We start from the raw sequence: 56,057 nt of genomic DNA, 5'->3' as shown, positions 1-56,057 counted from the left end.
CGTCCTTGATGCTCACGGTCCAGCCGCCGTTGTTGCGCTTGAGGCCGGTTACGCGCTTGCAGTACTTGACCTGGGCATCGGGAGCGCTGGTCAGGTGCTTGAGCAGCTGGTTGGTCAGGGCGCCGAAGTTGACGTCGGTACCGTTGATCACGCGAGTGGCCGCAAGAACTTCGCCAGGATCGCGCCCCGGCATCATCAGCGGCATCCACTCGGCAATCGTGGCCTTGTCTTCGGTATATTCCATGTCGGCGAAGGCGTGGTGCTTGTGCAGTACGTTGAAGCGCTCCTTGAGGAACGACACGCCGCTCTCGCCCTGCACGAAACTCAGGTGTGGCACCGGGCTGATGAACGATTTGCACGAGCCGAACGTGCCTTTCTTGGTCAGGTATGACCAGAATTGCTTCGACACCTCGAACTGGGTGTTGATGTGCACGGCTTTCTTGATGTCGACGGTGCCATCGGCAGCCTGCGGCGTGTAGTTCAGTTCGCACAGGCCGGCGTGACCGGTACCGGCGTTGTTCCACGGGTTGGAACTCTCCGCGGCACCGGAATCCATCAGCTCGACGACTTCCAGCTTGATCGCGGGGTCGAGCTCTTTGAGCAGTACCGCGAGGGTGGCGCTCATGATGCCGGCCCCTACCAGTACTACGTCGACTGCTTCGTTATGCGCCATTTAACGCGTCTCCAAAATCTGCAGCACCAAATTGACGGCATGGCTGCCAGGAGTGACGGGGCGTGTCTGTGTTGCCCCAGGTACCCATGGCAGGATCGCCATGTCCGAATCTTCGCAATTTTTCGCAACTTCGACGGACGCTACCTGCCGGGTCTAATAAGAGTCCCATGAACTCATTTCAACGTGCGACTGGCAATTCGACTTATGGTCGATACATCCGCTTGTGCAACCAAATCCGTAGCGGACAGGCTTCAGGCCCCGGTATTCGAGGTGTACTCGGTCCTGTGTCGTTGGGCTGTACTGGACGCTAATGGTGCATATTCAGACGCAAAACTATTCATTTGCTCGCCACACTCTTGTGAAGTTGTGAAAACCCGTTTTTTTCACGCTCTTTTGAAGACGTGAACCTCAAAAAAGGGCTGTCCCAGCCTGGCACCGTGCCCGGATGATTGGCCGCCAAGGGAACCCAGGCAGGCAATACGGGCAAACAGCTCAGTGACCGAGCGTAATGACAGCTCTGCAGATTCGCGAAAAGTGGAGGTTGTGCTTGAGGAACAGCAAGCGCGCCAGCTTCACTCGATCTGTGTGGGCGGCTCTCTGTGGGCGGTGCGGGGTGCCAAAACCGAAGCATTGACGATGCTGCGAGGCCCGATCAGGAGACGTCCTTATAATCGGGGGGAGATTGTAGCGAAGAAACGCAGGGAATTGGTCGTGTTTAATGACTTTTATTAGGCGTCTGGTCAGGTCGCCATCAGGTTTTGTACCCGTGAGCGCGGTGGGTGCTGGCTGACACGCGCACTGGCAGGCAGCGGTTGGTGCAACCAGTTGAGGCGAATTTCTTCGATTTCAACCCAGCCATCGCCCATGGGCTGGAGGCTGCACTGCTTGAATGCCAGGCAGAGGCCGTTGCTGTCGAGCAGGGCAAAGCAGCGGTGCCGTGGACGTGGTGCGAACAGCGAAACGAGGAAACGCATGGCGACGTACCGTGTGGGGGGCTGTTGCAAAGAATGGCAGCGAGCCGTTACGTGCAAGTGTATGGGGGGTGACAGATGCGTGACAGGAAGGGGATTCTGAAAGTTTTGTCAGAATTTTCTGCAATGGTTGCGCTGGTTCGCTGCAGCGACGCACCGCTATACTGCGGACCTGTTAGTGCCTGATTCTGGAGAGAAGAGAATGTTGCAACGCCTGTTGTTCGGTTTGATCACTGTGACCAGCTTGACGTTGGTCGGCTGCGCCCACAGCCCGCAACAACTGAACCCGGAACCCAAGCTGACGGCTCAATTGGCGCCGGTCGGCCACGGCCAGCCGGTGGTGGTGCGAGTGGTCGACGGGCGCCCGTCGCCAACCCTGGGCACCCGTGGCGGCCTGTACCCGGAAACCAGCGCGATTACCGTGCAGGGCGCACAGATCCTGCCGAAACTGCAGGCGCAGGCTGAAGCGGCCGTGCGATTGCTGGGCTTTACTCCGACGGCGAATGCGCTGAACGCCCCACAAATCACCGTGACCCTGGCCGAATTGAAGTACCAGTCGCCGAAAGAGGGCATGTACGTGACCGAGGCAACCATTGGTGCGACGTTCCGTTCCGATGTACAGAATGCCAACCGTCGCTACAGCGGTCGTTACGGCGCGTCCCTGGACCAGCGTTTTGGCATGGCACCCAACCAGGAAACCAACACCAAGCTGGTCAGCGACGTGTTGAGCGATGCGTTGACCCGCTTGTTCAAGGATCCAACCGTGGGTCAGGTTCTCGGCGAGTAATGCGAGCCCCGTAGGAGCTGCCGAAGGTTCGGGCCGCGTTCGGACGATCTTTTGATCTTGATCTTCGGCAGTTCCAAATCCCCCAAAAGCAAAGTCAAAAGATCGTCCGAACGCGGCCCGAACCTGCGGCAGCTCCTACAAAAGGATCGCAGGCGGTCTTGAGCAAAACGGCGTTAATTGTCGGAAAGACAGGGAAGGCTGCAAGGCATTCGGTAGAATCACGGCCGCGGTCGTCGGTCGGCGTCTGCCCTACCTGTTTTGTTTGAGGTTCGTAATGTCGCTGCATTTGATGACGCTGTTTACCGCCCATCCGGCAAAATTGATCAACTTGCTGGCTTTGCTGCTGGCCTTCCCGGGCAGTTGGCTGCTGCACGCCACGCGTCGCCGCGAACAGCGCGCGATGGCCAGTCTCCAGGCGCAACGCCAGAGCAGTCCAAGTCAGGAGCCGACGCTGGATTGGGCAACCCTGCGCATGAACCGGTTTTTCTATCGCTTCGGTTTTGCCTGCATGGGGTTGGCGCTGCTGGTGTCGTGGATCAGCACCCAGGTCTGAATCTTTTTATCTGGAACAAAAACGGCGCTCGTAGGCGCCGTTCTCGTATCCAAGGTTAAAGCGGCAATGCAGCCTTCACCCGATACTGATTGCGCACCGGGTTCGCATATTGCAGCACCAGGTACGGGCGATGTTCCTCGGGGCACGCATCCAGGCGTTGCTGCCATTGTTCCTGAGCCTTGGCCAGTTCGTCGGCCGGGAACAGCTTGCTGGCGCTTGGTACCTGCAGTTGCGGGTCGGCACCTTGCCATTGGGCATAGGCCAGGTAGTGCACCGGGAACAAGCGGTAACCGCCAAGGATCTGCTTGTCCATCTCGATCGCCAATTGCTTGGTGTCTTCGAACAACTCCGTGATGGGAGCCGCAAAGTTCACGTGCACCCGGCCCTTGTAGCCGGTGATGCCCTTGGCGATGCTCACGTCATCCTCGCCCGGGGCCTTGGTGTAGCTGCCGGTGGTGGCGCGGATGTAGAGTTCGCGGGCCTTGGCCTGGTCGCACGGGTCGTACTCGTAGCTGATCGACACGGGGGTCAGGTTCAGCGAACGGATGACCTCACCGAACGGCTCGTCCTTGCGGCTCATGTGGAACATCTTCAGGATCGCCGACTCGGTGCGGTCGTCGCCGTCCTTGGCTCGGCCTTCCGCCTGGGCGATCCAGATCGAGGCGCAATCGTTGCGGATCGAATGGTTGATGTACGCCGACAGCAGTTGGTACGCCGCCATTTTCTCGCGACGTCCGGTGATCGAACGGTGCACGATGAAGCTCTTGTTCAGGCGCATGAGATCGCTGACAAAGGGCTTTTGCAGCAGATTGTCACCGATGGCGATGCGCGGGGTCGGCAGGCCGGCGTGGTACACGGCGTAATTGACGAAAGCCGGGTCCATCACGATATCGCGGTGGTTGGCGATGAACAGGTAGGCACTGCCGGACTTGAATTGCTCCACGCCGGTGTACGTCACACCGTCCGTGGCGCGCTCGATCGTGTGGTCGACGTAGTACTCGACTTTGTCCTGCAGGGTGGCCACCGACGTGATACCGGCGAACTCACGGCGTAGCCGATGAGCTATAAGGGGTTTGAGCGCCCAGCCTAAGGCGCCGGCAAAACGCGGAAAGCGGAAGTGGGTGAGGATATCTAGAAACGCCTTGTCGCCGAGCAGTCGTGCCAGCACCGCTGGGACTTCGCTATCGTCGTAAGGTCGGATGGCATCGAATTCGCCCATCATGCTCTCTTGTTAGAAACGGCTAGGGTAAGTAAAGGTTTTGATCGAAAACCAGCAGGGCACGGTCTGAAAAAGTAGCTAGACAAAAATAGCCCTGCAAATAGACCGGCGATTATACGCACAAGTCACCTGGGAGACCGCGATGCTGGAATCTGCACTGTATGAATGTCCGTATTGTGGTGAAGAAGTCGAAACGACGGTGGACTTGTCGGGCGGCGATCAGACCTATATCGAGGACTGTCAGGTATGTTGCCGGCCGATCACGTTCGTGTTGCAGGTTCACGGAGAGGATTGGTTTCTGGAAGTCTTCAGTGAAAACGAGTGAGAGGCGCCCATGCAGCGAATCTACGAACCGGAAAACCTGATGGAAGGCGAGTTGCTGCAGGGCATGCTCGCCAGCGAGGGTGTCGAGGCGCATCTGGTGGGGCGCGATCTGGTGGGCGCCACGGGTGAATTGCCGATCTTCGGCTTGCTGGGACTGGCGGTGGAAAATGACCAGGCTGAATACGCCCGAGAGCTGATCACTGCGTACAATGCTGCGCTGCCGCTGTCCGGCGATGAACCGGACAGCTTTCCCGGCACGCTGGTCTGTTAGGCTGGCGTTCGTTTGATCAAGAGTCGTGCTTCCCCATGTGTGGACGTTATGCCCTGTTTCGCTGGAATCGCGACTTCGCGACCCTGCCAGGTTTTCCGGCCGATCAGCAGGCCCAGTGGAACATTTCTCCCAACGATTCGGTACTGATGCTGCGCGCAGGCCCGGACGGGCAGCGTGAACTGGCCCGTGCCCGCTGGGGCCTGACCCCGCCGTGGCTGACCGATTTGTCCCGCACCCCGGCCCATGCGCGGGCCGAAACCGTCGCCGAACAGCCGATGTTTCGCCAGGCCTTGCGCGAGCGCCGCTGCCTGTTGCCGGCCAACGGTTTCTACGAATGGCGCGGCACCACTCGCAAGCGGCCGTACTGGCTGACACCGGGGGAGGGCTCATCGCTGTTTTTCGCCGCCATCTGGGAGGCCTATCCGGTGCAGGAACAGGTGTGGCTGAGCACGGCGGTGATCACGCAACCGGCGGCGAGTCAGCGTCGACCGTTGATTCTCGATGAAGTGGGGCAGCAAATCTGGCTCGATCCCGAAACCCCGCTGCATGCCCTGCAAGCGTTGCTCGCCAGCGAACCTGCTGCGTTGCGTGAGCGGGTGCTGGCCAACATGGTCAATGATCCGAAGCTCAATGGGCCGGAGTGTCTTACGCCGGGTTGAAAAGATCGCAGCCTGCGGCAGCTCCTGCTTTGGATGGGCGGGTGTTGTGAATTTTTTCCTGCGTCGGTGAGAGCTTTGCCTGAAAAAAACGTCTTAATTCCAGTGTATCTGGCGTCGATACATTTCCACGCCTAGGATAGGCGGCAGTTTTCATGGAGTCTTTCGATGAACAAGATTTTGGTTGTAGGTGCACTCGGCGCGGCGCTGCTGCTCGCCGGCTGCCAGTCGGTCAACACCACCAGCGGTGGCGCCGTGGGTGTTGAGCGCAAGCAATACATGTTCAGCATGCTGTCCACTGATGAGGTCAATCAGATGTACGCCCAGTCTTATCAGAATACGGTGGGCGAGGCGAACAGCAAGGGTGTGCTGGACAAGACCAGCAGCGATGCCAAGCGCATCCAGTTGATATCCGATCGGCTGATTGCCCAGGCTCCGGTTTTCCGTCCGGATTCGGCCCAGTGGAAGTGGGAAGTCAATCTGATCAAAAGCGATGAGCTCAACGCCAATTGTGGGCCCGGTGGCAAAATCATTTTCTATACCGGCCTGATGGACAAGCTGCAGCTGACCGATGACGAAATCGCCGCCATCCTGGGTCACGAAATCGCCCACGCCCTGCGCGAGCACGGTCGAGAGGCGATGTCCAAGGCCTATGGCATCGAAATGGCCAAGCAGGGCGCCGGTGCCTTGTTCGGCCTGGGCCAGGGTAGCCTGGCTCTGGCGGATGCCGTGGCCAACTACGGCATGACCTTGCCGAACAGTCGGTCCAATGAAAACGAAGCCGACCTGATCGGTCTCGAGCTGGCCGCCCGTGCCGGCTACGACCCGAACGCTGCGATCACCTTGTGGAACAAGATGGCCAAGGCGTCGGAAGGTTCGCCGCCGGAATTCATGAGTACTCACCCGGCTTCGTCGAGCCGTATTTCTTCGTTGCAGGCGGCGATTCCGAAGGTCATGCCGCTTTACGAGCGGTCCAGGAATCACTGATAAATATGCAGTGGGGCCGCTGCCGCCTTCGCGAGCAGGCTCGCTCCCACATTGGAGCTCGATCTAATGTGGGAGCGAGCTTGCTCCGGGCGGCGTTCCGACGAAGAACGATAACGCGGTCTACCGCCCTACACCGTCAAACCCACCCGCTGCTCTGCATCGCCTTGTACACCGCGACAATCGCCAGGACGAAAAATGCCGACGCAGCCAGTCGACGGATCAACGTCAATGGCAGTTTGTCCGCCGCAAAGTTACCCGCCAGAACCACCGGCACGTTGGCAATCAGCATGCCCAGGGTGGTGCCGATGATCACCAGCCACAGTTCAGGGTATTGCGCGGCGAGCATCACGGTCGCGATCTGGGTCTTGTCGCCGATTTCGGCGAGGAAAAACGCAATCAACGTGGTCAGGAACGGTCCGAACTTGCGGGCGGTGCTGGCTTCGTCATCGTCCATTTTGTCCGGCACCAGGGTCCACAGCGCCGTCGCGGCAAAGCTGGCGGCGAGGATCCAGTGCAGCATCGTATCCGAGAAGAAGCTCCCAACCCAGGCGCCTACCGCGCCGGCCGCCGCATGGTTGGCCAGGGTCGCGGCGACGATGCCGGCGATGATCGGCCAGGGTTTGCGAAAGCGGGCGGCGAGAATGAGCGCGAGCAATTGCGTCTTGTCGCCGATTTCGGCCAAGGCAACGATTGCGGTGGGTACCAGTAGTGAATCCAGCATCAGGGGTTTTCCTAAGGGGCGGGTCGACACGGCTATGACACGTACAGCCTTCCCGCCCCGGGTAAGGTGTTCGTGTCATAGGTCTTGTCAAACCCTGCGATCCGTCTGAAGCGGACGCTTGGGTCGCATGCGCCATGGTCTGTTGACCAAGTATGTTGACGCATGCCGGACGAGCATGGCGCTCGTGGGAGACTACTCCCCTAGGACGGAGCGGATTCTGCCTAGGCAGAATCCATTGCGCAAGCACAAAGTTTTATCCGCGTTTGGCACGGTAGATACGGAAACCCTGTCCTTCGGCCTTGATGGCACAAACCCCCAGGTGCTCTTCGATCAGCGGTTGGTACTTGAGGAAGCTATTGGCTACAAGCCGGAGTTCGCCGCCGTTTTTCAGATGTTTGGCTGCTTTTCGCAGCAGGTTCTCTGTGGCGAAATAGTCGGTATGCACCCCGACATGGAAGGGTGGGTTGCTCAGGATGGCGCTCAATCCCATCGGCGCCGCATCGATGCCGTCACCGGTAATCACATCGGCTTCCAGGCCGTTGGCCGCCAGGGTCAGGCGACTGCTGGCAGCGGCAAAGGCATCGACATCCAGCAAGGTGACCTGGTTGTGGGGATAACGACGTTTTACCGCCGCGCCCAACACCCCTGCGCCGCAACCGAAGTCCAGCAAGTGGCCGCTTGGCAGTTTATCCAGGTGTTCCAGCAACAGCGCACTGCCGCGATCCAGTCGACCGTGGCTGAACACGCCTGGCAGGCTGATGACTTTCAACGGGCCTTCGGCCAGCGGCAATTCATAGGTCTGGGCCAAGCTTTCCAGCGGTTTGGCGTCGGGTGCGTTGGCCACGGTGACCAGCCACAGCTGGCAATGCCGCGCACTGTCGAGCTTGCGTGGTTTGCCAAACGGGTTCAGCTGTTTGGCTGCGCCTTCGATGCCGCTTTTTTTCTCACCGACCAGGTACAGCTCGCGACCGGCCAGCCGCGAGGCGAGTGCGTTGAGGATGTAGTCGGTCAGGTCCTTGGACTTGGGCAGAAACACCACGGCGCTATCGAATGCGCGCTCAGGTGCATTCACACCGAAATGGCTGCGCTCGGCAAAGCGCGCATCCAGCGCGGCCTGATCGCCGGCGTGCCAACTCCAGCCATGGGCGTCGGGCAGGCGGCCCAGCAAGTCATCGGCGGGCAGACCGGCCAACAACACCGAACCCTGGAATAATTCAGCCTGACGAAGCAGTACTTCACTGCGCGGATCCATAACTGCTCCTGTGGAAAAAAGTGCCGCAGTTTATCAACTGACGACCCGCAGCGCCTTAGCGCTGAAGTATCCCTGGGCGTTTTCGGTCAACTGGCCGACGATTCGTTGCCGCGCTTCGCGACTGCCCCAGGCGTTGTGTGGGGTGACGATCAGGCGTGGAATGTCCTGGGCCAGCAGTGGATTGCCATTCACCGGCGGCTCCACGCTCAGCACGTCAGTGGCGGCACCCCCCAGGTGACCGTTGCGCAAGGCATTGGCCAGGGCCTGCTCGTCGATCAGGCCGCCACGGGCGGTGTTGACCACGAACGCGCCGGCCTTCATCGACGCCAGTTCACGGGCCCCGATGAAGTGACGGGTGTGTTCGTTGAGCGGACAGTGCAGGGTCAGCGCATCGATTTGCGGCAGCAGCTGTTCCAGCGGCAAGCGGTCTGGCCGGGCAGGGCGACCCGGAATCTGGCCCAGCAGCACGCGCATGCCAAACGCTTCGGCCAGGCGCGCGACCGCGCCGCCCAATTCGCCGTGACCGAGCAAGCCGAGGGTTTTGCCTTGCAGCTCAACGATCGGGTAATCCAGCAGGCAGAACTGTTTGGCTTGTTGCCAGCGCCCTTCACCGACGGCTTTCTGGTAATCGGCCAGGCGCGTTGCCAGGTTGAGCAGCAGCATGATCGTGTGTTGTGCCACCGATGGCGTGCCGTAACCCTGGCAGTTGCACACGGTTATTCCGTGGGCACGGGCGGCCTCGAGGTCGACGTTGTTGGTGCCGGTGGCGCTGATCAGGATCAGTTTGAGTTCGGGGCTGGCCGCGATGGCGGCCGCGTCGATCCGGATCTTGTTGGTGATGGCGACGGTGGCGCCCTTGAGGTGTTTGATCACTTGGTCGGGCAGGGTCTGGGCGAACAGCTGCAGTTCGCTAAAGCATTCGCGCAGGGGGCTGAGGTCGAGATCGCCCAAGTCCAGGGACGGGTGGTCGAGGAAAACAGCGCGGTGAATGTTCGTCATCAACTGTACCTTTTGTGCAATGAACTGAAGGCGTAATCTGCCGAGCCTACCAGATGAAATAAATAGTTACGCTTGGCCTGAAGGAGCCCTCATGTACTGGACCGAGTTCTTGACCGTTGCGCTGATTCACCTGCTGGCCGTGGCCAGCCCCGGCCCGGACTTTGCCGTGGTGGTACGGGAAAGCGTGACCCATGGTCGTCGCGCCGGCACCTGGACGGCGCTTGGGGTCGGTTCGGCGATTTTTCTCCATGTCGGCTACTCGCTGCTGGGCATCGGCCTGATCGTGTCGCAGTCGATCGTCCTGTTCAACGCCTTGAAATGGGCCGCCGCCGCTTATCTGCTGTACATCGGCTTCAAGGCGCTGCGGGCGCAACCGGCCAAGGCCGTGACAGACGACCTGCACAAGGAAGCCGGCGAGCGCACCGCGCGTGGCGCCTTCACTTCCGGGTTCGTGACCAACGGCCTGAACCCGAAAGCCACGCTGTTTTTCCTGTCGCTGTTCACCGTAGTAATCAACCCGCATACGCCGCTGGCCGTGCAGGCCGGTTACGGGGTTTACCTGGCGGTGGCAACGGCGATCTGGTTTTGCCTGGTGGCCATGTTGTTCAGCCAGCAGCGCGTGCGCGCCGGTTTTGCCCGCATGGGGCACTGGTTCGACCGGACCATGGGCGCGGTGTTGATCGCCATTGGCGTGAAACTCGCGTTGACCGAGATGCACTGAGCTTAACGGTCCACGTTTACCGGCGAATGCTGGCGCAATGCCGGTATTCGTACGGCTCTGCAAATCATTCCTTTGGCTGATTTGGCTGGCGATCAGGGGCACTACAGTGCTCACTCTACAGCCACGACCGAGTAGTCAGAAAAGGGATTCTTATGTTGCAGACTCGCGTTATCCCCCCAGCCGAAGGCGCTTACCAGTATCCGCTGCTGATCAAACGGCTGCTGATGTCCGGTGCGCGTTATGAGAAAACCCGTGAGATCGTCTACCGCGACCAGTTGCGCTACAGCTATCCGACCCTGATCGAACGGGTCGCACGGCTGGCCAACGTGCTGACGACTGCCGGGGTCAAGCCCGGGGATACCGTGGCGGTGATGGATTGGGACAGCCACCGATACCTGGAATGCATGTTCGCCATTCCGATGATCGGCGCGGTGATCCACACCATCAACGTGCGCCTGTCGCCCGAGCAGATCCTCTACACCATGAATCACGCCGTGGACCGCTTTGTCCTGGTCAACAGCGAGTTCGTGGGACTGTACAACGCGATCGCCGGGCACCTGACCACGGTCGAGAAAACCCTGCTCCTGACCGACCTCCCGGAAAAGACGGCCGACTTGCCAAACCTCGTCGGTGAGTACGAGCAATTGCTGGCAGCGGCAAGCCCGCACTACGACTTCCAGGACTTCGACGAAAACTCGGTGGCGACCACGTTCTACACCACGGGCACCACCGGCAACCCCAAGGGCGTGTACTTCACCCATCGGCAGTTGGTGCTGCACACCATGGGCGTGTCGACGATCATGGGGTCGATCGACAGCGTGCGCCTGCTGGGCACCAACGACGTGTACATGCCCATCACGCCGATGTTCCACGTACATGCCTGGGGCCTGCCCTATGTGGCGACCATGCTCGGGCTCAAGCAGGTGTATCCGGGACGCTACGATCCGGAGTACCTGGTGGAGTTGTGGCGCAAGGAAAAGGTCTCCTTCTCGCATTGCGTGCCGACCATCCTGCAAATGGTCCTCAATGCCAAGGCTGCCCAGGACACCGACTTCGGAGGCTGGAAAATCGTCATCGGTGGCAGTGCGCTAAATCATGCGTTGTACGACGCGGCCAAGGCCAAGGGCATTCAATTGACCGCTGCCTACGGCATGTCGGAAACCGGCCCACTGGTATCGTGCGCTCACCTCAATGACGAATTGATGGCCGGCTCCGAGGACGAACGCACCACCTATCGGATCAAGGCCGGTGTGCCAGGGCCGTTGGTGGAGGCGGCAATCATCGACACCGAAGGCAATTTCCTGCCCGCCGATGGTGAAACCCAAGGTGAACTGGTGTTGCGCGCACCGTGGCTTACCGAGGGTTATTTCAACGAACCACAAAAGGGGGCCGAGCTCTGGGCCGGTGGCTGGCTGCACACCGGGGACGTGGCGACCCTGGACAGCATGGGCGTGATCGATATCCGCGACCGGATCAAGGACGTGATCAAGACCGGCGGCGAGTGGATCTCCTCCCTCGACCTCGAAGACCTGATCAGTCGCCATACGGCGGTACGCGAAGTAGCAGTGGTGGGGATTGCCGATCCGCAGTGGGGCGAGCGGCCGTTTGCCTTGCTGGTGCTGCGCGAGGGCCATGCCATTGGAGCCCGGGAACTCAAGGAGCATCTCAAGCCGTTCGTGGAACTGGGGCACCTGAGCAAGTGGGCCATTCCAAGCCAGATCGCCATTGTTACTGAAATTCCCAAGACCAGTGTCGGTAAGCTCGACAAGAAGCGAATTCGCGTCGACATCACCGAGTGGCAGGCCAACAACAGCACCTTCCTCTCGACGCTTTAAGCGTCCCTTGGCGTGCCCAAAAGGGCACGCCAGCCCCACCAAGCAAGCGCTTGGCTTGTCAAATTCGTATTTTCAGCCATTCTTGCCGGGCCGACTGGTGTCGGCATGGCAAAGGACTGGTCCAGAGTGCCTGGCAGGCGCAAATCACACTTTAGAGGGATCAAGCACTACTACCTGCTGGCTATAGTCCGCTCAAGGATTTTTAAGAACGGAGCAAACGCACAAACCGGGGCGATGCAACTTTGGAATGACTTTGGGAAGCCGTGGCTCCCTGTTATCCAAGCGTTTTTAGAAGTGCTATTTGCCATAACAATAAAATGCACATGGAGAAGCGTCGATGACATCAGTAAACCAGTTCTGGCGCCGGGCGAAATTGCCGTTGGCCGTCAGCCTTGCCTCTACGCTCGCCGGGCCTGCATTCGGCGTCAGTTTCAACATCGGTGAAATCGAAGGTCAGTTCGACTCTTCCCTGTCGATCGGCGCGAGTTGGTCTACTGAAAGCGCCAACAAAAACCTCATCGGCGTCAACAACGGCGGTCGTGGCCTGTCCCAGACTTCCGATGACGGCCACCTGAACTTCAAGAGCGGTGAAACCTTCTCGAAAATCTTCAAGGGCATCCATGACCTTGAGCTGAAGTATGGCGACACCGGCATTTTTGTCCGTGGCAAATACTGGTACGACTTTGAACTCAAGGACGAAAGCCGTCCGTTCAAGGACATCAGCGACGACAATCGCAAGGAAGGCGCCAAGTCCGCTGGCGGTCAAATCCTCGATGCCTTCGTCTATCACAACTACGCCATTGCCGATCAGCCGGGTTCCGTACGCCTGGGCAAGCAAGTGGTGAGCTGGGGTGAAAGTACCTTCATCGGCAGCGGTATCAACTCGATCAACCCGATCGATGTGTCCGCATTCCGCCGTCCCGGTGCCGAGATCAAGGAAGGCCTGATCCCGGTCAACATGTTCTACGTATCTCAGAGCCTCACCGAAAATCTCTCGACCGAGGCCTTTTACCAGATCGAATGGGACCAGACTGTCGTCGACAACTGCGGTACGTTTTTCTCTCAGCCGGACGTGATCGCCGATGGTTGCGATAACAACCTGGCGGTACTGCGTACCCAGAACGGGCTCAACAATGCGCTGGCGGCGGCGGGGCTGCCGGCCGGGGCGCGTAACGCTGCCATCAATACCCTCGGCGCCAGGGGCGTGACCTGGGGTAACCCGGACGAAGGCGTGATCGTTCGTCGTGGCCCGGATCGCGATGCCCGTGACAGCGGCCAGTTCGGCGTGTCCTTCAAGTACATGTTCGATCCACTGGACACCGAGTTCGGTGCCTACTTCATGAACTACCACAGCCGTGCGCCGATTTTCAGTGGTCATGGCGCACCGGCGAGCGCTTACAGTGGTGCTGGCCTGGTAGGCGGACTGGTGGGCTCCGGCCTACCACTGGGTGTGGCGGCGGGCCTGGCGCCGACTTTGCTGCCGTTGGTGGTGGCGGGCAACTCCAGTTACTACGTTGAATACCCTGAAGATATCCGACTGTATGGCCTGAGCTTCTCCACCACATTGCCTAGCGGCACCGCGTGGAGTGGTGAAGTCAGCTACCGGCCGAATGCGCCGGTCCAACTCAACACCACCGACATCCTGTTCTCGGGCCTGACGCCGCTGAACCCTAACGTTTCCGTACTTCAGGGCACGCCAGGGCAGGACCAGCAAGGTTATCGCCGCAAGGAAGTGACCCAGCTGCAAACGACCTTGACCCACTTCTTCGACCAGGTGATGGGCGCCGAGCGTCTGACCCTGGTGGGTGAAGTCGGCTGGACCCACGTCGGCGGCCTGGAAAGCAACTCCAAGGCACGTTACGGCCGTGACCCGAGCTACGGCCCTGGTCCATTGCCGAACAACCAGTGCGTAACTTTGAACAGCGGCACGCTGGCAGGCGGACCGCAAAACAACGTCAGTCGCTACTGCGAAAACGACGGCTTCACTACTGCCAACTCCTGGGGCTATCGCGGTCGCGCCATCTGGGAATACAACGACGTATTCGCCGGTGTGAACCTCAAGCCGAACGTGGCCTGGTCCCACGACGTGGAAGGTTACTCCCCTGGCCCAGGCGGCAACTTCGAGGAAGGTCGCAAGGCGGTCAGCCTGGGTGTCGATGCCGAGTACCAGAACACCTACACCGCAAGCCTGGCGTACACCAACTTCTTCGACGGCAAGTACACCACCGTGGATGACCGCGACTTCGTTGCGCTCAGCTTTGGCGTGAACTTCTAAGCACTATTTTCAGGACGAGTACACACATGAAAATAACCAAGAGTCTGTTCCACGCCGGTGTCCTGGGACTGTCGTTGCTGGCGACCAGCGTAATGGCAGCGGTCCCGGCGGCAGAAGCGGACAAGCTGGGCAAGAGCCTGACCCCGATGGGCGCCGAAATGGCGGGCAATGCCGACGGTTCGATCCCGGCCTGGAAACCGATGCCGAAAAATGCCGGCAGCGTCGACAGCAAGGGTTTCCTGTCCGATCCGTACGCCAGCGAAAAACCGCTGTTTACCATCACCGCGCAGAACGTCGACCAGTACAAGGCCAAGCTCGCTCCGGGCCAGTACGCGATGTTCAAACGCTACCCTGAAACCTACAAGATGCCGGTTTACCCGTCCCATCGCGGTGCCACCGTGCCGGATGAGGTGTTCGCCTCCATCAAGAAGAACGCCACCACCACCGAGCTGGTATCAGGCGGTAACGGGCTGAAAAACTTTGAAACCGCGATACCGTTCCCGATTCCGAAAAGCGGCGTGGAAGTCATCTGGAACCACATCACCCGTTATCGCGGCGGCAGCGTAACCCGACTGGTCACCCAAGCCACGCCACAGCCGAACGGTTCGTTCAGCCTGGTGTACTTCCAGGACCAGTTCGTATTCCGTGACAAGATGAAGGACTACGATCCGGCGAACCCGGGCAACATCCTGTTCTACTTCAAGCAGAAAGTGACCGCGCCGGCACGTCTGGCCGGTGGTGTGCTGCTGGTGCACGAGACCCTCGACCAAGTGGCGGAACCGCGTTCGGCATGGGTCTACAACGCCGGTCAACGTCGCGTGCGTCGTGCGCCACAAGTGTCCTATGACGGACCGGGTACCGCGGCAGACGGCCTGCGTACCTCCGACAACCTGGACATGTACAACGGCGCGCCGGATCGTTACGACTGGAAGCTCGAAGGCAAGAAAGAGATGTACATCGCTTCCGACGCCTACAAGCTCGATGATCCGAAGCTCAAGTACAGCGACATCATCAAGGCCGGCCACATCAACCAGGACCTGGCTCGCTACGAGCTGCGCCGGGTATGGCATGTGGTGGCAACCTTGAAGGAAGGTCAGCGCCACATCTACGCCAAGCGTGACTTCTACATCGATGAAGACACCTGGCAGGCGGCTGTGATCGACCACTACGACGGTCGTAATCAACTCTGGCGCGTGGCGGAAGCTCATGCCCAGAACTATTACAACGTCCAGGTGCCGTGGTACACCCTGGAGGCTCTGTACGACCTGCAATCGGGTCGTTACCTGGCACTGGGCATGAAGAACGAAGAGAAGTCGGCGTATGACTTCGGCTTCACTGCCACCACCAGCGACTTCACCCCGGCGGCATTGCGCCAGGATGGTGTTCGCTAACGTGCAATGACCTGAGGCCGCATCCTCCGGAAAAACGCCCCGACTGGTTCGGGGCGTTTTTTTTTGCGTTTTCACTGTAGGAGCGAGCATGCTCGCGAAAAACCAGAGAGCACCGCGTGGTGCCAGACTTCACGCGCTATCGTTCACGACCATCGTCGGAACGCCGCCCGGAGCAGGCTCGCTCCTACAGTGTGTGTAGACTTTTTGTAGCCATTTGTAGCAATAACCTTCATTCCGTCCTCGTTTACCGCTAGTCTGCGGACATCTGCAACGCCGCCACCCGCAACACTAACAAGAGCCGGCCATGACTGATCTGTCCCCACCACCAGGTCCTGCAAGCGTCGCTGTCGCCGCGCTGGACGGGCGCTTTTTCAGGCCGCCATTGCCGGACGGCCATGTGCTGCGTCCACGCTTGTGCGAGCGCCTGAGCGCCGGTCTCGGTGGCAGGTTGCTGCTGGTCAGCGCACCGGCCGGGTTCGGCAAGAGTTCGTTGGCGGTGGAGTTCTGTCAGGCACTGCCGCCGCACTGGCAAAGTCTCTGGCTGGGTCTGAGTCCGCGTGACAACGACCCGGGCCGGTTCCTCGAGCGGTTGCTCGAAGGCCTGCAGGATTTTTTTCCGCAACTGGGCAGGCAGTCCCTCGGATTATTGAAGATGCGCCAGCGTCATCAGCCGTTCGCCTTCGAAGAATGGCTGGACGGGCTGCTCGACGAGCTGGCCGTGCATCTATCGACGGCGAGCCCCCTGTTGCTGGTGCTCGATGACTATCACCTGGCCCAGGGGCCGGTGCTCGATCGCTGCCTGCAGTTTTTCCTCAACCACCTTCCTGATGGCTTGCTGGTGATGGTCACCAGTCGGCAGCGTCCGGACTGGCACCTGGCGCGGTTGCGCCTGTCGCGCCAGCTGCTGGAGTTGCATGAACAGGATTTGCGCCTGACCCACGATGAAGCCTTGAGCCTGCTCGATCGGCACAGCAGTTCATTGCGTGGCGAGGCGCTGGAAAACCTGATCCAGCGCAGCGAAGGCTGGGTTGCCGGGTTGCGCTTCTGGTTGCTGGCCGCCTCCGAGGCAGGCAATCAGGGGGCATTGCCCCAGGCACTGCACGGTGGGGAAGGGTTGATCCGCGATTACCTGCTCGAAGAAGTGATCGATTGCCTGCCCGCCGAGGTACAAGCCTTCCTCTACGACACCGCCCACCAGGAGCGTTTTTGCAGCGAACTGTGCGACGCCATTCGCGACGCCCATGACAGCGCCGAAATCCTGCGCTTCCTGGCTGCCCACCAAGTGTTTCTGGTGCCGCTGGACGAACACGGTCACTGGTTTCGCTATCACCATCTGTTTTCCGACTTGCTGCGCACACGGCCGGGCGCGCAATCGATGGTGCCGGCCGCCAGCCTGCACCTGCGTGCCTGTCGCTGGTTCAACGCCCAGGGCTTGCTCGATGAAGCGGTCGAGCAAGCGTTGCGAGCCGGGCACCTGGACGTTGCGGCAAACCTGGTGCAAAACCTTTCCGAAGAACAACTGCTGGCTGAACAGAACGTCGGCATGTTGCTGCGCTGGAAAATGGACTTGCCCGATAGCCTGCTGATCAGCACGCCTCGCCTGATCGTGCTCTACAGCTGGGCGTTGGGCCTGGCCTGCCAGCTGGACGCTGCCGAGGAACTGGCCAGCCACCTGAGCCGCTTCCTGCCAGCGCCGTCGGCCACCGCCCAGAAGTCGATGCTGGCGCAATGGCTGGCCCTGAGCGGGATCATCGCGCGCGGGCGCGGTAACCGCGAACTGACCATACGTTACTGCACCGAAGCGCTGGAGAGTCTTCCGTGCAAGCGCTATGGCCAGCGATTGATGTGCCTTTCGACCCTGTCCAACCTGGCGATTGCCGATGGCGACATGTGGCGTGCCAGGGCGTTGAACCGTGACTCCCTGGAACTTGCGCAACGGGTTGGCAATCCGCTGTTCGAGGCGCTGGCCCACTACGACCGGGCTCGTGTATTGCAGGCGCGGGGCGAAATACTGCGAGCACTGGATGAAGTCCGCCAAGGGCTGCAACGCTTGCAGGGGCTACCGGCGCAGCGGCTCTTTGCCGTACGTGCCCGACTGACGTTGTATGAGGGCTTTCTGTTGGCCTTGCGCCTGCAACCTCAAGCGGCGCGGCTGCGCTTGCAGGCCGGTTTAGGAGAAGCCCGCGCCTGTCGTGATATCAGCGTGCTGATCGGCCATTGCGTGATCGCCCGGCTTGAAGGCAACAGCGGTGAGTTCGCCAAGGCCTTTGCCGAGCTCGCCGAAGCCGAGCGGCTGATGCACATCTGGGACGTGCCGCCGATCTACTACCTGGCAATGATTACCCTGGTCAAATGCGAACTCTGGCTGGCCCAGGGGCGTACCGACCTGGCGCAAGCCTGGCTGGCGCGCTTGGGGCAGACCTACAACGGCGAGCAACCCGCCGCGCCACCGGAGTTCCATCCGCAACTGCCGCTGCACATCGAACTGCAGCAAGCGTTGCTGGAGGTCATCCAGAACCAGCCGATGCTGGCCGAAGGGCGATTGAACGCGCTGCTCGAACATGGTCAGCAAACCGGTCGGCAGATGCTCAGTGCAATGGCGCTGACGCAAAAAGTTTTACTGTTGCTGGGCAGCGGACGCGAACCCGAGGCCCGCAAGGCGCTGGTCCAGGCATTGGACGCCGCAGCCGGCGGCGTATTGCAACCCTTTGAAAAGCTATTGGCCCAGCATCCGGACTGGCTGCGTGGGCAGCTTCAACTCTGTGCGCCGACCCCGGTTACCCAGGAACTTGCAGACAAACTTCCAGTCATGACCTCTCGCCCGACGCTGGAGCCCATCCCCGCGTCAGAACAACTCAGCACCCGGGAAATGGCGGTCCTGCGCCTGATCGCCCAAGGCTGCTCGAATCAGGAAATCAGCGACCAGCTGTTCATTTCGCTGCATACGGTGAAAACCCATGCCAGCCATATCAACAGCAAGCTGGGGGTAGAGCGGCGCACGCAGGCGGTGGCGCGGGCGAAGGAATTGGGGGTGTTGGTGTAGCGTTGGGTCCCTCACGTCCCCGCAATCGGACATGCCTGTGCCAGAATAGGCCATCCATTTTTCCCAGGAACACCCATGGACGCTGCCAAACCTGCGCTGATCCGCGAAACCTTCCCTGTCGGCCCGTTGCAGTGCAACTGCACGATCATCGGCGACCCGATCACGAAAAAAGCCATCGTGGTCGACCCGGGCGGCAATCACGAACTGATCCTCGCGCGGCTCGATGCTTTGGGCTTGAAGGTGGTCAGTATCATTCACACCCACGCGCACCTCGATCACTTCCTGGCCTCTGGCCAGTTGAAGGAAAAAACCGGCGCCACCCTGCATCTGCACAAGGAAGATCAATTTCTTTGGGACAACCTGGAGATGCAATGCCAGATGTTCGGCGTGCCCTACACGCCGGTACCGTCACCGGACCGCTGGCTGGCAGACGATGAAGAGTTGGCGTGTGGTTGTGGTGTGGCTTTGCACACACCGGGTCACACCCCAGGCTCCATGAGCTTCTGGTTCGCCGACGCGAAGCTGCTGATCGCCGGGGATACCTTGTTCCGGCGCGGGGTAGGGCGCACGGATCTATGGGGCGGCGATCAGGCGACCATCGTGCGTTCGATCAAGCAGCGCTTGTATACCCTCGACGAAGAGGCGACGGTCGTGGCCGGACATGGTCCGGATACGCGCTTGGGTGATGAAATGCGCGAGAACCCTTTTGTTCGCGCCTGATTTGTAACGAGTGGAATTTTTACCTCGGGAAATGATCCAACGCCGGCAATGGTTCGATGCTTGAAACCGTTGCACCACAGAATGCAAAAAAGTAGGAGCTCTACATGTTCACCACGCCTCGTTTGATTATTGTCGCTACTGCCGTGGCTTTGTTGGCCGGTTGCGCATCGCCCAACCCCTACGACAACCAGGGCCAGGCCGATAGCGGCTCCACGGGCATGAGCAAAACCGCCAAGTACGGTGGCCTTGGGGCTCTGGCAGGTGCAGTGGCCGGTGCTGCCATCAACCACGACAACCGTGGCAAGGGCGCGCTCATTGGTGCTGCTGTAGTGGGTGCTTCCGCCGCGGGTTACGGCTACTACGCCGACCAGCAGGAGAAAAAACTGCGTGCCAGCATGGCCAACACCGGTGTCGAAGTGCAGCGTGAGGGTGATCAGATCAAGCTGATCATGCCGGGCAATATCACGTTCGCCACCGATTCGGCGAACATCGCTTCGAGCTTCTACCAGCCGCTGAACAACCTGGCCGGCTCGCTGAAAGAGTTCAACCAGAACCAGATCGAAATCGTCGGTTACACCGACAGCACCGGCAGCCGCCAGCACAACATGGACCTGTCCCAGCGTCGTGCCCAGAGCGTGGCGACCTACCTGACCTCGCAAGGCGTGAGCGGCGCCAACCTGAGCGCCCGCGGCGCCGGCCCGGATAACCCGGTCGCCAGCAACGCCGATGCCAATGGTCGGGCGCAGAATCGCCGGGTAGAGGTCAACCTGAAGGCGATTCCAGGCCAGCAGTACGGTGCTCAGCAATAAGGCAACGTCGCCTGACTGAACCCCAGGCATAAAAACCGCCCGATCTTAAACAGACCGGGCGGTTTTTTTGTGTTGCCACAACGGGCCCCATCGCGAGCAGGCTCGCTCCCACATTTGAAGCGCATATTCCTGTGGGAGCGAGCCTGCTCGCGAAGGGGCCGGCACAGGCAAAGAGGCATTCAGAAACAAAAAGCCCTCGAACATTCACATGTCCGAGGGCTTTTTCACACCTGAAGCCTGATTACTTCTTCAGGCCGTAATGCTCATCGAGCATGCCCGGCGCGTTCGGGGCTTTCGGTGCGTAGTCGCGCGGTGGTTCCTGATTGCGCGGCGGCGTCAGGCGTTCCCGTGGAGCCTGCGTTGCATCGGCGTGCAGGGAAGCCAGCAGGCGTTGACGAGTCTGTTCGTCCAGGGCCAGGCGGTTGGCACCCTCGGCGAGATGATCCTGCACTTCCTGATAGCTTTGAGTCAGTTTCTTGACCAGTGTCGCTGTGCTGTTGAAGTGGGTCACCACTTCGTTCTGATAATTGTCGAAACGTTCCTGAATATCGTCCAGCTGACGTTGCGTGCTGCTAGGCGCGGCATTCGGCGCAAGGCGAGCGATCAGAAACCCAATGGCGACACCCACAACCAGGGCAAGAGTCGGTAACAACCAAACTAAGAGCGAGTGTTCCACGAGTCCTTCCTCTATAAACGGCTTTGCTTTACGTTAACGGCTCGAACCTGCGCTGTATACCGCGATTCACTCGCAATAGACAGCCACAGACAATTTGCTAGACGAGTCGACCCGATTCGAGGTCACGGAGTTCCTTCCTTGCTTATGCGCGAAACACCTGTAGTGATTGATGGCCCTGTCGGCCAACTGGAAGCACTGTACCTGGACAACGAGCAGTCGCGTGGCCTGGCGCTCATCTGTCATCCGAACCCGGTGCAAGGTGGCACCATGCTCAACAAAGTGGTCTCGACGTTGCAGCGCACTGCGCGCGACGCCGGACTGATCACCCTGCGCTTCAACTATCGGGGCGTCGGTGCCAGCGAAGGCACCCACGACATGGGCACCGGCGAAGTCGACGATGCCCAGGCCGTCGCCGAATGGTTTCGGGCCCGACACCCGGAATTGCCGCTGACCCTGTTCGGTTTTTCCTTCGGCGGCTTTGTTGCAGCAAGTCTCGGCGGGCGCCTCGAGGCCAAGGGCGAGAAGCTCAAGCATCTTTTCATGGTCGCACCGGCGGTCATGCGTCTGGGCGCTGAAGATCAACTGCCGCAGCAGGGCGAATTGACGTTGATCCAGCCGGAAACCGACGAAGTGATCGATCCGCAGCTGGTTTACCAATGGTCCGACAAGCTCGAACGTCCCCATGAGCTGCTGAAAGTGGCAGAATGCGGACACTTTTTTCATGGCAAGCTGACCGATCTCAAGGATCTGATCCTGCCGCGTCTCTCGAATTGATTGCAGTCTGACAAGCGATTACCCATGACGACTCGTACCCGTATCCTCACCGGCATCACCACCACCGGCACGCCGCACCTGGGCAACTACGCAGGCGCCATCCGCCCGGCGATCCTTGCCAGCCGTGACAGCAATGCCGATTCGTTCTATTTCCTGGCCGACTACCACGCCCTGATCAAGTGCGATGACCCGCTGCGCATCCAGCGCTCGCGCCTGGAGATCGCCGCGACCTGGCTGGCCGGTGGCCTGGATGTGGACCGCGTGACCTTCTACCGTCAGTCCGACATTCCGGAAATCCCCGAGCTGACCTGGCTGCTGACCTGCGTCGCCGCCAAGGGCCTGCTCAATCGCGCCCATGCCTACAAGGCCTCGGTGGACAAGAACATCGAGACCGGTGAAGACCCGGACGCCGGCATCACCATGGGCCTGTACAGCTACCCGGTGCTGATGGCCGCGGACATCCTGATGTTCAACGCGCACAAGGTGCCGGTCGGTCGCGACCAGATCCAGCACGTGGAGATGGCCCGGGACATCGGCCAGCGCTTCAACCACCTGTTCGGCCAGGGCAAGGAGTTCTTCACCATGCCTGAGGCGTTGATCGAGGAAAGCGTGGCCACGCTGCCGGGCCTGGACGGCCGCAAGATGTCCAAGAGCTACGACAACACCATTCCGTTGTTCAGCAGCGCCAAAGAAATGAAGGATGCGATTTCCCGTATCGTCACCGACTCCCGTGCACCGGGTGAGGCAAAAGATCCGGACAATTCGCACCTGTTCACCTTGTTCCAGGCGTTCGCCACCCCCGCGCAAGCTGACGAATTCCGCAGCGACCTGCTGCAGGGGCTGGGTTGGGGCGAGGCGAAGAACCGCCTGTTCCAACTGCTGGACAGCGAGCTGGGCGAGTCCCGCGAGCGTTACAACCAACTGATCGAGCGCCCGGCGGATCTTGAAGACATCCTGCAGCACGGGGCGAAAAAGGCGCGGACAGTCGCGACTCCTTTCCTCAACGAATTGCGCGAAGCGGTAGGCCTGCGTTCGTTCGTTGCCCAGGCTCAAGTGGCAACGACCACCAAGAAGAAAGCCGCGAAGGCTGCGCGTTTTGTCAGCTTCCGTGAAGATGACGGCAGTTTCCGCTTCCGTTTGCTGGCGGCCGATGGCGAGCAACTGTTGCTGTCGCGCAACTTCGCCGACGGTAAAACCGCCGGGCAGGTGACCAAGCAGCTGCAGTCGGGCCAGCCATTGGACGTGCGCAGCGAAGCCCTGGGCTTCAGCGTCTGGCTTGAAGATCAGTGCGTGGGTGACAGCCCGGCGTTCGCTGACAGCGGCGCGCGTGATGCGGCGATCGAGGCTTTGCGGATCGCCCTGACGCCAGTCCAGGAATAATCAACGGCTCGGCCCGACCAAGGGCTGATTGCCATTCCCACGGGCCATCGCTACAGTGACGGCCCGTTTTTGTTGCCTTGCTAACGAATTATGACGCCCCTAGAACGATATCAAGCTGATCTGAAACGCCCGGAATTCTTCCATGATGCCGCGCAGGAAACTGCCGTGCGTCATCTGCAGCGCCTGTACGACGATCTGGTCGCAGCCGAGCAGAACAAGCCGGGCCTGCTGGGCAAACTGTTTGGCAAGAAGGATCAGGCGCCGGTCAAGGGCCTGTACTTCTGGGGCGGCGTGGGTCGCGGCAAGACTTACCTGGTCGACACCTTCTTCGAAGCGCTGCCGTTCAAGGAAAAGTCCCGGACTCACTTCCACCGCTTCATGAAGCGCGTGCACGAAGAGATGAAGACCCTGGGCGGCGAGAAAAACCCGCTGACCATCATTGCCAAGCGCTTCGCCACCGAAGCCCGGGTGATCTGCTTCGATGAATTCTTCGTCTCCGACATCACCGACGCCATGATCCTCGGCACCTTGATGGAAGAACTGTTCAAGAACGGTGTCACCCTGGTCGCGACGTCGAACATCGTGCCGGACGGCCTGTACAAGGACGGCTTGCAACGCGCGCGCTTCCTGCCGGCCATCGCGCTGATCAAGCAAAACACCGAGATCGTCAACGTCGACAGCGGCGTCGACTATCGCCTGCGTCACCTCGAACAAGCGGAGCTGTTCCACTTCCCGCTCGACGAAGCCTCCCACGAAAGCCTGCGCAAGAGCTTCCGCGCGCTGACGCCGGAATGCACCGCAGCGATCGAAAACGACGTGCTGATGATCGAGAACCGCGAAATTCGTGCCCTTCGCACCTGTGACGACGTGGCGTGGTTCGACTTCCGCGAACTCTGCGACGGCCCGCGCAGCCAGAACGACTACATCGAACTGGGCAAGATCTTCCACGCCGTGTTGCTCAGCGGTGTCGAGCAGATGAGCGTCACGACCGACGACATCGCCCGACGGTTCATCAACATGGTCGACGAATTCTACGATCGCAACGTCAAGCTGATCATTTCTGCCGAAGTCGAACTCAAGGACCTCTACACCGGTGGTCGCCTGAACTTTGAGTTCCAGCGAACCCTGAGTCGCTTGCTCGAAATGCAGTCCCACGAATTCCTGGCCCGGGCGCACAAGCCGTAGGACGATTCGAAAAATAAAAAGGGCCTGCATTTGCAGGCCTTTTTTTATGCGCTGAATATCCCCTGTAGGAGCTGCCGCAGGCTGCGATCTTTTGATCTTAAAAATCAAAAGATCGCAGCCTGCGGCAGCTCAGTGTTTTGCGAATGCCTTGAGGTTCAGGCCGCTTGCTGGAACTGCTGCCGATACTGGTTCGGCGACAACTCCGTGTGTTGGCGGAACAGTCGTGCGAAGAAGCTCGCATCGTCGTAACCAACTTCGTAACTGATGGTCTTGATGCTCTTGCGGCTGCCGGACAGCAAGCCTTTGGCGGTTTCGATGCGCAGGCGTTGCAGGTAATGCAGGGGTTTGTCGCCGGTGGCGGTCTGGAAGCGGCGCATGAAGTTGCGGATGCTCATGCCATGTTCGCGGGCGACGTCTTCGAAACGGAATTTGTCAGCGAAGTGTTCTTCGAGCCAGTGCTGGATCTGCAGGATGATCACGTCCTGATGCAGCTTTTGCCCGCCGAAGCCGATTCTTCCCGGCGAGTAGCTGCGTTGCACCTCATAGAGGATGTCTCGTGCTACGGCCTGGGAGACGTTGGCGCCGCAGAAGCGCTCGATCAGGTAGACGTACAGGTCGCATGCCGAGGTAGTGCCGCCCGCGCAATACAGGTTGTCGGCGTCGGTGAGGTGCTTGTCCTGATTGAGTTGCACCTTCGGGAAGCGTTCTGCAAAGGCATTGAAGAAGCGCCAGTAGGTGGTCGCCTCCTTGCCATCGAGCAGGCCGGCTTCGGCGAGCCAGAACACGCCGGTGGCCTCGCCACAGAGTACAGCGCCGCGCGCATGTTGCTGGCGCAGCCAGGACAGGACCTCGGGATGACGTTTGCTCAGGGTTTCGAAATCGTCCCAGAACGCGGGAATGACGATGATGTCGGCATTTTCCAGGCCGCCGTCCACCGGGATCACTACGTCGCTGAAGGTGTTGACCGGTTTGCCGTCGGGGCTGACCAGTCGGGTTTCGAACGCTGGCGTCAGGCCATGGCCCAGTTGTTTGCCGTAACGCAGGCTGGCGAGGTGGAAGAAGTCCTTGGCCTGCATGAGGGTGGAGGCGAAAACCCGGTCAATGGCCAGGATGCTGACGCGCCGCAAGGGCGTGGAGGCTTGGTTAGACATAATTCAACTTTATTCTTATAGGGGAAAGTGGTCACCAGACGGCTGGATCGTCTTATTTTTTGTCGGATGTGTCCAGTGTCCTGTATCGGGCGCCAGGCTTAGTCTCTGAAGGTCCATTCCTTTAAAAACAAAGATAAGGTGCCGCATGATTCCGAGAACCTTGTTCAGCTCCGAGCACGAACTTTTTCGCGACAGTGTGCGAACGTTCCTCGAGAAAGAAGCGGTGCCGTTCCATGGGCAATGGGAAAAACAGGGCTATATCGACCGTCAACTCTGGAACAAGGCGGGGGAGGCGGGGATGTTGTGCTCGCATCTGCCGGAGCAGTACGGCGGGTTGGGGGCGGACTTTCTATACAGCGCGGTGGTTATCGAAGAGATAGGGCGCCTCGGATTGACCGGTATCGGTTTTTCCCTGCATTCGGACATCGTTGCGCCCTATATCCTGCATTACGGCAGTGAAACGTTGAAACACAAATACCTGCCCAAACTGGTTTCCGGGGAGATGGTCAGTGCCATTGCGATGACCGAGCCGGGTGCGGGCTCCGACTTGCAAGGCGTGAAGACCACTGCCGTGCTGGACGGCGACGAGTATGTAATCAACGGCTCGAAGACGTTCATCACCAACGGTTTCCTCGCCGACCTGGTGATCGTCGTGGCCAAGACTGATCCCAAGGCGGGCGCGAAGGGCACCAGTCTGTTTCTGGTGGAAGCCAATACGCCGGGTTTCGACAAGGGCAAGCGGCTGGAAAAGGTCGGAATGAAGGCCCAGGACACCTCGGAGCTGTTTTTCCAGGACGTGCGAGTGCCCAGGGAAAACCTGCTGGGCCAGGCCGGGATGGGGTTCGCCTATCTGATGCAGGAACTGCCGCAGGAGCGCCTCACCGTGGCCATCGGCGGGCTGGCTTCGGCTGAAGCGGCGTTGCAATGGACCCTGGAGTACACCCGAGAGCGCAAAGCCTTCGGCCAGGCGATTGCCGACTTCCAGAACACTCGTTTCAAACTCGCCGAGATGGCGACCGAGATTCAGATCGGCCGGGTCTTTGTCGACCGCTGCCTGGAGTTGCACCTGCAAGGCAAGCTCGACGTACCGACGGCGGCGATGGCGAAGTATTGGGGCACGGACCTGCAGTGCAAGGTGCTCGACGAGTGCGTGCAATTGCATGGCGGTTACGGGTTCATGTGGGAATACCCGATCGCCCGGGCGTGGGCGGATGCGCGGGTGCAGCGGATCTATGCCGGGACCAATGAAATCATGAAGGAGATTATTGCGCGGTCGCTTTGATCTTGCGGCGACTGCTAGGGCGCCATCGCGGGCAAGCCCGCTCCCACAGGTTTTGAGCTGTACACAGCATTTGTGAACACCCTGCTCACTGTGGGAGCGGGCTTGCCCGCGATGGCGATTTATTGATCAATCAAGGGGCGGGATTCGGATGATCCTTGTGGATCGCCTCGATCCCTTCCAGCACTTCATCCGACAACTTCAGATCAAAACTGGCAATGTTGCTGTCCAGTTGCTCCAGTGTCGTGGCGCCAATGATGTTGCTGGTCACGAACGGCTGTTGCGTGACGAATGCCAGGGCCATTTGCGCCGGGTCCAGGCCGTGCTCGCGGGCCAGTGCAACGTAGCGGCTGCAGGCCGCTTCCGACTGCGGGTTGAAATACCGACTGAAGCGGCTGTAGAGGCTCAGCCGACCTTTTGGCGGGCGGGCCCCACCTTCGTACTTGCCTGACAGGAAACCGAATGCCAGCGGCGAATAGGCGAGCAGGCCGCATTGTTCGCGGATGGCGATTTCCGCCAGGCCGACCTCGAAACTGCGGTTGAGCAGGTTATACGGGTTCTGGATCGACACCGCGCGCGGCCAGCCACGGGCTTCGGCCAGGGCCAGGAAGCGCATGGTGCCCCACGGCGTTTCGTTGGACAGGCCGATATGGCGGATCTTGCCGGCCCTGACCTGTTCGTCCAGCGCTTCGAGGGTGTCTTCAAGGGGTGTCAGGTTGGCTTCGGTCTTGTGCTTGTAGCCCAATTGGCCGAAGAAATTGGTGCTGCGCTCCGGCCAGTGCAACTGGTACAGGTCGATATAATCGGTTTGCAGGCGCTGGAGGCTGGCGTCCACGGCTTCGGTGATGTGCTGGCGATTGTGGCGCAGGTTCTTGTCGCGGATGTAGTCGATGGTATTGCCGGGGCCGGCGATCTTGCTGGCGAGGATCCAGTCGCTGCGATCGCCACGGCTCTTGAAGTAATTGCCGATGTAGCGTTCGGTGCTGGCATAGGTTTCGGCCTTGGGCGGCACCGGGTACATTTCAGCGGTATCGATGAAGTTGATCCCGGCGTCCTTGGCTCGCTCGATCTGGGCGAAGGCGTCTGCCTCGCTGTTTTGCTCGCCCCAGGTCATGGTTCCGAGGCAGATTGCGCTCACGTTCAGGTTGGTTCGGCCTAGCTGGCGATACTCCATCGGGTAGCTCCTTGGGCAAAACAATCATAAAAGCAGGTTGAATTATTTTTCGCAATCTGCATAATTGCGCACCTCTTTCTGCAGTGGAAGTGATGCGCCGCCGCCGAAGAATCTTGCCGTTGAACGGACGCGCCGACCCGAGCCCCCGAAAGCGTCTGTATCCGGCTGCCTTTGACTTGTCAAAGTACGCACTATTCAGTAAGATCCGCCGTCTAATTTACAGGGCGGCCCCTGAGGCTATAAAGAATGAAAACTTTTACTGCTAAACCGGAAACAGTAAAGCGCGACTGGTTTGTCGTCGACGCTGCTGGTCAGACCCTGGGTCGTCTGGCCACCGAAATCGCGAGCCGTCTGCGTGGCAAGCACAAGCCTGAGTACACTCCTCACGTTGACACCGGCGACTACATCGTCGTAATCAACGCCGAGCAGATCCGTGTTACCGGCGCTAAAACCACTGACAAAATGTACTACTCCCACTCCGGTTTCCCGGGCGGCATCAAGTCGATCAACTTTGAAAAGCTGATCGCCAAGGCCCCTGAGCGCGTGATCGAGACCGCGGTCAAAGGCATGCTGCCTAAGAACCCGCTGGGTCGCGACATGTACCGTAAGCTGAAAGTCTATGCGGGCGCTGCACACCCTCATACTGCTCAGCAGCCCCAAGAACTGAAGATTTAACGGAATAGTTCATTATGTCGGCGACTCAAAATTACGGCACTGGCCGTCGCAAGACCGCAACCGCACGCGTTTTCCTGCGTCCGGGTACTGGTAACATCTCCATCAACAATCGTTCGCTGGATAATTTCTTCGGCCGCGAAACTGCCCGCATGGTAGTTCGTCAGCCGCTGGAATTGACTGAGACTGTCGAGAAGTTCGACATCTACGTCACCGTGATCGGCGGTGGTGTGAGTGGTCAAGCTGGCGCAATCCGCCACGGCATCACCCGCGCTCTGATGGACTACGACGAGACTCTGCGCAGCGCCCTGCGTAAAGCCGGCTTCGTAACCCGCGATGCACGTGAAGTTGAACGTAAGAAAGTTGGTCTGCGTAAAGCGCGTAAGCGTCCGCAGTACTCGAAGCGTTAATTCGCTTCCACGTTCAAAAAAGAACGCCCAGTTTCCTCACGGAGCTGGGCGTTTTTTTGTGCGTGTAATTTTCTTGAAGAATTGCGCTGTGACAACTTGCCACATCAGCAGAGGCCCTATACTACAAGGCTTGGCAGTGGTGCCCCAGGGTAATTACCTTGTCAGAATTGGGGCTTTTCATTACCATTCGGCAAAATTTTTATAAGTACAGAGTTTTACTTAGTAGATGCCTGATTTAACAGGCCACAAAGCTGATGGGAGAGGACTGAATGAGCAATGACGGCGTGAATGCAGGCCGGCGTCGCTTCTTGGTAGCAGCCACATCCGTGGTGGGTGCTGCAGGAGCGGTGGGGGCTGCGGTCCCGTTCGTGGGGTCATGGTTTCCCAGTGCCAAGGCGAAAGCCGCAGGTGCACCGGTGAAGGTGAATGTCAGCAAGATCGAGCCAGGCCAGCAGATGATTGCTGAGTGGCGCGGCCAGCCGGTGTTCATCGTCCGCCGTACCGAGGAAATCCTGGGGAATCTGAAAAAGATCGAGGGCCAGCTTTCTGACCCGACCTCCAAGAACTCGACACAACCGACCTATGTCGACCCCGAAACGCGGTCGATCAAGCCTGAAGTTTTGCTGCTGATCGGCATCTGCACGCACCTGGGCTGCTCGCCGACCTTCCGTCCCGAAGTCGCTCCCGCGGACTTGGGCAAGGACTGGGTAGGTGGCTATTTCTGTCCTTGCCACGGCTCCCACTACGACCTGGCTGGCCGCGTCTACAAGTCGCAACCTGCGCCTTTGAACCTGCCAGTTCCCCCGCATTCCTATGAGACCGATGACATCATTGTCGTTGGCGTCGATACGGAGAAAGCGTGATGAGCAAGTTCATGGATTGGGTTGATGCGCGCTTTCCCGCGACCAAAATGTGGGAAGACCATCTCAGCAAGTACTACGCCCCGAAGAACTTCAACTTCTTCTATTTCTTTGGCTCCCTGGCACTGCTCGTTCTGGTCAACCAGATCGTGACCGGTGTCTGGCTGACCATGAGCTACACCCCGTCGGCGGAAGAGGCCTTTGCTTCCGTCGAGTACATCATGCGCGACGTCGAGTACGGCTCGATCCTGCGTCTGCTGCACTCCACCGGCGCCTCGGCGTTCTTCATCGTGGTCTATCTGCACATGTTCCGTGGTTTGCTCTACGGCTCGTACCAGAAGCCGCGTGAGCTGGTGTGGGTCTTCGGCATGCTGATCTACCTGGCGCTGATGGCTGAAGCCTTCATGGGTTACCTGCTGCCGTGGGGCCAGATGTCCTACTGGGGTGCCCAGGTGATCATCTCGCTGTTCGGTGCGATCCCGGTCATCGGCAACGACCTGACCCAGTGGATTCGTGGTGACTACCTGATTTCCGGCATCACCCTGAACCGCTTCTTCGCCTTGCATGTGGTGGCGCTGCCCATCGTTATTCTCGGCCTGGTAGTGCTGCACGTCCTGGCGTTGCACGAAGTCGGTTCGAACAACCCGGATGGCGTGGACATCAAGAAATACAAAGACGAAAACGGCGTACCGCTGGACGGCATTGCCTTCCACCCGTACTACACCGTGAAAGATATCGTCGGCGTGGTGGTGTTCCTGTTCATCTTCTGTTCGATCGTGTTCTTCTTCCCGGAAATGGGCGGCTATTTCCTCGAGAAGCCGAACTTTGAAGTGGCGAACGCCTTCAAGACCCCAGAGCACATCGCTCCGGTCTGGTACTTCACGCCGTTCTACGCGATCTTGCGTGCGGTTCCGGACAAGCTCCTGGGTGTGATCGCCATGGGTGCGGCCATCGCCGTGCTGTTCGTCCTGCCGTGGCTGGACCGTAGTCCGGTCAAGTCGATGCGCTACAAGGGCTGGCTGAGCAAGATCTGGCTCTGGGTGTTCTGCATTTCGTTCGTGATCCTGGGTGTGCTGGGTGTCCTGGCGCCGACTCCGGGCCGTACGTTGCTGTCGCAGGTATGTACCTTCCTGTACTTCGCCTACTTCATCCTGATGCCGTTCTATACCAGGCTCGAGAAGACCAAACCGGTTCCGGAAAGGGTGACTGGCTGATGAAAAAACTATTTGCTGTACTGATTCTTGCGGCGATGCCTGTACTGTCTTTCGCATCGACATCGAGTGGCCCGGAGCTGGAAAAGGTCGATATCGACGTTTCCGACAAGGCTGCCATGCAGGATGGCGCACGTACGTTCGCCAACTATTGCATGGGCTGCCACAGCGCCAAGTTCCAGCGTTATGAGCGTGTTGCCGATGACCTCGGCATCCCCCATGAGCTGATGCTCGACAAGCTGGTGTTCACCGGCGCCAAGATCGGCGATCACATGAACATCGGCATGCAGCCAGCTGACGCCAAGGCCTGGTTCGGTGCGGCACCGCCTGACCTGACCCTGGTCGCTCGTGTGCGTGGTACCGACTGGCTCTACAACTACCTGAAGTCGTTCTATGAAGATCCGTCGCGCCCGTGGGGTGTGAACAACAAGGTCTTCCCGAACGTGGGCATGCCTAACGTGCTGGTCGGCCTGCAGGGGCGCCAGGTTGTCGGTTGCAAACAGGTTCAGATCGTCGAGGACGGCAAGAAGCAATATGATCCGCTGACCGGTACGGCGCTGACTCATGAAGCGTGCGATCAGCTGACCATTGTGCCGAAGAGTGGTGCCCTGACCGAAGAGCAGTTCGATGAGAAGGTCAAGAATCTGGTAACCTTCCTGGCTTACTCGGCTAACCCGGTTAAGCTGCAACATCAGCGCATCGGTACGTACGTATTGCTGTACCTGGCGTTCTTCTTCGTATTCGCTTACTTGCTCAAGCGCGAATACTGGAAAGATGTGCACTGATAAAGCTTCAAGCAATTGCTGTTAATCGCGCGCGCCCAAGGGCGCCTCTGAAAGGGTAACGAGCCTGGTGAGCCAGGTACTGCGTTACGGGAGGCGCCCTCTGGGCGCGCTCGTTTTTCCGCTTCCGATCATTTCAACAAGCGAGGAGGATCGCCATGGGCGTGACCAATCGGTTGGCCTGTTACTCCGACCCCGCCGACCACTATTCCCACCGAGTGCGAATCGTACTGGCAGAGAAAGGTGTCAGCGCCGAGATCATTTATGTGGAGGCTGGTCGCCAGCCGCCTAAACTGATCGAAGTGAACCCTTACGGCAGCTTGCCGACGCTGGTCGATCGTGACCTGGCGCTGTGGGAATCTACGGTGGTGATGGAATATCTGGATGAGCGTTACCCACATCCGCCGCTGTTGCCGGTCTATCCGGTGGCGCGCGCCAACAGTCGTTTGCTGATTCATCGTATTCAGCGTGACTGGTGTGGTCTGGTGGATCTGATCCTGGATTCGCGGACCAAGGAAGCGGCGCGTGCAGTGGCGCGTAAAGAGTTGCGCGAGAGCCTGACAGGCGTTTCGCCGCTGTTTGCCGACAAGCCATTTTTCCTCAGTGAGGAACAAAGCCTGGTGGATTGCTGCCTATTGCCAATACTCTGGCGATTGCCGATTCTGGGTATAGAACTGCCGCGGCCAGCCAAGCCGCTGCTTGATTATATGGAGCGCCAGTTTGCGCGTGAGGCTTTCCAGGCGAGTCTGTCTGGTGTCGAACGCGACATGCGCTAAGGCTTAAGGAGCCGATATGAACTCCAGTCGACCTTATCTGGTCCGCGCGCTCTACGAGTGGATTGTTGATAACGATTGTACCCCGCACATGCTGGTTAATTCCGAGTATCCCTCGGTGCAGGTGCCGCAAGGCTTTGCCAGTGATGGCCAGATCGTCCTGAACGTATCGCCACAGGCCGTGCGTCATTTGCACATGGACAACGAGGCGGTGAGCTTCGAAGGCCGCTTTGGTGGGGTGCCGCATACCCTGTACGTGCCTATCGCATCGATCCTGGGCATCTACGCCCGGGAGAATGGCCAGGGCATGGTGTTCGATCTGGAGTCGCCCATGGAGGACGAGGAAGAGATCGAGCCGGATGATGATATTCCGCCTCCGGACAGCGAGCCACCGCGACCCAGCGGGCGGCCAAGTTTGAAGGTGGTGAAGTAATAAAAAAGGCGATCCGAAAGGATCGCCTTTTTTATTACTTCACCACCTTCAAGCGTAGAAGCTGTCGAGTGAAACGAGGCTGCGATCTTTTGATTTTGTCTTTTAAGATCAAAAGATCGCAGCCTGCGGCAGTTCCTACAGGAGTGGGGTCAGTCGATGTACTCAAACAGCTTCACAATCTTCTGCACACCGGAAACCCCTTGCACCAGGTTCGTCGCCTGGGCGGCTTCCTGCTTGGTCAGCAAGCCCAGCAGGTAAACGATGCCGTTCTCGGTGACCACCTTGATGCGCGAGCCGGGGATGTTCGGATCGGTGAGCATCTGGGTCTTGATCTTGGAGGTCAGCCAGGTGTCGTTCTGGCGGGCAAGGAAGCCAGAGGGTGGCAGGACCTGCAGTTCGTTGTGGACCGTCTTCACCCGCTGGACGGCGGCAGCGGCCTGTTCGGCCTTGGCCTTGAGGTCGGCACGCGGGGTTTGCCCGGCGAGCAGCACGACGCCGTTGAAGCTGGTGACGACAATGTGCGAATCGTTGTCCAGGGCCGGATCGGCCTTGGCGATGTTGACGCCGACCTTGGTGTCGATCAATGAGTCGTCGATCTTGCTGCCGAAAGTGCGGGTGCCGCGATCATCTTCAATCGGCGCTTCACGGCTGGCATTAACCACCGAGGTGCAGCCGCTGATGCCGAGGCACAGGGTCAGGGCCAGTAGGCCGAGGCGATTAGGGGTCATTCTTCACTCCCGAACAGTTGGCTGTCGATCAAGTCGCAAAGGCAGTGGATCGCCAGCAGGTGGACTTCCTGGATACGTGCGGTAACGTTGGCCGGTACGCGAATCTCTACGTCCTCAGGCAAAAGCAGCGACGCCATGCCGCCGCCATCGCGACCGGTCAATGCTACGACAATCATTTCGCGATCATGTGCGGCCTGGATCGCTTGAATTATGTTTGCCGAGTTGCCGCTGGTGGAAATTGCCAGCAGCACATCGCCCGGCTGGCCAAGAGCACGGATCTGTTTGGAGAAAATTTCGTTGTAGCTGTAGTCGTTGGCGATCGAGGTGATCGTCGAGCTGTCCGTCGTCAGCGCAATGGCTGGCAGGCTCGGGCGTTCGCGCTCGAAGCGGTTGAGCAGCTCGGACGAAAAGTGTTGGGCGTCGCCAGCGGAACCACCATTGCCGCAGGAAAGCATCTTCCCCTCGTTGAGCAAGGCGTTGACCATCACCTGGCTGGCTTGCTCGATGTGCGGTGCAAGTACTTCCATCGCCTGTTGCTTGGTGTCGATACTGGCCTGAAAAAGCTGGCGAATTCGGGATTGCATGTCCATCTGTGTGACCTTAATGAGCGCGGCTGTCCGGCACGTGAATGTGCAGCCCGCAAAGCAAAGAGCAAAAGTGTTGAGTGGTAGTGTCCGGTTCGGGGCGTAGGCAATCAGCTGTCGAAGGCATTTTGCAACCAGTTCAACTGATCGAGGTTGCTGTCGATCGCAACCACGTCGAAGCGGCAAGGGGAGTTTGCCCAGCGCGACTCTCGCTGGAGAAAATACTGCGCGGCAAAAATCAGTTTTTGCCGTTTGCGCTCATCGATGCTATCGAGCGCGCCACCCCATTGAGTGTTCTTTCTGTAGCGAACTTCAACGAATACTACTGTATCGCCCTCCAGCATGACCAGATCAAGCTCGCCGCGTTTACACAACCAGTTCTGCGCCAGTAGCTGCAGGCCGTGTTGCTGAAGATGCTCGAGCGCATGGCGCTCGGCATCTTTACCGCATTGCTGGCGAGACCTTTCAGGCATCAGCGCGGGGTGTTCGGCAAGCGTTGCACCTGACCATTGACGAACTCCGCCCATGGCAACTCACGCACCACTCGCTGGTTCTGGGTCATGCTCAGGCTGCCCGATTGACCTTCGATGCGGCTGTCCGGCAGGGCCTTGAGCTGGCCCAGGCGTGGCGCCAGGCGATAGGCGTCCACGCCCATGGCGTACAGGCGACCCAGGCTGCCGGCCGCTTGCGGCCATTGCGCGGTGACCTGGCGACGCAGAGGGTCATTGGCGTCCAGCAGCCATGGGGTTTCGCAAAAGCGCACGCCATTCATGTCGTTGTACTGGTTGACGTCACCGCTGGCGCTGAAGACGTGGGACGTGGCGTAGACCGGAACGTCACCCGCGTACTGGAAGTTCAAGGTCGGCTTGATCTGCTGCGCCTGTTGGGGCGTTGCGGCGAGGAAAATGAACTCGATGTCCTGGCGACGCGACGGCTGGGCGGCTACCTGCGAGCCAACAGTGGATTGCAAGCTCTTGGCGCGACCTTCACTCTGGCGCAGCTGGAACATGTCGGCAATCTGCTGGGCCAGTTGTACCGGCTGGTCGACACGCTCGGTGGCGACGATGCTGCCACCATTGGCTTGCCAGTCCTGGCTGAACGCCTTGAGTACGCGGTCGCCCCACTCGCCCTTGGGGACCATGATGGCGGCGCGATGCAAGCCATCGGCGCGAGCGCGGCGCGATACTTCGCGGGCTTCGTCTTCAGCGGCCAGGCCGAACTGGAACAGCTGGGCGGGTCCTTGTGCGCCTTCGCTGTAGTTCAGCGCCAACGTGGTGATAGGCAGTTGTGGTCGGGCGCTGAGCTGTTTGACCAGTGGTTTTTCCAGCGGGCCTACCACCAGTTGCACGCCATCGGCCTGGGCCTTGCGATAGAACTCGTCGAGCGAGGTCAGGCGCGAGCTGTCATAGAACTCGATGGCTGGCGGTTTCTGCCCGGCTTGTTGTGCCTGGTAGTGGGCGGCCATGAAGCCTTCGCGCAATGCTTTGCCAACCGATGCCAGCGGGCCGTCCTGCGGCAGGAGCAGGGCGATCTTGCTCAGGGGCTGGCTGGCCAGGTCCTTGAGGTTGGTCAGCGGCAGTGGAAGCTGTTTGGCGGCCGGGTGTTTCGGATTCTGGGCGCGCCAGTTGTCGATCGCCGCCTGCTGCTGCTCCAGGGTGCCGGCAGATTTCACTGCCAGCGCCAGGGCCATCCAGCCGCCAAGATCGTCGGTGGTGGTTGGCTGCAATTGGTCGGTCGGCAGCGAAGCGATCAAGACCCAGATCGCCTCGTGGTTCTTGCTGGCGGCTTCACCGCTGAGCAGTGGGGCGATGAAGATGCGTTCCCGTGCGGCGGCGAGGGTTTGGCCATCGGCTTCAAGGGCGCGGGCGCGAACGGTGCCGGTGCGCACCTGTTGCTCTTCCGGCATTTCACCGAGGCGCTGCAGGCTTGGATGGCTCAAGGCGGTTAGCGCGGCTTTCGGTTGGTTGCGCGTCATGGCCAGTTCGGCCGCCAGGGTGTTGGCGAAGATCTGCTGGCCCGGCTTGAGTGTTTCCACTGGGACCTGTTGCAGGATCTGCGCGGACTGGCCGGCATTGCCCTGGCGATAGGCCAGGTCGGCTGCGCTCAGGCGCAGCAGCGCCGCGTCTTCCGGCGATTTGCTTTGGGTGGCCTTTTCGAGCAGTTGCTCGATGCTGGCATCCGGGGTCCGTGGAAGTTCGCCAAGGCTGGAGGAGGGCGAGCTGGCGCAAGCCGCCAGCAAGGCAGCGAGGCATAGGGCAGAGAACAGCCGCAGGCAAGCGATCATGTAGTGTTCCTGATACTCGATCAAATTAGCGTGGAATTGTACCCAAGCACTGGCCGGGGCGCGATGTTGGTCGTGCGAATCGACCAATTTAGCGGGTGTAAATGTTGCTGTGCGCCACAAAAGGCCGCAAAAGCGGGTGTCGCTTGCCCGTATCGCGAGCGTCGCTACGCGTTACAATGGCCGTTTTACCGATCATGAGGTGTGCGCTTTGACTGCTCCAGGTGCTTTGAATTCCGCTGCTGGCTCGCTCTATGTGGTGGCGACGCCCATCGGCAACCTGGACGATATCAGTGCCCGGGCGCTGAAGATTCTGCGTGAGGTCGCCTTGATTGCCGCCGAGGACACCCGTCACTCCCAGCGCCTGATGCAGCATTTCGGCATTCCCACGCCCCTGGCTGCCTGTCATGAGCATAACGAGCGTGATGAAGGTAGCCGCTTTATTACCCGCTTGCTCGCGGGTGACGATGTCGCATTGATTTCCGATGCCGGCACGCCGCTGATTTCCGATCCTGGCTATCACCTGGTTCGTCAGGCGCGTGCGGCGGGTATCAACGTGGTGCCGGTGCCGGGGGCTTGTGCGTTGATTGCGGCGCTGTCGGCGGCGGGTTTGCCGTCGGACCGCTTCATCTTCGAAGGCTTCCTGCCGGCCAAGGCAGTGGGGCGTCGTGCGCGCCTGGAGCTCATCAAGGAGGAATCGCGCACGCTGATTTTCTATGAGGCGCCGCACCGTATCCTCGAATGCCTGCAGGACATGGAACAGGTGTTCGGTGCCGAACGCCCGGCTTTGCTGGCGCGGGAGTTGACCAAGACGTTCGAAATGCTCAAGGGCTTGCCGCTCGCCCAATTACGCGAGTTCGTCGAGTCGGACAGTAATCAGCAGCGGGGTGAGTGCGTGGTGCTGGTGGCGGGGTGGACGGCTCCCGAGGAAGAAGGCGCTGTCAGCAGTGAGGCGATGCGGATCCTCGATCTGTTGCTTGAAGAGATGCCGCTCAAGCGTGCAGCGGCGTTGGCCGCGCAAATTACCGGCGAGCGCAAGAATGTTCTCTATCAGGTCGCGCTGGATAAACAGAAAGGCGAGTAAAACCGACGCGCTGGCGTGGCCGGAGGCGTTTATCACTTGTTCTTCGGTCGCTCTGCCGTTAACCTTCGCGGCGGAGAGTCGATCGGACAGTCGCTGCCCTCTATGAAAATTAGGGGGGGGAGGAAAGTCCGGGCTCCATAGGGCGAAGTGCCAGGTAATGCCTGGGAGGCGTGAGCCTACGGAAAGTGCCACAGAAAATAACCGCCTAAGCGCTTCGGCGCCGGTAAGGGTGAAAAGGTGCGGTAAGAGCGCACCGCACGTCTGGCAACAGTTCGTGGCTAGGTAAACCCCACTTGGAGCAAGACCAAATAGGGTCCCAAGGCGTGGCCCGCGCTGGGACCGGGTAGGTTGCTAAAGGTGTCCAGTGATGGCCATCGTAGACGAATGACTGTTCAAGACAGAACCCGGCTTACAGATCGACTCTCCACCTTTTTTCTCCCCTCTGCTTAACTCATTGAGCAGGGGCCTGATGATGGCAATTACCCTCCTTTCCCAAACGTCCGCATTATCACTTTCGTAATACCAAAAAAATCTTACTCTTAATAAATCACTTTAACTTCCGAGCGCAGCCCCTTGTGCTGATTCAAGTTATTGGGCGTTTTCATCTGCCTGATCCTGCTTGCTCCCCTCTATATGCTCCTAAATCTCAGTTCTGTAAGGGTTTTCCTTTAAAGCGCGCCTTGACGGTGCGGTGGGCGCATTCCTATAGTGTGCGCAAGTGGCGGAAAGTGGCATGAAGTGGGTTTTTTGAGCTAGAAACGCTAGAATTTGGAGAAACGCTGACGTGTTTCGCGGAGCCAACGCTATCAGTCTCGATGCAAAGGGCCGTCTCGCCATGCCGAGCCGGTACCGTGACGAGCTGGTTTCGCGAAGTTCCGGGCAGTTAATTGTCACAATTGATGCCGTTGATCCGTGTTTGTGTGTTTACCCCCTCGATGAGTGGGAAATTATTGAAACCAAACTGCGCGCACTGCCTTCGCTTCATGAAGCGAACCGTCGTCTGCAACGTTTACTGATTGGTAATGCCGTCGACCTCGAGCTCGATGGCAGTGGTCGTTTTCTGGTTCCGCCGCGTCTTCGTGAATATGCCAAGTTGGATAAGCGCGCGATGCTGGTAGGCCAACTGAACAAGTTCCAATTGTGGGACGAGGATGCCTGGGATGCGGTTGCTGCCGCTGACCTGGCTGCTATTCAAGAACCGGGCGCGATGCCTGACGAACTGCGTGAATTGATCCTGTGACTATAGATAGCGGCTTTAACCACATCACCGTACTGCTTGACGAAGCCGTCGAGGCTCTCGCCGTACGTCCTGATGGCTGCTATCTGGACGGCACGTTCGGACGCGGCGGACACAGCCGGTTGATCCTCAGCCGGCTCGGTCCCGATGGTCGGTTGCTAGGGTTCGACAAAGACCCTCAAGCGATTGCCACCGGGCAGACGCTAGCGGCCGAAGACGGCCGCTTTGTCGTTGTGCAGCGCAGCTTTGCCGAGCTGGGTGCGGAAGTCGCCGCGCGCGGCATGAACGGCAAGGTCAGCGGTGTATTGCTCGACCTAGGCGTCTCTTCGCCACAGCTGGATGACCCGGAGCGCGGTTTCAGTTTTCTCAACGATGGTCCGCTGGACATGCGCATGGACCCGTCCCGCGGGATCAGCGCGGCCGAATTCGTCAACACCGCGCCCGTGGAAGAAATCGCCCGAGTGTTCAAGGAATACGGCGAAGAGCGGTTTTCCGGGCGCATGGCCCGTGCCGTCGCCGAACGTCGCGATATCAAGCCGTTCGAGCGCACTGCCGATCTGGCTGAAGTCCTGAAAGTGGCGAATCCTGCCTGGGAAAAGGGCAAGAACCCGGCAACCCGTGCATTCCAGGGCCTGCGCATTCACGTCAACAACGAACTGGGCGATCTGGAAGCCGGCCTTGAAGCGGCGCTGGAGAGCCTGGAAGTGGGCGGTCGCCTGGTGGTCATCAGCTTCCATTCGCTGGAAGATCGCATCGTCAAGCTGTTCATGCGCAAGCTGGTTAAAGGCGAAGCCGACAACCTGCCACGCAACCTGCCGGTTCGGCACGTCGCCTTCGAACCGAAAATCAAGATCCATGGCAAAGCGCAGACGGCCTCCGATGCCGAGCTGAAGGCCAACCCACGTTCGCGCAGTGCTGTCATGCGTGTGGCGGAGAAGCTGCGGTGAGCAAGCTTTTCGCCAAGCCACTGCCCGGCGGAAGCTTTTTCATGCTGCTGTTGTTCGTTGGCGTGCTCGTTTCGGCCATAGGCGTGTCCTACAGCGCACACTGGAACCGTCAGTTGCTGAACGCGTTGTACAGCGAGTTGAGCGTGCGCGATAAGGCGCAGGCCGAATGGGGGCGCTTGATTCTCGAACAAAGCACCTGGACCGCCCATAGCCGTATCGAAGTGTTGGCCACTGAACAACTGAAAATGCGCATTCCCGGTGCCGCCGAAGTGCAGATGGTGGCGCCATGATGAAACTCGAAGGTGCTCTTTTTCCATGGCGCTTCCGCCTGGTGCTGGGTCTGCTCGGCGTCATGGTGGCGGCGATCGCCTGGCGCATCATTGACCTGCAAGTGGTCGACCGTGCCTTTCTCAAAGGCCAGGGCGATGCGCGCAGCGTTCGGCATATTCCGATCCCGGCTCACCGTGGCCTGATCACCGACCGAAATGGCGAACCTTTGGCCGTGAGTACGCCGGTCACCACCCTGTGGGCCAATGCCAAGGAAATGCAGCTGGCCAAGGAAAAATGGCCGGCACTGGCTGCCGCGCTGGGGCAAGACCCCAAGGCCCTGGCCGAGCGCCTAGAGGCACAGGCCAACAAGGAGTTCATTTATCTGGTGCGCGGGCTGACGCCTGAGCAAGGCCAGGCCGTACTCGACCTGAAAGTGCCGGGTGTCTATGGGATCGAAGAGTTCCGCCGTTTCTACCCGGCTGGTGAGGTCACGGCCCATATGGTCGGCTTTACCGACATTGATGACCACGGACGCGAAGGTGTCGAGCTGGCCTACGATGAATGGCTGGCCGGGGTCCCCGGCAAACGGCAGGTGATCAAGGACCGGCGCGGCCGGTTGATCAAGGATGTCCAGGTTACCAAAAACGCCAAGGCCGGAAAGCCCTTGGCGTTGTCCATTGACCTGCGCCTGCAGTACCTGGCCAACCGCGAGTTGCGCAACGCGATCATCGAGAACGGCGCCAAGGCCGGCAGCCTGGTGATCATGGACGTGAAGACCGGCGAAATCCTCGCCATGGTCAACCAGCCGACCTACAACCCGAACAACCGCCGCAACCTGCAACCGGCGATGATGCGTAACCGCGCGATGATCGACGTGTTCGAACCGGGTTCGACCATGAAGGCGATCTCCATGAGCGCCGCGATCGAAACCGGGCGCTGGAAACCGAGCGATACCGTCGAGGTGTATCCGGGCTCCTTGCAGATCGGCAAGTACACCATCAAGGACGTATCCAAGTCCGAAGGGCCGGTGCTCGACCTGGCTGGCATCCTGATCAATTCCAGTAACGTCGGCATGAGCAAGATCGCGTTCGATATCGGTGGCGAGACGATTTTCCGTCTCGCTCAGAAAGTCGGTCTGGGCCAGGATACCGGCCTCGGCTTCCCGGGCGAGCGTGTCGGCAACCTGCCGAACTACCGCGAGTGGCGCAAGGCTGAAACCGCCACGCTGTCCTACGGCTACGGTGTTTCCGTGACGGCGATCCAGTTGGTTCACGCGTTCTCGGCGTTGGCCAACAACGGTCGCCTGGCGCCACTGACACTGATCAAGACCGACAAGGCGCCGCAGACTACCCAGGTGCTCCCGGAAGCCGTCGCGAAGACCATGCAAGGCATGCTGCAGCAAGTGATTGAAGCGCCGCGCGGTGTATTCCGTGCACAGGTGCCGGCCTATCACGTGGGCGGCAAGTCGGGTACCGCGCGTAAAACGTCGGTCGGTACCAAAGGCTACGCCGAGAACTCCTACCGCTCGCTGTTCGCCGGTTTCGGCCCGATGAGCGATCCACGCTACGCCATCGTGGTGGTGATCGACGAGCCGACCAAGGCTGGTTACTTCGGTGGCCTGGTCTCTGCGCCGGTGTTCAGCCGCGTGATGTCCGGCACCCTGCGTTTGATGAACATCACCCCGGACAACCTGCCACCTACCCAACAAGCGAACGCAGCGCCGGTCGTTCCACTGAAAGCCAATGGAGGGCGCGGCTGATGTCTCTGAGCCTGAACAAGATTTTCCCCCACGCCGGCCACGATCTGTTGATCCGTGAATTGGCGCTCGACAGCCGCAACGTACGCGCCGGCGACTTGTTCCTCGCGGTGCCGGGCGGCAAGTTCGATGGCCGTGCGCACATTGCCGATGCGCTTGCGCGCGGCGCGTCGGCCGTAGCTTATGAAGTGGAAGGCGCCACGGTGCTGCCAATCACTGACGTGCCGCTGATTCCGGTCAAGGGGCTGGCGGCGCAGTTGTCGGACATCGCCGGGCGCTTTTATGGCGAGCCGAGCCATCACCTGAAACTGGTGGGCGTGACCGGCACCAATGGCAAGACCAGCGTGACCCAACTGGTGGCCCAGGCGCTGGACCTGCTGGGCCAGCACTGCGGCATTGTCGGCACCCTTGGCTGTGGTTTTCATGGCGCGCTGGAAAGCGGCCTGCACACCACGCCCAACCCGATTGCAGTGCAAGCGACCCTGGGCGACCTGAAAAAAGCCGGGGCCAAGGCGGTTGCCATGGAGGTCTCGTCCCACGGTCTGGACCAGGGCCGTGTCACCGCGCTGGCATTCGATGTGGCCGTAATGACCAACCTGTCCCGCGACCACCTGGATTACCACGGCACCATGCAGGCCTATGGCGAAGCCAAGGCCAGGCTGTTTGCCTGGAACGATCTGAAATGCCGGGTAATCAACCTCGACGATGACTTCGGCCGGCAATTGGCCGCCGACAAACGCGAATCGCGGCTGATCACCTACAGCCTGCTCGACAGCAGCGCTTATCTTTATTGCCGCCAGGCGCAGTTCGACGACGAAGGCGTGCGTGCCACGCTGGTCACGCCTCAGGGCGAACACCACCTGCGCAGTACATTGCTGGGTCGTTTCAACTTGAGCAACGTGTTGGCCGCGATTGGCGCCTTGCTCGGTCTGGATTACGCCCTGGACGAAATCCTCAAGGTGCTGCCGAAACTTGAAGGCCCGGCCGGCCGTATGCAACGCCTTGGCGGTGGTACCCAGCCGTTGGTGGTGGTCGATTACGCCCACACCCCGGACGCACTGGAAAAAGTCCTGACGGCCTTGCGCCCTCACGTCAAAGGTCGGCTGCTGTGCCTGTTCGGCTGTGGCGGCGATCGCGATCGCGGCAAGCGTCCGCTGATGGCCGAAGTGGTCGAGCGTTTGGCCGATGGTGTGTTGGTTACCGACGACAACCCGCGTACTGAAGATCCTTCGGTGATCTTCGACGACATCCGTGCAGGCTTCACCGCTGTGGATAAAGTGACCTTCGTTGCCGGCCGTGGCCAGGCGATTGCGCAGTTGATCGCGGGTGCGTCGGCCGATGACGTGATTGTCCTGGCCGGTAAAGGTCATGAGGACTATCAGGAAATCAATGGCGAGCGCCATGCCTTTTCCGATCTGGTCGAGGCCGATCACGCCTTGACCGCGTGGGAGGTGGCCCATGCTTAAAGCCTTGAAACTGAGCGAACTGACCGGCGCGCTGAATGGGCGGTTGATCGCCGCTGATGCGAGCTTCGACGGTGTCAGCATTGACAGTCGTGCAATCAAGCCTGGCCAGCTGTTCATCGCCTTGGCCGGTCCGCGCTTCGATGGCCATGACTATCTCAATGAAGTCGCAGCCAAAGGTGCCGTGGCAGCCTTGGTCGAGCGTGAAGTCGCCGACAGCACGCTGCCGCAATTGCTGGTGAGCGATACCCGCCAGGCATTGGGTCAACTGGGCGCGCTCAATCGCGCGGCATTCACCCAGCCAGTCGCCGCCATCACCGGTTCCAGTGGCAAGACCACGGTCAAGGAAATGCTCGCGAGCATCCTGCGCACCCGCGGTCCGGTGCTGGCAACCCGCGGCAACCTGAACAACGACCTCGGCGCTCCGTTGACCCTGCTCGAACTTGCACCGGAACACAGCGCCGCCGTGATCGAGCTCGGTGCTTCGCGCCTGGGTGAAATTGCTTATACCGTGGGCCTGACCAAGCCCCATGTGGCCATCCTCAACAATGCCGGAACCGCCCATGTCGGCGAGTTCGGCGGGCCGGAAAAAATCGTCGAAGCCAAGGGCGAGATCATTGATGGGCTCGATGCCAATGGCGTCGCCGTACTCAATCTCGACGACAAGGCGTTCGGCATCTGGAAGACCCGCGCTGGCGAGCGCAAGGTGCTGACCTTCGCCCTGAGCAATGTCAGTGCCGATTTCTACGCCAGTGACCTGGCGACCGATGCGCGTGGTTGCCCGGCGTTCAACCTGCACAGTCCTGAAGGTGAGGAGCGCGTTCAACTGAACCTGCTCGGCACCCATAACGTTGCCAATGCCATGGCCGCTGCGGCTGCCGCCCACGCCCTGGGTGTGTCGCTGTTCGGCATCGCCACCGGCCTCGGTGCGGTGCAACCGGTCAAGGGTCGTACCGTCGCGCAACTGGCCAGCAATGGCATGCGCGTGATCGATGACACTTATAACGCGAACCCCACCTCCATGTGCGCTGCCGTTGATATACTGGCCGGCTTTTCCGGTCGCACCGTTCTGGTGCTCGGGGATATCGGCGAGTTGGGCGATTGGGCAAAGCAGGGGCACCGCGACGTGGGCGAGTACGCCCGTGGCAAGGTTTCTGCGCTGTACGCCGTCGGACCGATGATGGTTCACGCCGTCAACGCCTTCGGACCCCAAGCCTTTCACTTCAGCACACAGGCTGAACTGATCAAGGCGCTGGGCGCCGAGCAAGACACAAATACCACCATTTTGATCAAGGGCTCGCGCAGCGCTGCGATGGAAAACATCGTTGCCGCTTTGTGCGGGTCCAGTCCGGAGAAACATTAATGCTGCTGCTGCTAGCGGAGTATCTGCAACAGTTCTACAAAGGCTTCGCGGTCTTCCAGTACCTGACCCTGCGCGGGATTCTCGGTGTGCTGACCGCGCTGGTCTTGTCGCTGTGCTATGGCCCGTGGATGATCCGCACCCTGCAGAACCGTCAGATCGGCCAGTCCGTTCGCAACGACGGCCCGCAATCGCACTTGTCCAAATCCGGCACCCCAACCATGGGTGGCGCGCTGATTCTATCGTCGATTGGTGTCAGCACCCTGTTGTGGGCCGACCTGACCAACCGTTATGTCTGGGTTGTCCTGTTGGTGACCCTGTTGTTCGGTGCCATCGGTTGGGTCGACGACTACCGCAAAGTGATCGAAAAAAATTCCCGTGGCTTGCCGAGCCGCTGGAAGTATTTCTGGCAGTCGGTGTTCGGCCTGGGCGCGGCGATCTTCCTTTATATGACTGCCGCCACCCCGGTTGAAACCACGCTGATCCTGCCGATGCTCAAGGACTACAGCATCCCGCTGGGCGCAGGCTTCATCGTCCTGACCTATTTCGTGATCGTGGGTTCGAGCAACGCGGTCAACCTGACCGACGGCCTCGACGGCCTGGCGATCATGCCGACCGTGATGGTCGGCGGCGGCCTGGGGATCTTCTGCTACCTGTCGGGTAACGTGAAATTCGCCGAATACCTGCTGATCCCTTATGTACCGGGCGCGGGTGAGCTGATCGTATTCTGCGGCGCGCTGATCGGCGCTGGCCTGGGCTTCCTGTGGTTCAACACCTACCCGGCACAAGTCTTCATGGGTGACGTCGGCGCATTGGCGTTGGGCGCGGCCCTGGGCACCATCGCGGTAATCGTTCGCCAGGAAATCGTCTTGTTCATCATGGGCGGCGTGTTCGTGATGGAAACCCTGTCAGTCGTCATTCAGGTTGCTTCCTTTAAGCTGACCGGTCGCCGTGTGTTCCGCATGGCACCGATTCACCACCACTTTGAACTCAAGGGCTGGCCCGAGCCACGCGTGATTGTCCGTTTCTGGATCATCACCGTGATTCTCGTGCTGATTGGCCTTGCCACCCTGAAATTGAGGTAGAAACTCGTGTCCCTGATCGCGTCTGACCACTTCCGCATCGTTGTCGGCCTCGGCAAGAGCGGCATGTCCCTGGTTCGCTTCCTGGCGAACCGGGGCGTGGCGTTTGCAGTGGCCGATACGCGGGAAAATCCACCGGAACTGGCCACGCTCAAGCGTGACTACCCGCAGGTGGAAGTGCGTTGTGGCGAGTTGGACGTCGACTTCCTGTGCCGTGCCGACGAGCTCTACGTGAGCCCCGGCCTGGCACTGGCGACCCCGGCCCTGCAGGCCGCCGCTGCCCGTGGCGTGAAATTGTCCGGCGACATCGAGCTGTTCGCGCGTAACGCGAAGGCGCCGATCGTGGCCATCACCGGTTCCAACGCGAAGAGCACCGTGACCACCCTGGTCGGCGAGATGGCCGCAGCGGCGGGCAAGCGTGTGGCCGTCGGTGGCAACCTGGGTACGCCAGCGCTGGATTTGCTCAACGACGACATCGAGTTGTACGTGATGGAGCTGTCGAGTTTCCAACTGGAAACCACCGATCAACTCAACGCCGAAGTGGCGACCGTGCTCAACATCAGCGAAGACCACATGGACCGCTATAGCGGCCTGCCGGCCTATCACCTGGCCAAGCACCGGATCTTCCGCGGTGCCAGGCAGTTCGTGGTCAACCGCCAGGACGCCCTGAGCCGGCCACTGATCGGCGAGGGTCAGCCATGCTGGACTTTCGGCCTGAACAAGCCTGACTTCAAGGCTTTCGGGCTCCGCGAAGAAGGCGGCGAGAAATACCTGGCCTTTGAATTCCAGAACCTGATGCCAGTGCGCGAATTGAAAGTTCGCGGCGCCCATAACCAGTCCAACGCCCTGGCGGCCTTGGCACTCGGCCACGCCGTCGGCTTGCCGTTCGACGCCATGCTGTCGGCCCTGCGCAATTTCGCCGGGCTGGAGCATCGTTGCCAATGGGTCCGTGACCTGGATGGCGTGGGCTATTACAACGATTCCAAAGCCACCAATGTCGGCGCCGCGCTGGCGGCCATCGAAGGCCTGGGCGCGGACATCGACGGCAAAGTCGTGCTGATCGCAGGTGGCGATGGCAAGGGCGCCGAATTCAAGGACCTGCGTGATCCGGTGGCGGCCAACTGCCGCGCCGTGATCCTCATGGGCCGCGACAGCGACAAGATCGGCCAGGCCATCGGCGATGCCGTACCGCTGATTCGTGCGGGCTCCCTGGTCGAAGCCGTCGAGCAATGCCGCGCCACTGCTCAAACGGGCGACGTGGTGCTGCTGTCGCCAGCGTGCGCCAGTTTCGACATGTTCAAGAACTACGAAGATCGTGGTCACCAATTCGTCCAAGCCGTGGAGGAACTGGCATGAGTCTTCGAGGCATCATCAAGCCGTACCCATCGCCACTGATCACCGGGCGCGGTATCGACCTCGACTTTCCGATGCTCGTCGGTTGCCTGACGCTGCTGGGCCTGGGGCTGGTCATGATTGCATCGGCCTCCACCGAAGTGGCGGCGGTCCAGTCGGGCAGCGCCCTGTACTACATGATTCGCCACCTTATCTACGTGGTGCTGGGCCTGGGTGCCTGCATCGTCACCATGATGATCCCGATCGCCACCTGGCAACGCCTGGGCTGGCTGATGCTGTTGGGGGCATTCGGTTTGCTGGTGATGGTGATCATCCCGGGGATCGGCCGTGAGGTGAACGGTTCGATGCGCTGGATCGGCTTCAGTTTTTTCAACGTCCAGCCTTCCGAGATCGCCAAGGTGTTCGTGGTGATCTACCTCGCCGGTTACCTGGTGCGTCGCCAGAAAGAAGTGCGTGAGAGCTGGATGGGGTTCTTCAAGCCATTCATCGTGTTGCTGCCGATGGCGGGCCTGTTGCTGATGGAACCGGACTTCGGTGCCACCGTCGTGATGATGGGTGCGGCGGCGGCGATGCTGTTCCTCGGTGGTGTCGGGCTGTTCCGGTTTTCCCTGATGGTGGTCCTGGCGGTCGGGGCGGTGGTGTTGCTGATCCAGATGCAGCCGTATCGAATGGCGCGCCTGACCAACTTTGCCGACCCATGGGCCGACCAGTTCGGTGCCGGCTATCAGCTGTCCCAGGCGTTGATCGCTTTCGGTCGCGGCGAGTGGCTGGGCGTCGGCCTGGGCAACAGCGTGCAGAAACAGTTCTACCTGCCGGAAGCCCACACCGACTTCGTGTTCTCGGTCCTGGCCGAAGAGCTGGGTGCCGTGGGTTCCCTGTGCACCGTGGCACTGTTCGTCTTCGTTTGTATTCGCGGCATGTACATCGGCTTGTGGGCCGAGAAGGCCAAGCAGTTCTTCGCTGCCTACGTCGCCTACGGTTTGTCGTTCCTGTGGATCGGGCAGTTCCTGATCAATATCGGCGTGAACGTCGGCCTGCTGCCGACCAAGGGCCTGACCCTGCCGTTTCTCAGCTATGGCGGCAGTTCGTTGGTGATCTGCTGCGCCTGTCTGGGGTTGTTGCTGCGCATCGAGTGGGAGAGTCGAACCCACCTGGGCAGCGAAGAGATGGAATTCCATGAGAGCGACTTCGCCGAGGAGCCGAACCATGGGCGCTAACGTATTGATCATGGCCGGTGGCACCGGGGGCCATGTGTTCCCGGCCTTGGCCTGTGCCCGCGAATTCCAGTCTCGCGGCTACACCGTGCACTGGCTGGGCACGCCGCGCGGCATCGAGAACGAACTGGTTCCGGCGGCCGGCATCGAACTGCATCGGATCAACGCCAGCGGTTTGCGCGGCAAGGGCAAGTTGTCCCTGCTCAAGGCGCCGTTCATGTTGCTCAAGTCGGTGTGGCAGGCGCGGGCGATCATTCGTCGTTTGCAACCGGCTTGCGTGGTGGGTTTTGGTGGTTATGTGACCGGTCCCGGCGGTGTCGCAGCCAAACTGGCCGGCGTGCCGGTGATCGTTCACGAACAGAACGCCGTGGCCGGTACCGCCAATCGGTTGCTCGTGCCGTTGGCCGCCCGGGTCTGTGAAGCGTTCCCCGACACCTTTACCCTGTCGAGCAGCCGACGGACCACCGGTAACCCGGTGCGCACCGAGCTGTTCCTCGAAACACCGCGACCAGCCCTGGCCGGTCGCAAGGCGCGTTTGCTGATCCTGGGTGGAAGCCTGGGCGCAGAACCGTTGAACAAGCTGCTGCCTGAAGCCCTGTCGCAAGTCCCCGTCGACCTGCGCCCGGACGTGTTCCATCAGGCCGGCAAAAACCACGATGAAGTGACTGCGCAGCGCTACCTCGCGGCTGGCGTCGAGGCGCAAGTGCAGCCGTTCATCAAAGACATGGCCCAAGCCTATGGCTGGGCCGACCTGGTGGTATGTCGCGCAGGTGCGCTGACCATCAGTGAACTGGCTGCCGCCGGTCTGCCCTCGATGCTGGTGCCGTTGCCCCATGCGATCGACGATCACCAGACCCGCAACGCCGATTATTTGGCCCGTGAAGGCGCAGCCTTCCTGATGCCGCAAAGAACGACCGGTGCAGCGGATCTTGCCGCGCGCCTGACAGAGGTCCTGATGCAACCACAACGACTCAACGATATGGCCACTGCGGCCCGCCGCCTGGCCAAACCCGATGCCACCCGTAACGTGGTCGATACCTGCTTGGAGGTGGCCCATGGTTGAGAATCAGAAAGCCATGCCGCAACCGGAAATGCGCCGCATCCGTCGCATCCACTTCGTCGGGATCGGCGGCGTGGGCATGTGCGGGATTGCCGAGGTGTTGCTGAACCTGGGCTACGAAGTGTCCGGTTCCGACCTCAAGGCTTCGCCCGTCACCGAGCGCCTGGAATCTTTCGGCGCGCAGATTTTCATTGGTCACCGCGCCGAGAACGCTGCCGCCGCCGATGTGCTGGTGGTGTCCAGCGCCGTGAACACCTCCAACCCGGAAGTCGCCACCGCGCTGGAACGTCGCATCCCGGTCGTGCCTCGGGCGGAAATGCTGGCCGAGCTGATGCGTTATCGCCACGGCATCGCCGTTGCCGGTACCCACGGCAAGACCACCACCACCAGCCTGATCGCCTCGGTCTTCGCCGCCGGCGGCCTGGACCCGACGTTCGTCATCGGTGGCCGCCTGAATGCAGCTGGCACCAATGCCCAGCTTGGCACCAGCCGCTACCTGATCGCCGAAGCCGACGAAAGTGACGCCAGCTTCCTGCACTTGCAGCCGCTGGTGGCCGTGGTCACCAACATCGACGCCGACCACATGGCGACCTACGACGGTGACTTCAACAAACTGAAGAAAACCTTCGTCGAGTTCCTGCATAACCTGCCTTTCTACGGCCTGGCGGTGGTGTGCCTGGACGATCCGGTGGTGCGTGAAATCCTCCCGCAGGTCAAGCGTCCGACCGTTACCTACGGCTTCGGCGAAGACTGCGACGTGCGCGCCATCAATGTGCGCCAGCAAGGCATGCAGACGTTCTTCACCGTGCTGCGCCCTGACCGTGAACCACTGGATGTGTCGGTGAACATGCCGGGCAACCACAACGTATTGAACGCCCTGGCAACCATCTGCATCGCCACCGACGAAGGCGTCAGCGATGAAGCCATCGTCCAGGGCCTGTCCGGGTTCCAGGGCGTTGGCCGACGCTTCCAGGTCTACGGCGAACTGCCGGTGGACGGTGGCCAGGTGATGCTGGTGGACGACTACGGTCACCACCCGACCGAAGTCGCCGCGGTGATCAAGGCCGTGCGCGGTGGTTGGCCGGAGCGTCGCCTGGTGATGGTCTACCAGCCGCACCGTTACAGCCGTACGCGCGACCTGTACGACGACTTCGTCAATGTACTGGCCGACGCCAACGTCCTGCTGCTGATGGAAGTCTATCCGGCCGGCGAAGAACCGATCCCCGGTGCCGACAGCCGCAAGCTGTGCAACAGCATCCGCCAGCGCGGCCAGCTCGACCCGATCTACATCGAGCGCGGTGTCGACCTCGCGCCGCTGGTCAAGCCGCTGTTGCGTGCCGGTGACATCCTGCTGTGCCAGGGCGCCGGTGATATCGGCGGTCTCGCACCGAAACTGTTGAAAAGTGAGTTGTTCGCCGGTGCCGTTGTTGCATCGGTGGAGGGGAAGTTGAAATGACTGCTGCCTACGCCAACCTCGCCAGCACCGTCGCGCCGAAAGACTTCGGCCGCGTCGCCGTGCTGTTCGGCGGCAAGAGTGCCGAACGCGAAGTGTCCCTGAAGTCGGGTAACGCCGTTCTCGATGCGTTGCTCAGTGCAGGTGTGGACGCGTTCGGCCTCGACGTCGGCGATGACCTGTTGCAGCGTCTGCTGAACGAAAAGATCGACCGCGCCTTCATCATCCTCCACGGCCGTGGCGGTGAAGACGGCAGCATGCAGGGCCTGCTCGAGTGCCTGGGGATTCCCTACACCGGCAGCGGCATCCTCGCCTCGGCGCTGGCCATGGACAAGCTGCGCACCAAGCAGGTCTGGCACAGCCTGGGGATTCCGACGCCACGTCACGCGGTACTGAGCAGCGAAGCCGATTGTATTTCGGCGGCGACGGAACTGGGCTTCCCTTTGATCGTCAAACCGGCCCATGAAGGTTCAAGTATCGGTATGGCCAAAGTGAGTTCCGCGTCTGAATTGATCGACGCCTGGAAAGCGGCCAGTACCTACGATTCGCAAGTGTTGGTCGAGCAATGGATTCACGGTCCGGAGTTCACCATCGCCACCCTGCGTGACCAGGTGTTGCCTCCAATCGCCCTGGGCACGACGCACAGTTTCTACGACTACGACGCCAAGTACATCGCCAACGATACCCAGTACCGTATTCCGTGCGGCCTGGACAGCGCCAAGGAAAAGGAACTCATGGACCTCACGGCGAAAGCCTGTGAAGCCTTGGGTATCGCCGGTTGGGGCAGGGCGGATGTGATGCAGGACGCCGAGGGGCAGTTCTGGTTCCTGGAAGTCAACACGGCACCGGGCATGACCGATCACAGCCTGGTGCCGATGGCGGCCCGTGCTGCCGGCCTGGATTTCCAGCAACTGGTTCTGGCCATTCTGGCCGAGAGCTTCGGCAAGCAAGAGCCGCGAGGTTAAGACCATGCAAGGCGCACAGTTGAGACATCAGCCTACCGCACCCGGTCGCAAGCCGGTGCCGCGGGGTGCCAGCCGAATGGTGGCCAAAGAGCCGATGTCCGCGCGCCTGCCGAAAGCCAACTTTGGCTTTGTCAAAGCGCTGTTCTGGCCAGTCCTGCTGGTGGCGTTGGGGTTCGGTACTTATGAAGGCGCGCAGCGTTTATTGCCGTATGCCGATCGACCGATCACCAAGATCGCGGTACAGGGCGACCTGAGCTACATCAGCCAGCAAGCGGTGCAGCAGCGAATCGCCCCGTTCGTTGCGGCGAGCTTCTTCACCATCGACCTTGAGAGCATGCGCACCGAGCTTGAAACGATGCCATGGATTGCCCACGCCGAAGTGCGCAGGGTGTGGCCGGATCAGGTGGTGATTCGCCTGGAAGAACAACTGCCGGTGGCCCGTTGGGGCGACGAATCGCTGCTGAATAACCAGGGGCAGGCGTTCACCCCGCGCGAGCTGGCCAACTACGAACACTTGCCGCAGTTGTTTGGTCCGCAGCGGGCCCAACAGCAGGTGATGCAGCAATATCAGGTACTGAGCCAGTTGCTCAGGCCATTGGGCTTCTCGATTGCGCGCCTGGAGTTGCGTGAACGAGGCAGCTGGTTCCTGACGACCGGCCCTGGCAGTGCCGGCCCCGGGATCGAACTGCTGCTGGGACGCGGCAACCTGGTGGAAAAGATGCGCCGTTTCATTGCCATCTATGACAAGACGCTCAAAGAGCAGATTACGAACATTGCGCGCATCGATCTGCGCTACGCCAACGGCCTCGCTGTTGGCTGGCGGGAACCAGTAGCGCCGACGACAGCCCAACCCGCTGTCGCGAAGAATTAAGAGAGGCAGGACCCCATGGCAAACGTGCAAAGCGGCAAAATGATCGTCGGTCTCGATATCGGCACCTCCAAGGTGGTGGCGCTGGTCGGCGAGGTCTCGGACGACGGCACGCTGGAAATCGTCGGGATCGGCACCCATCCGTCCCGAGGCCTGAAGAAAGGCGTGGTGGTGAACATCGAGTCCACCGTGCAGTCGATCCAGCGCGCCATCGAAGAAGCGCAGCTGATGGCTGGCTGCCGTATCCACTCGGCGTTTGTCGGCGTGGCGGGCAACCATATCCGCAGCCTGAACTCCCACGGCATCGTGGCAATTCGTGATCGCGAAGTCAGCTCCGCCGACCTTGAGCGCGTACTCGACGCCGCCCAGGCCGTGGCGATCCCGGCTGACCAGCGGGTGCTGCACACCTTGCCGCAGGATTACGTGATCGATAACCAGGAAGGCGTCCGCGAGCCACTGGGCATGTCCGGTGTGCGCCTGGAAGCCAAGGTCCACGTGGTCACCTGCGCCGTCAACGCCGCACAGAACATTGAAAAATGTGTGCGTCGCTGCGGCCTGGAAATCGACGACATCATCCTCGAGCAACTCGCTTCGGCTTATTCCGTGCTGACCGACGACGAGAAAGAGCTGGGCGTGTGCCTGGTGGACATCGGTGGCGGCACCACCGACATCGCGATCTTCACCGAAGGCGCGATCCGTCACACCGCGGTGATCCCGATTGCGGGCGACCAGGTGACCAACGACATCGCGATGGCGTTGCGCACTCCGACCCAGTACGCCGAAGAAATCAAGATCCGCTACGCCTGCGCCCTGGCCAAACTGGCGGGCGCCGGTGAAACCATCAAGGTCCCGAGCGTCGGCGACCGTCCGCCGCGCGAGCTGTCCCGCCAGGCCCTGGCCGAAGTGGTCGAGCCGCGTTACGACGAACTGTTCACGCTGATCCAGGCCGAGCTGCGTCGCAGTGGCTACGAAGACCTGATCCCGGCCGGCATCGTGCTGACTGGCGGTACCGCGAAGATGGAAGGCGCCACTGAACTGGCCGAGGAAATCTTCCACATGCCGGTGCGCCTGGGCGTGCCCCACGGCGTCAAGGGCCTGGATGACGTGGTGCGCAACCCGATCTATTCCACGGGCGTTGGCCTGTTGATGTACGGCCTGCAGAAGCAATCCGACGGCATCTCGTTCTCGGGTATCGGCAGCCGCGACAGCTTCAGCAACGAAGAACCCAAAGGTGCCTTGCTCGATCGCATCAAGAGCTGGGTCCAGGGCAATTTCTAAGATTTACCGCAGCACCGCAACACCGTTGTAGATACAGGCAGTAGGCGAAAAAACTAGAGAACGTAAAGGAGAGGGAAAATGTTCGAACTCGTAGACAACATCCCCGCAAGCCCGGTTATTAAAGTTATCGGTGTCGGCGGTGGCGGTGGCAACGCCGTGAATCACATGGTCAAGAGCAACATTGAAGGCGTTGAGTTCATCTGCGCCAACACTGATGCCCAGGCGCTCAAGAGCATTGGCGCGCGGACCATCCTGCAACTGGGTACCGGCGTGACCAAAGGCCTGGGCGCGGGTGCCAACCCTGAAGTAGGTCGTCAGGCCGCTCTCGAAGATCGTGAGCGCATTGCCGAAGTCCTGCAGGGCACCAACATGGTGTTCATCACCACTGGCATGGGCGGTGGTACCGGTACCGGTGCTGCGCCAATCATTGCCGAAGTGGCCAAGGAAATGGGGATTCTCACCGTTGCGGTGGTGACTCGTCCGTTCCCGTTCGAAGGTCGCAAGCGCATGCAGATTGCCGATGAAGGCATCCGCCTGCTGTCGGAAAGCGTCGACTCGTTGATCACCATTCCGAACGAGAAGCTGCTGACCATCCTCGGTAAGGACGCCAGCCTCTTGTCGGCTTTCGCCAAGGCTGACGATGTACTGGCCGGTGCCGTTCGCGGTATCTCCGACATCATCAAGCGTCCGGGCATGATCAACGTCGACTTTGCCGACGTACGTACCGTGATGAGCGAAATGGGCATGGCGATGATGGGCACTGGCTGCGCCAGCGGTCCGAACCGTGCACGCGAGGCTACCGAAGCGGCCATTCGCAACCCGTTGCTCGAAGACGTGAACCTGCAAGGTGCACGCGGCATCCTGGTGAACATCACCGCCGGTCCTGACCTGTCCCTGGGTGAGTACTCCGACGTGGGTAGCATCATCGAAGCCTTCGCTTCCGAGCACGCCATGGTCAAGGTCGGTACCGTTATCGATCCAGACATGCGCGACGAGCTGCACGTGACTGTCGTTGCGACCGGTTTGGGCGCTAAAATCGAGAAGCCGGTGAAGATCATCGACAATACCGTCCACACGTCGATGGCTTCCCAGCCGCAACAACAGGCCCCTGTTCGTCAGGACGCTCCAGCGGTGAACTACCGTGACCTGGACCGTCCGACCGTCATGCGCAACCAGGCCCAGGCCGGTGCTGCGACTGCCGCGAAGATGAATCCGCAAGATGATCTGGACTACCTGGACATCCCGGCATTCCTGCGTCGTCAGGCCGATTGATGAAATGTATCAGGGCTATGAAGGTGATTGGTGTTCAGCAAAGGCGTGGTCTGCTATCATCGCCAGCCTTTGTTGATACCAGTTCGCAATTTGCGCTGAAGCGGCCCAAGCCATGATTAAACAACGCACACTGAAAAATATTATCCGTGCCACAGGTGTAGGTCTGCACTCCGGGGAGAAGGTATACCTGACCCTCAAGCCTGCGCCGATCGACACCGGCATTGTGTTTTGTCGTGCCGACCTCGATCCCGTGGTGCAGATCCCTGCACGCGCAGAAAACGTTGGCGAAACCACCATGTCGACCACGCTGGTCAACGGTGACGTCAAAGTGGATACGGTGGAGCACTTGCTCTCGGCCATGGCTGGCCTGGGCATCGATAACGCCTACGTCGAGCTCTCCGCGTCCGAAGTCCCGATCATGGATGGCAGCGCTGGACCTTTCGTATTCCTGATTCAGTCGGCTGGCCTGGAAGAGCAGGACGCCGCCAAGAAGTTCATCCGCATCCTGCGTGAAGTGACTGTGGAAGACGGCGACAAGCGCGCCACTTTCGTCCCTTTCGAAGGTTTCAAGGTGAGTTTCGAGATCGATTTCGATCACCCGGTTTTCCGTGACCGCACACAAAGTGCAAGCGTGGATTTTTCCAGCACTTCGTTCGTAAAAGAAGTCAGCCGCGCCCGTACCTTTGGTTTCATGAGTGACATCGAGTACCTGCGCAAGCACAACCTCGCACTCGGCGGCAGTGTTGAAAACGCTATTGTGGTCGACGCTGATGGTGTATTGAACGAAGACGGCCTTCGCTACGAAGACGAATTCGTGAAACACAAGATCCTCGAT

55 protein-coding genes, 1 other RNA gene and 1 riboswitch (2 of these 57 running past the window's edge) are annotated in these 56,057 nt (G+C 60.2%); of the genes, 42 read left to right on the top strand and 14 right to left on the bottom strand.

Features of this window, described 5'->3' with window-relative positions; genetic code table 11:
- Positions 1–673 carry the beginning of a malate dehydrogenase (quinone) gene (gene mqo / locus HGP31_RS26315; RefSeq protein ID WP_168758939.1) on the bottom strand. It extends 836 nt beyond the left edge of the window, so the window shows 673 of its 1,509 coding nt (coding positions 1–673); its start codon is at positions 671–673; the stop codon falls past the left edge of the window.
- A gap of 740 nt (positions 674–1,413) precedes the next feature.
- Positions 1,414–1,647: a hypothetical protein gene (locus HGP31_RS26310; RefSeq protein WP_020799763.1), complete on the bottom strand. Its 234-nt coding sequence runs from the start codon at positions 1,645–1,647 to the stop codon at positions 1,414–1,416.
- A gap of 199 nt (positions 1,648–1,846) precedes the next feature.
- Between HGP31_RS26310 and HGP31_RS26305 the strand changes: the two genes are divergently transcribed.
- Together HGP31_RS26305 and HGP31_RS26300 are read left to right on the top strand one after the other, a co-directional pair.
- A complete protein-coding gene (locus HGP31_RS26305) occupies positions 1,847–2,431 on the top strand; it encodes a YajG family lipoprotein (RefSeq protein ID WP_008060219.1) in 585 nt (194 codons plus the stop codon).
- Positions 2,432–2,705: 274 nt separating this feature from the next.
- Positions 2,706–2,984, top strand: coding sequence for a hypothetical protein (locus HGP31_RS26300; protein ID WP_020799764.1), 279 nt, complete (start codon positions 2,706–2,708; stop codon positions 2,982–2,984).
- 55 nt (positions 2,985–3,039) lie between these two features.
- Here the strand turns inward: HGP31_RS26300 and HGP31_RS26295 are convergent, their stop codons facing one another.
- Entirely contained in the window at positions 3,040–4,206 is a 1,167-nt protein-coding gene (locus HGP31_RS26295; protein WP_168758938.1) for a 1-acyl-sn-glycerol-3-phosphate acyltransferase, read from the bottom strand.
- 139 nt (positions 4,207–4,345) lie between these two features.
- Between HGP31_RS26295 and HGP31_RS26290 the strand changes: the two genes are divergently transcribed.
- The 3 genes from HGP31_RS26290 to HGP31_RS26280 are packed head-to-tail and all read left to right on the top strand — an operon-like array spanning position 4,346 to position 5,457.
- On the top strand, positions 4,346–4,528 hold the full coding sequence (locus HGP31_RS26290) for a CPXCG motif-containing cysteine-rich protein (RefSeq protein ID WP_020799766.1): 183 nt from the start codon (positions 4,346–4,348) through the stop codon (positions 4,526–4,528).
- 9 nt (positions 4,529–4,537) lie between these two features.
- Positions 4,538–4,798, top strand: a complete 261-nt coding sequence (locus HGP31_RS26285) for a putative signal transducing protein (protein WP_020799767.1) — start codon at positions 4,538–4,540, stop codon at positions 4,796–4,798.
- A gap of 35 nt (positions 4,799–4,833) precedes the next feature.
- Positions 4,834–5,457: an SOS response-associated peptidase gene (locus HGP31_RS26280; protein ID WP_020799768.1), complete on the top strand. Its 624-nt coding sequence runs from the start codon at positions 4,834–4,836 to the stop codon at positions 5,455–5,457.
- Here the strand turns inward: HGP31_RS26280 and HGP31_RS26275 are convergent.
- The gene (locus tag HGP31_RS26275) at positions 5,444–5,611 is read right to left on the bottom strand and encodes a hypothetical protein (protein ID WP_160171752.1); all 168 of its coding nucleotides are present in this window, start codon (positions 5,609–5,611) and stop codon (positions 5,444–5,446) included. The genes HGP31_RS26280 and HGP31_RS26275 overlap by 14 nt on opposite strands.
- 11 nt (positions 5,612–5,622) lie before the next feature.
- Here HGP31_RS26275 and HGP31_RS26270 point away from each other — a divergent pair, with 11 nt between their 5' ends.
- The gene (locus tag HGP31_RS26270) at positions 5,623–6,441 is read left to right on the top strand and encodes a M48 family metallopeptidase (protein ID WP_033044000.1); all 819 of its coding nucleotides are present in this window, start codon (positions 5,623–5,625) and stop codon (positions 6,439–6,441) included.
- Between the two features lie 136 nt (positions 6,442–6,577).
- Here the strand turns inward: HGP31_RS26270 and HGP31_RS26265 are convergent, their stop codons facing one another.
- The 3 genes from HGP31_RS26265 to HGP31_RS26255 all read right to left on the bottom strand — a co-directional run bounded on the left by HGP31_RS26265 (position 6,578) and on the right by HGP31_RS26255 (position 9,413).
- The gene (locus tag HGP31_RS26265) at positions 6,578–7,162 is read right to left on the bottom strand and encodes a TMEM165/GDT1 family protein (protein ID WP_020799770.1); all 585 of its coding nucleotides are present in this window, start codon (positions 7,160–7,162) and stop codon (positions 6,578–6,580) included.
- Positions 7,163–7,251: 89 nt separating this feature from the next.
- Positions 7,252–7,376, bottom strand: a riboswitch (yybP-ykoY riboswitch).
- Between the two features lie 39 nt (positions 7,377–7,415).
- Positions 7,416–8,414 (bottom strand): class I SAM-dependent methyltransferase, encoded by a 999-nt coding sequence (locus tag HGP31_RS26260; protein ID WP_083349743.1) that lies wholly within the window; start codon positions 8,412–8,414, stop codon positions 7,416–7,418.
- A 33-nt stretch (positions 8,415–8,447) separates the two neighbouring features.
- Entirely contained in the window at positions 8,448–9,413 is a 966-nt protein-coding gene (locus tag HGP31_RS26255; protein ID WP_168758937.1) for a 2-hydroxyacid dehydrogenase, read from the bottom strand.
- A 91-nt stretch (positions 9,414–9,504) separates the two neighbouring features.
- Between HGP31_RS26255 and HGP31_RS26250 the strand changes: the two genes are divergently transcribed.
- The 7 genes from HGP31_RS26250 (at position 9,505) to HGP31_RS26220 (ending at position 20,207) form a co-directional block, all read left to right on the top strand.
- Positions 9,505–10,134 carry a LysE family translocator gene (locus tag HGP31_RS26250; RefSeq protein WP_020799773.1) on the top strand — a complete coding sequence of 210 codons (630 nt, stop codon included), beginning with the start codon at positions 9,505–9,507 and terminating at the stop codon, positions 10,132–10,134.
- A 152-nt stretch (positions 10,135–10,286) separates the two neighbouring features.
- Complete coding sequence (locus HGP31_RS26245; RefSeq protein ID WP_168758936.1) at positions 10,287–11,969, top strand: fatty acid--CoA ligase; 1,683 nt, start codon at positions 10,287–10,289, stop codon at positions 11,967–11,969.
- 337 nt (positions 11,970–12,306) lie between these two features.
- Entirely contained in the window at positions 12,307–14,244 is a 1,938-nt protein-coding gene (locus HGP31_RS26240) for a DUF1302 domain-containing protein (RefSeq protein ID WP_020799775.1), read from the top strand.
- Positions 14,245–14,270: 26 nt separating this feature from the next.
- A complete protein-coding gene (locus HGP31_RS26235; RefSeq protein ID WP_020799776.1) occupies positions 14,271–15,635 on the top strand; it encodes a DUF1329 domain-containing protein in 1,365 nt (454 codons plus the stop codon).
- A 304-nt stretch (positions 15,636–15,939) separates the two neighbouring features.
- Positions 15,940–18,678 (top strand): winged helix-turn-helix domain-containing protein, encoded by a 2,739-nt coding sequence (locus tag HGP31_RS26230; RefSeq protein WP_168758935.1) that lies wholly within the window; start codon positions 15,940–15,942, stop codon positions 18,676–18,678.
- A 75-nt stretch (positions 18,679–18,753) separates the two neighbouring features.
- A complete protein-coding gene (locus HGP31_RS26225; protein WP_020799778.1) occupies positions 18,754–19,398 on the top strand; it encodes an MBL fold metallo-hydrolase in 645 nt (214 codons plus the stop codon).
- A gap of 104 nt (positions 19,399–19,502) precedes the next feature.
- Positions 19,503–20,207 (top strand): YiaD family glycine zipper/OmpA-like lipoprotein, encoded by a 705-nt coding sequence (locus tag HGP31_RS26220; protein WP_033045649.1) that lies wholly within the window; start codon positions 19,503–19,505, stop codon positions 20,205–20,207.
- Between the two features lie 241 nt (positions 20,208–20,448).
- On the opposite strand, the gene HGP31_RS26215 is transcribed toward HGP31_RS26220, so the two are convergent.
- Positions 20,449–20,883: a Z-ring associated ZapG family protein gene (locus HGP31_RS26215; protein ID WP_033045648.1), complete on the bottom strand. Its 435-nt coding sequence runs from the start codon at positions 20,881–20,883 to the stop codon at positions 20,449–20,451.
- 144 nt (positions 20,884–21,027) lie between these two features.
- Between HGP31_RS26215 and HGP31_RS26210 the strand changes: the two genes are divergently transcribed.
- From HGP31_RS26210 to zapE, 3 genes are all read left to right on the top strand, one after another.
- The gene (locus HGP31_RS26210) at positions 21,028–21,657 is read left to right on the top strand and encodes an alpha/beta hydrolase (protein ID WP_033045646.1); all 630 of its coding nucleotides are present in this window, start codon (positions 21,028–21,030) and stop codon (positions 21,655–21,657) included.
- A gap of 24 nt (positions 21,658–21,681) precedes the next feature.
- On the top strand, positions 21,682–23,037 hold the full coding sequence (locus tag HGP31_RS26205; RefSeq protein WP_020799782.1) for a tryptophan--tRNA ligase: 1,356 nt from the start codon (positions 21,682–21,684) through the stop codon (positions 23,035–23,037).
- 90 nt (positions 23,038–23,127) lie between these two features.
- Positions 23,128–24,222, top strand: a complete 1,095-nt coding sequence (gene zapE, locus HGP31_RS26200) for a cell division protein ZapE (RefSeq protein WP_020799783.1) — start codon at positions 23,128–23,130, stop codon at positions 24,220–24,222.
- Between the two features lie 155 nt (positions 24,223–24,377).
- On the opposite strand, the gene HGP31_RS26195 is transcribed toward zapE, so the two are convergent.
- Positions 24,378–25,298, bottom strand: a complete 921-nt coding sequence (locus HGP31_RS26195) for a GlxA family transcriptional regulator (protein ID WP_177326158.1) — start codon at positions 25,296–25,298, stop codon at positions 24,378–24,380.
- Positions 25,299–25,518: 220 nt separating this feature from the next.
- Here HGP31_RS26195 and HGP31_RS26190 point away from each other — a divergent pair, with 220 nt between their 5' ends.
- Positions 25,519–26,655 carry an acyl-CoA dehydrogenase family protein gene (locus tag HGP31_RS26190; RefSeq protein WP_168758934.1) on the top strand — a complete coding sequence of 379 codons (1,137 nt, stop codon included), beginning with the start codon at positions 25,519–25,521 and terminating at the stop codon, positions 26,653–26,655.
- Between the two features lie 130 nt (positions 26,656–26,785).
- On the opposite strand, the gene HGP31_RS26185 is transcribed toward HGP31_RS26190, so the two are convergent.
- Positions 26,786–27,826 carry an NADP(H)-dependent aldo-keto reductase gene (locus HGP31_RS26185; protein ID WP_033043288.1) on the bottom strand — a complete coding sequence of 347 codons (1,041 nt, stop codon included), beginning with the start codon at positions 27,824–27,826 and terminating at the stop codon, positions 26,786–26,788.
- A gap of 246 nt (positions 27,827–28,072) precedes the next feature.
- On the opposite strand from HGP31_RS26185, the gene rplM reads away from it, so the two are divergent.
- From rplM to HGP31_RS26150, 7 genes are all read left to right on the top strand, one after another.
- Positions 28,073–28,501, top strand: coding sequence for a 50S ribosomal protein L13 (gene rplM, locus HGP31_RS26180; protein ID WP_003228062.1), 429 nt, complete (start codon positions 28,073–28,075; stop codon positions 28,499–28,501).
- 14 nt (positions 28,502–28,515) lie between these two features.
- The gene (gene rpsI, locus HGP31_RS26175) at positions 28,516–28,908 is read left to right on the top strand and encodes a 30S ribosomal protein S9 (protein ID WP_003228056.1); all 393 of its coding nucleotides are present in this window, start codon (positions 28,516–28,518) and stop codon (positions 28,906–28,908) included.
- Positions 28,909–29,177: 269 nt separating this feature from the next.
- Complete coding sequence (petA, locus tag HGP31_RS26170; RefSeq protein ID WP_008060255.1) at positions 29,178–29,771, top strand: ubiquinol-cytochrome c reductase iron-sulfur subunit; 594 nt, start codon at positions 29,178–29,180, stop codon at positions 29,769–29,771.
- Positions 29,771–30,982, top strand: a complete 1,212-nt coding sequence (locus HGP31_RS26165; RefSeq protein WP_007943720.1) for a cytochrome b — start codon at positions 29,771–29,773, stop codon at positions 30,980–30,982. The genes petA and HGP31_RS26165 overlap by 1 nt, the downstream gene beginning before the upstream one ends.
- Entirely contained in the window at positions 30,982–31,764 is a 783-nt protein-coding gene (locus tag HGP31_RS26160; protein ID WP_020800905.1) for a cytochrome c1, read from the top strand. The genes HGP31_RS26165 and HGP31_RS26160 overlap by 1 nt, the downstream gene beginning before the upstream one ends.
- 155 nt (positions 31,765–31,919) lie before the next feature.
- Entirely contained in the window at positions 31,920–32,537 is a 618-nt protein-coding gene (locus HGP31_RS26155; RefSeq protein WP_007972581.1) for a glutathione S-transferase N-terminal domain-containing protein, read from the top strand.
- Between the two features lie 16 nt (positions 32,538–32,553).
- On the top strand, positions 32,554–32,967 hold the full coding sequence (locus tag HGP31_RS26150; RefSeq protein WP_007943725.1) for a ClpXP protease specificity-enhancing factor: 414 nt from the start codon (positions 32,554–32,556) through the stop codon (positions 32,965–32,967).
- Positions 32,968–33,116: 149 nt separating this feature from the next.
- On the opposite strand, the gene HGP31_RS26145 is transcribed toward HGP31_RS26150, so the two are convergent.
- From HGP31_RS26145 to HGP31_RS26130, 4 genes are all read right to left on the bottom strand, one after another.
- Positions 33,117–33,695: a BON domain-containing protein gene (locus HGP31_RS26145; protein WP_008147477.1), complete on the bottom strand. Its 579-nt coding sequence runs from the start codon at positions 33,693–33,695 to the stop codon at positions 33,117–33,119.
- Positions 33,692–34,285, bottom strand: a complete 594-nt coding sequence (locus HGP31_RS26140) for a phosphoheptose isomerase (RefSeq protein WP_007972584.1) — start codon at positions 34,283–34,285, stop codon at positions 33,692–33,694. The genes HGP31_RS26145 and HGP31_RS26140 overlap by 4 nt, the downstream gene beginning before the upstream one ends.
- A gap of 104 nt (positions 34,286–34,389) precedes the next feature.
- Positions 34,390–34,752, bottom strand: a complete 363-nt coding sequence (locus tag HGP31_RS26135) for a YraN family protein (protein ID WP_020800838.1) — start codon at positions 34,750–34,752, stop codon at positions 34,390–34,392.
- Positions 34,752–36,563, bottom strand: a complete 1,812-nt coding sequence (locus tag HGP31_RS26130) for a penicillin-binding protein activator (protein WP_020800839.1) — start codon at positions 36,561–36,563, stop codon at positions 34,752–34,754. The genes HGP31_RS26135 and HGP31_RS26130 overlap by 1 nt, the downstream gene beginning before the upstream one ends.
- A gap of 208 nt (positions 36,564–36,771) precedes the next feature.
- Here HGP31_RS26130 and rsmI point away from each other — a divergent pair, with 208 nt between their 5' ends.
- From rsmI to lpxC, 18 genes are all read left to right on the top strand, one after another.
- The gene (gene rsmI / locus HGP31_RS26125) at positions 36,772–37,644 is read left to right on the top strand and encodes a 16S rRNA (cytidine(1402)-2'-O)-methyltransferase (protein ID WP_168758933.1); all 873 of its coding nucleotides are present in this window, start codon (positions 36,772–36,774) and stop codon (positions 37,642–37,644) included.
- Between the two features lie 74 nt (positions 37,645–37,718).
- Positions 37,719–38,072: RNase P RNA component class A (gene rnpB, locus HGP31_RS26120), an RNA gene on the top strand.
- 356 nt (positions 38,073–38,428) lie between these two features.
- Positions 38,429–38,884: a division/cell wall cluster transcriptional repressor MraZ gene (mraZ, locus tag HGP31_RS26115; protein ID WP_033040298.1), complete on the top strand. Its 456-nt coding sequence runs from the start codon at positions 38,429–38,431 to the stop codon at positions 38,882–38,884.
- On the top strand, positions 38,881–39,828 hold the full coding sequence (gene rsmH / locus HGP31_RS26110) for a 16S rRNA (cytosine(1402)-N(4))-methyltransferase RsmH (protein ID WP_008060265.1): 948 nt from the start codon (positions 38,881–38,883) through the stop codon (positions 39,826–39,828). Before mraZ ends, rsmH begins: the two co-directional genes overlap by 4 nt.
- Positions 39,825–40,118: a cell division protein FtsL gene (gene ftsL, locus HGP31_RS26105; RefSeq protein WP_020800843.1), complete on the top strand. Its 294-nt coding sequence runs from the start codon at positions 39,825–39,827 to the stop codon at positions 40,116–40,118. The genes rsmH and ftsL overlap by 4 nt, the downstream gene beginning before the upstream one ends.
- Positions 40,118–41,857, top strand: coding sequence for a peptidoglycan D,D-transpeptidase FtsI family protein (locus HGP31_RS26100; RefSeq protein ID WP_173667183.1), 1,740 nt, complete (start codon positions 40,118–40,120; stop codon positions 41,855–41,857). The genes ftsL and HGP31_RS26100 overlap by 1 nt, the downstream gene beginning before the upstream one ends.
- A complete protein-coding gene (locus HGP31_RS26095) occupies positions 41,857–43,320 on the top strand; it encodes a UDP-N-acetylmuramoyl-L-alanyl-D-glutamate--2,6-diaminopimelate ligase (RefSeq protein WP_168758932.1) in 1,464 nt (487 codons plus the stop codon). The genes HGP31_RS26100 and HGP31_RS26095 overlap by 1 nt, the downstream gene beginning before the upstream one ends.
- A complete protein-coding gene (locus HGP31_RS26090) occupies positions 43,313–44,680 on the top strand; it encodes a UDP-N-acetylmuramoyl-tripeptide--D-alanyl-D-alanine ligase (RefSeq protein ID WP_168758931.1) in 1,368 nt (455 codons plus the stop codon). Before HGP31_RS26095 ends, HGP31_RS26090 begins: the two co-directional genes overlap by 8 nt.
- Entirely contained in the window at positions 44,680–45,762 is a 1,083-nt protein-coding gene (gene mraY, locus HGP31_RS26085) for a phospho-N-acetylmuramoyl-pentapeptide-transferase (protein WP_008016698.1), read from the top strand. The genes HGP31_RS26090 and mraY overlap by 1 nt, the downstream gene beginning before the upstream one ends.
- Positions 45,763–45,768: 6 nt before the next feature.
- Complete coding sequence (gene murD / locus HGP31_RS26080; protein WP_168758930.1) at positions 45,769–47,115, top strand: UDP-N-acetylmuramoyl-L-alanine--D-glutamate ligase; 1,347 nt, start codon at positions 45,769–45,771, stop codon at positions 47,113–47,115.
- Positions 47,112–48,329, top strand: coding sequence for a putative lipid II flippase FtsW (gene ftsW, locus HGP31_RS26075; protein WP_020800848.1), 1,218 nt, complete (start codon positions 47,112–47,114; stop codon positions 48,327–48,329). The genes murD and ftsW overlap by 4 nt, the downstream gene beginning before the upstream one ends.
- Positions 48,319–49,389, top strand: a complete 1,071-nt coding sequence (gene murG, locus HGP31_RS26070; RefSeq protein ID WP_020800849.1) for an undecaprenyldiphospho-muramoylpentapeptide beta-N-acetylglucosaminyltransferase — start codon at positions 48,319–48,321, stop codon at positions 49,387–49,389. The genes ftsW and murG overlap by 11 nt, the downstream gene beginning before the upstream one ends.
- Complete coding sequence (gene murC, locus HGP31_RS26065; RefSeq protein ID WP_020800850.1) at positions 49,382–50,842, top strand: UDP-N-acetylmuramate--L-alanine ligase; 1,461 nt, start codon at positions 49,382–49,384, stop codon at positions 50,840–50,842. The genes murG and murC overlap by 8 nt, the downstream gene beginning before the upstream one ends.
- The gene (locus HGP31_RS26060; protein WP_020800851.1) at positions 50,839–51,804 is read left to right on the top strand and encodes a D-alanine--D-alanine ligase; all 966 of its coding nucleotides are present in this window, start codon (positions 50,839–50,841) and stop codon (positions 51,802–51,804) included. The genes murC and HGP31_RS26060 overlap by 4 nt, the downstream gene beginning before the upstream one ends.
- Before the next feature lie 4 nt (positions 51,805–51,808).
- Positions 51,809–52,675 (top strand): cell division protein FtsQ/DivIB, encoded by an 867-nt coding sequence (locus HGP31_RS26055; protein WP_033040309.1) that lies wholly within the window; start codon positions 51,809–51,811, stop codon positions 52,673–52,675.
- Between the two features lie 15 nt (positions 52,676–52,690).
- Positions 52,691–53,950, top strand: a complete 1,260-nt coding sequence (gene ftsA / locus HGP31_RS26050; protein ID WP_033040311.1) for a cell division protein FtsA — start codon at positions 52,691–52,693, stop codon at positions 53,948–53,950.
- A gap of 78 nt (positions 53,951–54,028) precedes the next feature.
- Entirely contained in the window at positions 54,029–55,222 is a 1,194-nt protein-coding gene (gene ftsZ / locus HGP31_RS26045; RefSeq protein ID WP_020800853.1) for a cell division protein FtsZ, read from the top strand.
- Between the two features lie 112 nt (positions 55,223–55,334).
- Positions 55,335–56,057, top strand: the 5' portion of a protein-coding gene (gene lpxC, locus HGP31_RS26040) for a UDP-3-O-acyl-N-acetylglucosamine deacetylase (RefSeq protein ID WP_008060300.1). 189 nt of this gene lie beyond the right edge of the window; only the first 723 of its 912 coding nucleotides appear in the window; it begins with the start codon at positions 55,335–55,337; the stop codon falls past the right edge of the window.

Source organism: Pseudomonas umsongensis, assembly GCF_012647205.1.
Taxonomy (GTDB): domain Bacteria; phylum Pseudomonadota; class Gammaproteobacteria; order Pseudomonadales; family Pseudomonadaceae; genus Aquipseudomonas; species Aquipseudomonas umsongensis.
This window is presented reverse-complemented; position numbering and strand designations above follow the sequence as displayed.

Coding starts and splice junctions, on each gene's coding strand:
- HGP31_RS26280 (WP_020799768.1), top strand. CDS start 4,834: ATGTGTGGACGTTATGCCCTGTTTCGCTGGAATCGCGACTTCGCGACC.
- HGP31_RS26290 (WP_020799766.1), top strand. CDS start 4,346: ATGCTGGAATCTGCACTGTATGAATGTCCGTATTGTGGTGAAGAAGTC.
- zapE (WP_020799783.1), top strand. CDS start 23,128: ATGACGCCCCTAGAACGATATCAAGCTGATCTGAAACGCCCGGAATTC.
- HGP31_RS26150 (WP_007943725.1), top strand. CDS start 32,554: ATGAACTCCAGTCGACCTTATCTGGTCCGCGCGCTCTACGAGTGGATT.
- HGP31_RS26195 (WP_177326158.1), bottom strand. CDS start 25,298: ATGCAGGCCAAGGACTTCTTCCACCTCGCCAGCCTGCGTTACGGCAAA.
- HGP31_RS26055 (WP_033040309.1), top strand. CDS start 51,809: ATGCAAGGCGCACAGTTGAGACATCAGCCTACCGCACCCGGTCGCAAG.
- murG (WP_020800849.1), top strand. CDS start 48,319: ATGGGCGCTAACGTATTGATCATGGCCGGTGGCACCGGGGGCCATGTG.
- HGP31_RS26205 (WP_020799782.1), top strand. CDS start 21,682: ATGACGACTCGTACCCGTATCCTCACCGGCATCACCACCACCGGCACG.
- murC (WP_020800850.1), top strand. CDS start 49,382: ATGGTTGAGAATCAGAAAGCCATGCCGCAACCGGAAATGCGCCGCATC.
- HGP31_RS26185 (WP_033043288.1), bottom strand. CDS start 27,826: ATGGAGTATCGCCAGCTAGGCCGAACCAACCTGAACGTGAGCGCAATC.
- HGP31_RS26130 (WP_020800839.1), bottom strand. CDS start 36,563: ATGATCGCTTGCCTGCGGCTGTTCTCTGCCCTATGCCTCGCTGCCTTG.
- HGP31_RS26245 (WP_168758936.1), top strand. CDS start 10,287: ATGTTGCAGACTCGCGTTATCCCCCCAGCCGAAGGCGCTTACCAGTAT.
- HGP31_RS26165 (WP_007943720.1), top strand. CDS start 29,771: ATGAGCAAGTTCATGGATTGGGTTGATGCGCGCTTTCCCGCGACCAAA.
- ftsA (WP_033040311.1), top strand. CDS start 52,691: ATGGCAAACGTGCAAAGCGGCAAAATGATCGTCGGTCTCGATATCGGC.
- HGP31_RS26095 (WP_168758932.1), top strand. CDS start 41,857: ATGTCTCTGAGCCTGAACAAGATTTTCCCCCACGCCGGCCACGATCTG.
- rpsI (WP_003228056.1), top strand. CDS start 28,516: ATGTCGGCGACTCAAAATTACGGCACTGGCCGTCGCAAGACCGCAACC.
- petA (WP_008060255.1), top strand. CDS start 29,178: ATGAGCAATGACGGCGTGAATGCAGGCCGGCGTCGCTTCTTGGTAGCA.
- HGP31_RS26135 (WP_020800838.1), bottom strand. CDS start 34,752: ATGCCTGAAAGGTCTCGCCAGCAATGCGGTAAAGATGCCGAGCGCCAT.
- HGP31_RS26295 (WP_168758938.1), bottom strand. CDS start 4,206: ATGATGGGCGAATTCGATGCCATCCGACCTTACGACGATAGCGAAGTC.
- ftsZ (WP_020800853.1), top strand. CDS start 54,029: ATGTTCGAACTCGTAGACAACATCCCCGCAAGCCCGGTTATTAAAGTT.
- HGP31_RS26300 (WP_020799764.1), top strand. CDS start 2,706: ATGTCGCTGCATTTGATGACGCTGTTTACCGCCCATCCGGCAAAATTG.
- HGP31_RS26190 (WP_168758934.1), top strand. CDS start 25,519: ATGATTCCGAGAACCTTGTTCAGCTCCGAGCACGAACTTTTTCGCGAC.
- HGP31_RS26305 (WP_008060219.1), top strand. CDS start 1,847: ATGTTGCAACGCCTGTTGTTCGGTTTGATCACTGTGACCAGCTTGACG.
- HGP31_RS26145 (WP_008147477.1), bottom strand. CDS start 33,695: ATGACCCCTAATCGCCTCGGCCTACTGGCCCTGACCCTGTGCCTCGGC.
- HGP31_RS26235 (WP_020799776.1), top strand. CDS start 14,271: ATGAAAATAACCAAGAGTCTGTTCCACGCCGGTGTCCTGGGACTGTCG.
- HGP31_RS26160 (WP_020800905.1), top strand. CDS start 30,982: ATGAAAAAACTATTTGCTGTACTGATTCTTGCGGCGATGCCTGTACTG.
- HGP31_RS26250 (WP_020799773.1), top strand. CDS start 9,505: ATGTACTGGACCGAGTTCTTGACCGTTGCGCTGATTCACCTGCTGGCC.
- rplM (WP_003228062.1), top strand. CDS start 28,073: ATGAAAACTTTTACTGCTAAACCGGAAACAGTAAAGCGCGACTGGTTT.
- HGP31_RS26260 (WP_083349743.1), bottom strand. CDS start 8,414: ATGGATCCGCGCAGTGAAGTACTGCTTCGTCAGGCTGAATTATTCCAG.
- HGP31_RS26285 (WP_020799767.1), top strand. CDS start 4,538: ATGCAGCGAATCTACGAACCGGAAAACCTGATGGAAGGCGAGTTGCTG.
- mraY (WP_008016698.1), top strand. CDS start 44,680: ATGCTGCTGCTGCTAGCGGAGTATCTGCAACAGTTCTACAAAGGCTTC.
- HGP31_RS26265 (WP_020799770.1), bottom strand. CDS start 7,162: ATGCTGGATTCACTACTGGTACCCACCGCAATCGTTGCCTTGGCCGAA.
- HGP31_RS26255 (WP_168758937.1), bottom strand. CDS start 9,413: ATGACGAACATTCACCGCGCTGTTTTCCTCGACCACCCGTCCCTGGAC.
- HGP31_RS26155 (WP_007972581.1), top strand. CDS start 31,920: ATGGGCGTGACCAATCGGTTGGCCTGTTACTCCGACCCCGCCGACCAC.
- HGP31_RS26210 (WP_033045646.1), top strand. CDS start 21,028: ATGCGCGAAACACCTGTAGTGATTGATGGCCCTGTCGGCCAACTGGAA.
- ftsW (WP_020800848.1), top strand. CDS start 47,112: ATGAGTCTTCGAGGCATCATCAAGCCGTACCCATCGCCACTGATCACC.
- HGP31_RS26100 (WP_173667183.1), top strand. CDS start 40,118: ATGAAACTCGAAGGTGCTCTTTTTCCATGGCGCTTCCGCCTGGTGCTG.
- HGP31_RS26225 (WP_020799778.1), top strand. CDS start 18,754: ATGGACGCTGCCAAACCTGCGCTGATCCGCGAAACCTTCCCTGTCGGC.
- HGP31_RS26220 (WP_033045649.1), top strand. CDS start 19,503: ATGTTCACCACGCCTCGTTTGATTATTGTCGCTACTGCCGTGGCTTTG.
- HGP31_RS26240 (WP_020799775.1), top strand. CDS start 12,307: ATGACATCAGTAAACCAGTTCTGGCGCCGGGCGAAATTGCCGTTGGCC.
- HGP31_RS26060 (WP_020800851.1), top strand. CDS start 50,839: ATGACTGCTGCCTACGCCAACCTCGCCAGCACCGTCGCGCCGAAAGAC.
- HGP31_RS26310 (WP_020799763.1), bottom strand. CDS start 1,647: ATGCGTTTCCTCGTTTCGCTGTTCGCACCACGTCCACGGCACCGCTGC.
- HGP31_RS26090 (WP_168758931.1), top strand. CDS start 43,313: ATGCTTAAAGCCTTGAAACTGAGCGAACTGACCGGCGCGCTGAATGGG.
- HGP31_RS26230 (WP_168758935.1), top strand. CDS start 15,940: ATGACTGATCTGTCCCCACCACCAGGTCCTGCAAGCGTCGCTGTCGCC.
- HGP31_RS26275 (WP_160171752.1), bottom strand. CDS start 5,611: ATGAAAACTGCCGCCTATCCTAGGCGTGGAAATGTATCGACGCCAGAT.
- HGP31_RS26270 (WP_033044000.1), top strand. CDS start 5,623: ATGAACAAGATTTTGGTTGTAGGTGCACTCGGCGCGGCGCTGCTGCTC.
- HGP31_RS26140 (WP_007972584.1), bottom strand. CDS start 34,285: ATGGACATGCAATCCCGAATTCGCCAGCTTTTTCAGGCCAGTATCGAC.